This is a genomic window from Niameybacter massiliensis, assembly GCF_001282685.1.
Classification (GTDB): Bacteria; Bacillota; Clostridia; order Lachnospirales; family Cellulosilyticaceae; genus Holtiella; species Holtiella tumoricola.
In genome coordinates, this window is record NZ_LN875035.1 from 1 (window position 1) to 56293 (window position 56293).

The 56293-nt window shown below is 34.1% G+C and carries 76 protein-coding genes, 2 tRNA genes and 1 rRNA gene (1 of these 79 cut by a window edge); 70 read left to right on the plus strand and 9 right to left on the minus strand.

The genetic code is table 11. The annotated features are described in order from the left end of the window. The 9 genes from BN2390_RS05510 to BN2390_RS05550 form a co-directional block, all read left to right on the plus strand. Window positions 1–127 (plus strand): 16S ribosomal RNA (locus tag BN2390_RS05510); the annotation flags it as partial. A 45-nt stretch (window positions 128–172) separates the two neighbouring features. Continuing rightward, window positions 173–254, plus strand: a tRNA-Tyr gene (locus tag BN2390_RS05515). Between the two features lie 5 nt (window positions 255–259). Then, window positions 260–332 (plus strand) — tRNA-Phe (locus BN2390_RS05520). A gap of 130 nt (window positions 333–462) precedes the next feature. Then, window positions 463–1803 carry a L,D-transpeptidase family protein gene (locus BN2390_RS05525; RefSeq protein WP_053983364.1) on the plus strand — a complete coding sequence of 447 codons (1341 nt, stop codon included), beginning with the start codon at window positions 463–465 and terminating at the stop codon, window positions 1801–1803. Window positions 1804–2096: 293 nt separating this feature from the next. Then, complete coding sequence (gdhA, locus tag BN2390_RS05530; RefSeq protein ID WP_053983365.1) at window positions 2097–3446, plus strand: NADP-specific glutamate dehydrogenase; 1350 nt, start codon at window positions 2097–2099, stop codon at window positions 3444–3446. 150 nt (window positions 3447–3596) lie between these two features. After that, window positions 3597–4571 (plus strand): HD-GYP domain-containing protein, encoded by a 975-nt coding sequence (locus tag BN2390_RS05535; RefSeq protein ID WP_053983366.1) that lies wholly within the window; start codon window positions 3597–3599, stop codon window positions 4569–4571. Window positions 4572–4580: 9 nt separating this feature from the next. After that, window positions 4581–5417: a sulfide/dihydroorotate dehydrogenase-like FAD/NAD-binding protein gene (locus BN2390_RS05540; RefSeq protein ID WP_053983367.1), complete on the plus strand. Its 837-nt coding sequence runs from the start codon at window positions 4581–4583 to the stop codon at window positions 5415–5417. After that, entirely contained in the window at window positions 5410–6795 is a 1386-nt protein-coding gene (gene gltA / locus BN2390_RS05545; RefSeq protein WP_053983368.1) for an NADPH-dependent glutamate synthase, read from the plus strand. The genes BN2390_RS05540 and gltA overlap by 8 nt, the downstream gene beginning before the upstream one ends. A gap of 116 nt (window positions 6796–6911) precedes the next feature. Continuing rightward, on the plus strand, window positions 6912–7196 hold the full coding sequence (locus tag BN2390_RS05550) for a hypothetical protein (RefSeq protein ID WP_198524867.1): 285 nt from the start codon (window positions 6912–6914) through the stop codon (window positions 7194–7196). Window positions 7197–7246: 50 nt separating this feature from the next. Here the strand turns inward: BN2390_RS05550 and BN2390_RS05555 are convergent, their stop codons facing one another. Next, window positions 7247–7615, minus strand: a complete 369-nt coding sequence (locus tag BN2390_RS05555; protein WP_053983369.1) for a hypothetical protein — start codon at window positions 7613–7615, stop codon at window positions 7247–7249. A 115-nt stretch (window positions 7616–7730) separates the two neighbouring features. Between BN2390_RS05555 and BN2390_RS05560 the strand changes: the two genes are divergently transcribed. Continuing rightward, window positions 7731–9461 carry a B12-binding domain-containing radical SAM protein gene (locus BN2390_RS05560; RefSeq protein ID WP_053983370.1) on the plus strand — a complete coding sequence of 577 codons (1731 nt, stop codon included), beginning with the start codon at window positions 7731–7733 and terminating at the stop codon, window positions 9459–9461. A 14-nt stretch (window positions 9462–9475) separates the two neighbouring features. Further along, window positions 9476–10168: an endonuclease III gene (gene nth, locus BN2390_RS05565; protein WP_053983371.1), complete on the plus strand. Its 693-nt coding sequence runs from the start codon at window positions 9476–9478 to the stop codon at window positions 10166–10168. Window positions 10169–10235: 67 nt separating this feature from the next. On the opposite strand, the gene BN2390_RS05570 is transcribed toward nth, so the two are convergent. Continuing rightward, window positions 10236–11450: a glycosyltransferase family 4 protein gene (locus BN2390_RS05570; protein ID WP_053983372.1), complete on the minus strand. Its 1215-nt coding sequence runs from the start codon at window positions 11448–11450 to the stop codon at window positions 10236–10238. A 67-nt stretch (window positions 11451–11517) separates the two neighbouring features. Continuing rightward, window positions 11518–12036: a hypothetical protein gene (locus tag BN2390_RS05575; RefSeq protein ID WP_053983373.1), complete on the minus strand. Its 519-nt coding sequence runs from the start codon at window positions 12034–12036 to the stop codon at window positions 11518–11520. Between the two features lie 137 nt (window positions 12037–12173). Here BN2390_RS05575 and BN2390_RS22215 point away from each other — a divergent pair, with 137 nt between their 5' ends. The 4 genes from BN2390_RS22215 to BN2390_RS05590 are packed head-to-tail and all read left to right on the plus strand — an operon-like array spanning window position 12174 to window position 16019. Beyond that, window positions 12174–13352, plus strand: a complete 1179-nt coding sequence (locus BN2390_RS22215) for an ATP-dependent helicase (protein WP_456299452.1) — start codon at window positions 12174–12176, stop codon at window positions 13350–13352. After that, window positions 13270–14295, plus strand: coding sequence for a 3'-5' exonuclease (locus tag BN2390_RS22220; protein WP_053983375.1), 1026 nt, complete (start codon window positions 13270–13272; stop codon window positions 14293–14295). The genes BN2390_RS22215 and BN2390_RS22220 overlap by 83 nt, the downstream gene beginning before the upstream one ends. Further along, complete coding sequence (locus BN2390_RS21595; protein WP_154668778.1) at window positions 14288–14440, plus strand: hypothetical protein; 153 nt, start codon at window positions 14288–14290, stop codon at window positions 14438–14440. The genes BN2390_RS22220 and BN2390_RS21595 overlap by 8 nt, the downstream gene beginning before the upstream one ends. A 43-nt stretch (window positions 14441–14483) precedes the next feature. Beyond that, a complete protein-coding gene (locus tag BN2390_RS05590; protein WP_053983376.1) occupies window positions 14484–16019 on the plus strand; it encodes a VanW family protein in 1536 nt (511 codons plus the stop codon). A 62-nt stretch (window positions 16020–16081) separates the two neighbouring features. On the opposite strand, the gene BN2390_RS05595 is transcribed toward BN2390_RS05590, so the two are convergent. Further along, the gene (locus tag BN2390_RS05595; protein ID WP_053983377.1) at window positions 16082–18685 is read right to left on the minus strand and encodes a transglycosylase domain-containing protein; all 2604 of its coding nucleotides are present in this window, start codon (window positions 18683–18685) and stop codon (window positions 16082–16084) included. A gap of 235 nt (window positions 18686–18920) precedes the next feature. Here BN2390_RS05595 and yunB point away from each other — a divergent pair, with 235 nt between their 5' ends. The 8 genes from yunB (at window position 18921) to BN2390_RS05635 (ending at window position 26530) form a co-directional block, all read left to right on the plus strand. Next, window positions 18921–19688, plus strand: a complete 768-nt coding sequence (gene yunB / locus BN2390_RS05600) for a sporulation protein YunB (protein ID WP_053983378.1) — start codon at window positions 18921–18923, stop codon at window positions 19686–19688. 119 nt (window positions 19689–19807) lie between these two features. Beyond that, a complete protein-coding gene (locus BN2390_RS05605) occupies window positions 19808–21913 on the plus strand; it encodes a glutamine synthetase III family protein (protein WP_053983379.1) in 2106 nt (701 codons plus the stop codon). A gap of 201 nt (window positions 21914–22114) precedes the next feature. Continuing rightward, the gene (gene hflX / locus BN2390_RS05610) at window positions 22115–23371 is read left to right on the plus strand and encodes a GTPase HflX (protein ID WP_053983380.1); all 1257 of its coding nucleotides are present in this window, start codon (window positions 22115–22117) and stop codon (window positions 23369–23371) included. Between the two features lie 196 nt (window positions 23372–23567). Next, window positions 23568–23813, plus strand: coding sequence for a DUF6514 family protein (locus BN2390_RS05615; RefSeq protein WP_053983381.1), 246 nt, complete (start codon window positions 23568–23570; stop codon window positions 23811–23813). A 149-nt stretch (window positions 23814–23962) separates the two neighbouring features. Then, the gene (locus BN2390_RS05620; RefSeq protein WP_053983382.1) at window positions 23963–24601 is read left to right on the plus strand and encodes a YigZ family protein; all 639 of its coding nucleotides are present in this window, start codon (window positions 23963–23965) and stop codon (window positions 24599–24601) included. Between the two features lie 82 nt (window positions 24602–24683). Next, a complete protein-coding gene (locus BN2390_RS05625; RefSeq protein WP_053983383.1) occupies window positions 24684–25418 on the plus strand; it encodes a YebC/PmpR family DNA-binding transcriptional regulator in 735 nt (244 codons plus the stop codon). Between the two features lie 370 nt (window positions 25419–25788). Continuing rightward, on the plus strand, window positions 25789–26049 hold the full coding sequence (locus tag BN2390_RS05630; RefSeq protein WP_053983384.1) for a type II toxin-antitoxin system Phd/YefM family antitoxin: 261 nt from the start codon (window positions 25789–25791) through the stop codon (window positions 26047–26049). Between the two features lie 169 nt (window positions 26050–26218). After that, a complete protein-coding gene (locus BN2390_RS05635; protein ID WP_053983385.1) occupies window positions 26219–26530 on the plus strand; it encodes a hypothetical protein in 312 nt (103 codons plus the stop codon). 68 nt (window positions 26531–26598) lie between these two features. On the opposite strand, the gene BN2390_RS05640 is transcribed toward BN2390_RS05635, so the two are convergent. After that, complete coding sequence (locus BN2390_RS05640) at window positions 26599–27324, minus strand: flagellar brake protein (RefSeq protein ID WP_053983386.1); 726 nt, start codon at window positions 27322–27324, stop codon at window positions 26599–26601. A gap of 173 nt (window positions 27325–27497) precedes the next feature. Here BN2390_RS05640 and rlmD point away from each other — a divergent pair, with 173 nt between their 5' ends. Then, window positions 27498–28856: a 23S rRNA (uracil(1939)-C(5))-methyltransferase RlmD gene (rlmD, locus tag BN2390_RS05645; RefSeq protein WP_053983387.1), complete on the plus strand. Its 1359-nt coding sequence runs from the start codon at window positions 27498–27500 to the stop codon at window positions 28854–28856. 82 nt (window positions 28857–28938) lie between these two features. Here the strand turns inward: rlmD and BN2390_RS05650 are convergent, their stop codons facing one another. Further along, window positions 28939–30051, minus strand: a complete 1113-nt coding sequence (locus BN2390_RS05650; protein WP_053983388.1) for a tyrosine-type recombinase/integrase — start codon at window positions 30049–30051, stop codon at window positions 28939–28941. A 287-nt stretch (window positions 30052–30338) separates the two neighbouring features. Beyond that, window positions 30339–30710, minus strand: a complete 372-nt coding sequence (locus BN2390_RS05655) for a helix-turn-helix domain-containing protein (RefSeq protein ID WP_053983389.1) — start codon at window positions 30708–30710, stop codon at window positions 30339–30341. 186 nt (window positions 30711–30896) lie between these two features. Between BN2390_RS05655 and BN2390_RS05660 the strand changes: the two genes are divergently transcribed. The 20 genes from BN2390_RS05660 (at window position 30897) to BN2390_RS05750 (ending at window position 40863) form a co-directional block, all read left to right on the plus strand. Beyond that, entirely contained in the window at window positions 30897–31139 is a 243-nt protein-coding gene (locus BN2390_RS05660) for a helix-turn-helix transcriptional regulator (RefSeq protein WP_242847647.1), read from the plus strand. A gap of 53 nt (window positions 31140–31192) precedes the next feature. Next, entirely contained in the window at window positions 31193–31390 is a 198-nt protein-coding gene (locus BN2390_RS05665; RefSeq protein WP_242847648.1) for a helix-turn-helix domain-containing protein, read from the plus strand. A 12-nt stretch (window positions 31391–31402) separates the two neighbouring features. After that, window positions 31403–31690, plus strand: a complete 288-nt coding sequence (locus BN2390_RS05670; RefSeq protein WP_053983391.1) for a helix-turn-helix domain-containing protein — start codon at window positions 31403–31405, stop codon at window positions 31688–31690. A gap of 24 nt (window positions 31691–31714) precedes the next feature. Next, the gene (locus tag BN2390_RS05675) at window positions 31715–32470 is read left to right on the plus strand and encodes a Rha family transcriptional regulator (RefSeq protein ID WP_053983392.1); all 756 of its coding nucleotides are present in this window, start codon (window positions 31715–31717) and stop codon (window positions 32468–32470) included. After that, window positions 32467–32655 (plus strand): hypothetical protein, encoded by a 189-nt coding sequence (locus BN2390_RS05680; protein ID WP_053983393.1) that lies wholly within the window; start codon window positions 32467–32469, stop codon window positions 32653–32655. Before BN2390_RS05675 ends, BN2390_RS05680 begins: the two co-directional genes overlap by 4 nt. Before the next feature lies 1 nt (window position 32656). Continuing rightward, on the plus strand, window positions 32657–32839 hold the full coding sequence (locus BN2390_RS05685; protein WP_053983394.1) for a hypothetical protein: 183 nt from the start codon (window positions 32657–32659) through the stop codon (window positions 32837–32839). An 81-nt stretch (window positions 32840–32920) separates the two neighbouring features. Then, window positions 32921–33346 carry a hypothetical protein gene (locus tag BN2390_RS05690; RefSeq protein WP_053983395.1) on the plus strand — a complete coding sequence of 142 codons (426 nt, stop codon included), beginning with the start codon at window positions 32921–32923 and terminating at the stop codon, window positions 33344–33346. 59 nt (window positions 33347–33405) lie between these two features. Then, window positions 33406–35301 carry an AAA family ATPase gene (locus tag BN2390_RS05695; RefSeq protein WP_053983396.1) on the plus strand — a complete coding sequence of 632 codons (1896 nt, stop codon included), beginning with the start codon at window positions 33406–33408 and terminating at the stop codon, window positions 35299–35301. Then, the gene (locus BN2390_RS21600) at window positions 35298–35462 is read left to right on the plus strand and encodes a hypothetical protein (RefSeq protein WP_154668779.1); all 165 of its coding nucleotides are present in this window, start codon (window positions 35298–35300) and stop codon (window positions 35460–35462) included. Before BN2390_RS05695 ends, BN2390_RS21600 begins: the two co-directional genes overlap by 4 nt. After that, entirely contained in the window at window positions 35459–35686 is a 228-nt protein-coding gene (locus BN2390_RS05700; protein WP_053983397.1) for a hypothetical protein, read from the plus strand. Before BN2390_RS21600 ends, BN2390_RS05700 begins: the two co-directional genes overlap by 4 nt. A gap of 23 nt (window positions 35687–35709) precedes the next feature. Continuing rightward, window positions 35710–36567, plus strand: a complete 858-nt coding sequence (locus BN2390_RS05705; RefSeq protein ID WP_053983398.1) for a recombinase RecT — start codon at window positions 35710–35712, stop codon at window positions 36565–36567. A gap of 12 nt (window positions 36568–36579) precedes the next feature. Further along, window positions 36580–37251, plus strand: coding sequence for an MBL fold metallo-hydrolase (locus BN2390_RS05710; protein ID WP_053983399.1), 672 nt, complete (start codon window positions 36580–36582; stop codon window positions 37249–37251). A gap of 15 nt (window positions 37252–37266) precedes the next feature. Beyond that, a complete protein-coding gene (locus BN2390_RS21910; protein ID WP_053983400.1) occupies window positions 37267–38100 on the plus strand; it encodes a Lin1244/Lin1753 domain-containing protein in 834 nt (277 codons plus the stop codon). A 2-nt stretch (window positions 38101–38102) separates the two neighbouring features. After that, the gene (locus tag BN2390_RS05720) at window positions 38103–38777 is read left to right on the plus strand and encodes a replicative helicase loader/inhibitor (RefSeq protein WP_053983401.1); all 675 of its coding nucleotides are present in this window, start codon (window positions 38103–38105) and stop codon (window positions 38775–38777) included. Then, window positions 38774–39025: a hypothetical protein gene (locus tag BN2390_RS05725; RefSeq protein WP_053983402.1), complete on the plus strand. Its 252-nt coding sequence runs from the start codon at window positions 38774–38776 to the stop codon at window positions 39023–39025. The genes BN2390_RS05720 and BN2390_RS05725 overlap by 4 nt, the downstream gene beginning before the upstream one ends. Next, window positions 39022–39360, plus strand: coding sequence for a putative PDDEXK endonuclease (locus BN2390_RS05730; protein ID WP_053983403.1), 339 nt, complete (start codon window positions 39022–39024; stop codon window positions 39358–39360). Before BN2390_RS05725 ends, BN2390_RS05730 begins: the two co-directional genes overlap by 4 nt. 65 nt (window positions 39361–39425) lie before the next feature. Continuing rightward, window positions 39426–39812 (plus strand): hypothetical protein, encoded by a 387-nt coding sequence (locus BN2390_RS05735; RefSeq protein WP_053983404.1) that lies wholly within the window; start codon window positions 39426–39428, stop codon window positions 39810–39812. After that, complete coding sequence (locus BN2390_RS05740) at window positions 39802–40083, plus strand: hypothetical protein (RefSeq protein ID WP_053983405.1); 282 nt, start codon at window positions 39802–39804, stop codon at window positions 40081–40083. Before BN2390_RS05735 ends, BN2390_RS05740 begins: the two co-directional genes overlap by 11 nt. 29 nt (window positions 40084–40112) lie before the next feature. Continuing rightward, a complete protein-coding gene (locus BN2390_RS05745) occupies window positions 40113–40598 on the plus strand; it encodes a YopX family protein (RefSeq protein WP_053983406.1) in 486 nt (161 codons plus the stop codon). A 28-nt stretch (window positions 40599–40626) separates the two neighbouring features. Then, window positions 40627–40863: a hypothetical protein gene (locus BN2390_RS05750; protein ID WP_053983407.1), complete on the plus strand. Its 237-nt coding sequence runs from the start codon at window positions 40627–40629 to the stop codon at window positions 40861–40863. Between the two features lie 92 nt (window positions 40864–40955). On the opposite strand, the gene BN2390_RS05755 is transcribed toward BN2390_RS05750, so the two are convergent. After that, entirely contained in the window at window positions 40956–41189 is a 234-nt protein-coding gene (locus tag BN2390_RS05755; RefSeq protein ID WP_053983408.1) for a hypothetical protein, read from the minus strand. A gap of 126 nt (window positions 41190–41315) precedes the next feature. Between BN2390_RS05755 and BN2390_RS05760 the strand changes: the two genes are divergently transcribed. From BN2390_RS05760 to BN2390_RS21610, 4 genes are read left to right on the plus strand one after another with little or no spacing between them, the layout of a single operon-like run. Further along, a complete protein-coding gene (locus BN2390_RS05760; protein ID WP_053983409.1) occupies window positions 41316–41864 on the plus strand; it encodes a hypothetical protein in 549 nt (182 codons plus the stop codon). A 33-nt stretch (window positions 41865–41897) separates the two neighbouring features. After that, window positions 41898–42071 carry a hypothetical protein gene (locus BN2390_RS21605; protein WP_154668780.1) on the plus strand — a complete coding sequence of 58 codons (174 nt, stop codon included), beginning with the start codon at window positions 41898–41900 and terminating at the stop codon, window positions 42069–42071. 26 nt (window positions 42072–42097) lie between these two features. After that, window positions 42098–42331 (plus strand): hypothetical protein, encoded by a 234-nt coding sequence (locus BN2390_RS05765; protein WP_053983410.1) that lies wholly within the window; start codon window positions 42098–42100, stop codon window positions 42329–42331. Window positions 42332–42358: 27 nt separating this feature from the next. Continuing rightward, window positions 42359–42517, plus strand: coding sequence for a hypothetical protein (locus tag BN2390_RS21610; protein ID WP_154668781.1), 159 nt, complete (start codon window positions 42359–42361; stop codon window positions 42515–42517). On the opposite strand, the gene BN2390_RS05770 is transcribed toward BN2390_RS21610, so the two are convergent. Continuing rightward, entirely contained in the window at window positions 42468–43088 is a 621-nt protein-coding gene (locus tag BN2390_RS05770) for a hypothetical protein (RefSeq protein WP_053983411.1), read from the minus strand. The genes BN2390_RS21610 and BN2390_RS05770 overlap by 50 nt on opposite strands. Before the next feature lie 98 nt (window positions 43089–43186). Here BN2390_RS05770 and BN2390_RS05775 point away from each other — a divergent pair, with 98 nt between their 5' ends. The 22 genes from BN2390_RS05775 to BN2390_RS05875 form a co-directional block, all read left to right on the plus strand. Further along, window positions 43187–43387, plus strand: a complete 201-nt coding sequence (locus tag BN2390_RS05775) for a hypothetical protein (protein WP_053983412.1) — start codon at window positions 43187–43189, stop codon at window positions 43385–43387. Between the two features lie 49 nt (window positions 43388–43436). Further along, window positions 43437–43589 carry a hypothetical protein gene (locus BN2390_RS21615; protein ID WP_154668782.1) on the plus strand — a complete coding sequence of 51 codons (153 nt, stop codon included), beginning with the start codon at window positions 43437–43439 and terminating at the stop codon, window positions 43587–43589. A 229-nt stretch (window positions 43590–43818) separates the two neighbouring features. Further along, window positions 43819–44349, plus strand: a complete 531-nt coding sequence (locus BN2390_RS05780) for a sigma factor-like helix-turn-helix DNA-binding protein (RefSeq protein WP_053983413.1) — start codon at window positions 43819–43821, stop codon at window positions 44347–44349. 339 nt (window positions 44350–44688) lie between these two features. After that, window positions 44689–44874, plus strand: coding sequence for a hypothetical protein (locus tag BN2390_RS05785; protein WP_053983414.1), 186 nt, complete (start codon window positions 44689–44691; stop codon window positions 44872–44874). Continuing rightward, window positions 44871–45563, plus strand: coding sequence for a hypothetical protein (locus BN2390_RS05790; RefSeq protein ID WP_053983415.1), 693 nt, complete (start codon window positions 44871–44873; stop codon window positions 45561–45563). Before BN2390_RS05785 ends, BN2390_RS05790 begins: the two co-directional genes overlap by 4 nt. A gap of 58 nt (window positions 45564–45621) precedes the next feature. Further along, window positions 45622–46203, plus strand: coding sequence for a terminase small subunit (locus BN2390_RS05795; RefSeq protein ID WP_082238622.1), 582 nt, complete (start codon window positions 45622–45624; stop codon window positions 46201–46203). Beyond that, window positions 46196–47602, plus strand: coding sequence for a phage terminase large subunit (terL, locus tag BN2390_RS05800; protein WP_053983417.1), 1407 nt, complete (start codon window positions 46196–46198; stop codon window positions 47600–47602). The genes BN2390_RS05795 and terL overlap by 8 nt, the downstream gene beginning before the upstream one ends. Before the next feature lies 1 nt (window position 47603). Beyond that, a complete protein-coding gene (locus BN2390_RS05805) occupies window positions 47604–49016 on the plus strand; it encodes a phage portal protein (RefSeq protein WP_053983418.1) in 1413 nt (470 codons plus the stop codon). Beyond that, entirely contained in the window at window positions 48997–50043 is a 1047-nt protein-coding gene (locus tag BN2390_RS05810; RefSeq protein ID WP_053983419.1) for a minor capsid protein, read from the plus strand. The genes BN2390_RS05805 and BN2390_RS05810 overlap by 20 nt, the downstream gene beginning before the upstream one ends. Window position 50044: 1 nt before the next feature. Beyond that, complete coding sequence (locus BN2390_RS05815) at window positions 50045–50239, plus strand: hypothetical protein (RefSeq protein ID WP_053983420.1); 195 nt, start codon at window positions 50045–50047, stop codon at window positions 50237–50239. Window positions 50240–50339: 100 nt separating this feature from the next. Next, window positions 50340–50636, plus strand: a complete 297-nt coding sequence (locus BN2390_RS05820) for a hypothetical protein (RefSeq protein WP_053983421.1) — start codon at window positions 50340–50342, stop codon at window positions 50634–50636. Window positions 50637–50806: 170 nt separating this feature from the next. Further along, entirely contained in the window at window positions 50807–51388 is a 582-nt protein-coding gene (locus BN2390_RS05825; RefSeq protein WP_053983422.1) for a phage scaffolding protein, read from the plus strand. A 16-nt stretch (window positions 51389–51404) separates the two neighbouring features. After that, a complete protein-coding gene (locus tag BN2390_RS05830) occupies window positions 51405–51776 on the plus strand; it encodes a hypothetical protein (RefSeq protein ID WP_053983423.1) in 372 nt (123 codons plus the stop codon). 12 nt (window positions 51777–51788) lie between these two features. Further along, window positions 51789–52808, plus strand: a complete 1020-nt coding sequence (locus BN2390_RS05835) for a major capsid protein (RefSeq protein ID WP_053983424.1) — start codon at window positions 51789–51791, stop codon at window positions 52806–52808. 40 nt (window positions 52809–52848) lie between these two features. After that, on the plus strand, window positions 52849–53163 hold the full coding sequence (locus BN2390_RS05840; RefSeq protein WP_053983425.1) for a phage head-tail connector protein: 315 nt from the start codon (window positions 52849–52851) through the stop codon (window positions 53161–53163). After that, window positions 53160–53465 carry a hypothetical protein gene (locus BN2390_RS05845; RefSeq protein WP_053983426.1) on the plus strand — a complete coding sequence of 102 codons (306 nt, stop codon included), beginning with the start codon at window positions 53160–53162 and terminating at the stop codon, window positions 53463–53465. The genes BN2390_RS05840 and BN2390_RS05845 overlap by 4 nt, the downstream gene beginning before the upstream one ends. After that, window positions 53465–53962, plus strand: coding sequence for an HK97-gp10 family putative phage morphogenesis protein (locus BN2390_RS05850; RefSeq protein WP_053983427.1), 498 nt, complete (start codon window positions 53465–53467; stop codon window positions 53960–53962). The genes BN2390_RS05845 and BN2390_RS05850 overlap by 1 nt, the downstream gene beginning before the upstream one ends. Next, complete coding sequence (locus BN2390_RS05855; RefSeq protein ID WP_082238624.1) at window positions 53959–54306, plus strand: hypothetical protein; 348 nt, start codon at window positions 53959–53961, stop codon at window positions 54304–54306. The genes BN2390_RS05850 and BN2390_RS05855 overlap by 4 nt, the downstream gene beginning before the upstream one ends. A 14-nt stretch (window positions 54307–54320) precedes the next feature. Next, entirely contained in the window at window positions 54321–54740 is a 420-nt protein-coding gene (locus BN2390_RS05860) for a phage tail tube protein (protein WP_053983428.1), read from the plus strand. Between the two features lie 51 nt (window positions 54741–54791). After that, the gene (locus tag BN2390_RS05865) at window positions 54792–55124 is read left to right on the plus strand and encodes a DUF6096 family protein (protein ID WP_053983429.1); all 333 of its coding nucleotides are present in this window, start codon (window positions 54792–54794) and stop codon (window positions 55122–55124) included. 98 nt (window positions 55125–55222) lie between these two features. Then, a complete protein-coding gene (locus tag BN2390_RS05870; protein ID WP_053983430.1) occupies window positions 55223–55486 on the plus strand; it encodes a hypothetical protein in 264 nt (87 codons plus the stop codon). A gap of 12 nt (window positions 55487–55498) precedes the next feature. Further along, on the plus strand, window positions 55499–56293 hold the beginning of the coding sequence (locus tag BN2390_RS05875; RefSeq protein WP_053983431.1) for a phage tail protein. 1995 nt of this gene lie beyond the right edge of the window; the window shows 795 of its 2790 coding nt (coding positions 1–795); the start codon lies at window positions 55499–55501; its stop codon lies beyond the right edge, outside the window.

Below are 56293 nucleotides of genomic sequence, written 5' to 3' on the forward strand. Positions count from 1 at the left end.
AGTTGGGGGGGCCCAACGCCAGTGACCTAACCCTTCGGGGAGGGAGCTGTCTAAGGCAAAACCAATGACTGGGGTGAAGTCGTAACAAGGTAGCCGTATCGGAAGGTGCGGCTGGATCACCTCCTTTCTAAGGAAACGATTTGGTAATTAATGATATTGATTAAGTTGATATGGAGGGGTTCCCGAGTGGCCAAAGGGGGCAGACTGTAAATCTGTTGGCACCGCCTTCGAAGGTTCGAATCCTTCTCCCTCCACTTATGCCCAGATAGCTCAGTCGGTAGAGCAGAGGACTGAAAATCCTCGTGTCGCTGGTTCGATTCCGGCTCTGGGCATTTACTTAAAGCATCTCTTAGGAGGTGCTTTTTTGTTTTTTACAATCCTTATTTTCTTGTCCACAAATCTGGTATGTTTGTCCGCTCTCTTACATATATATAAATCTAGAAAGTTATGTGAGGTGAGAGGATGAAGCCAAGTAAAACACTATTTTTAAGCGCTTTAACGCTAGTGTTATTAACGCTTGCACTATTCGTCGTGCGAGATTTAAACTTTCATTGGGTAGAAGTAGATGAAGCGGGTGCAACCGTCACAATTAATTTCCTATTCCCTATGGATAAAGAAGGTTTTAAAGATACGATTAAAGTTAAAAATCAATTAGGATATGCAGAAGAGTTTGGATGCAAGGTAGATTGGGTAAGCCCACAAGTTTGTAAACTCCAGCTTACTGAAGAAGGGGATGTACGTGGACAAAAAATCTATCTCATTATTGATCATGCGCCTACTAAGTATAGTGGGATGACTAAACAAGCAACCATTCCTATCCAGTTCCAAAGTGATATTCAAATTGTTTCTCCGGTGGATGAAATTCTCATTGCAACCACTCAGTCTTTTGAAGTACAATTTAACACACCGATGAATAAAGATGTTATTCATCGCTTCTTATCTTCAGATGCAGACTTTATTATTGAGCCTGTACAGTATACACAAGATGGTAAAAATATTACAGACTATACTCGCTTTAATTTTACGCCTAAAAAGCCATTAGAAAATGATCATAAGTACATATTAACCTTTAAAAAAGGGATGCCATCTCAATCTAATGTGATGTTGGCAGAAAATCAAAAAGTTGTTTTACATACAGATATTAAACCTCAGATTGATACAGTGTCTCCTAATGTTGGAAGTAAGTGGGTAGGATTGTATCCTCGAATTAGTGTTGCAAGCAAGACGCCTATGACAGCAGCTTATTTGCAGTTAGGTGATGAGACATTAGTTGGAAAGCTGAAATCTGAATACCGAGCAGAGTTTTATCCAAAAGAGCTACTAACTCCAGACAAAATCTATAAGGGCAACATACAAATTGAAGCGGCATCAGGGGAAAAGAGTGATCCTTTTGCCATTCATTTTACAACACAACCCTTGGCAGAAGACCGTTATTGGGCGGAAATCAAATTAGGGAAAAATCAAGAAATGATAGTTTATCAAGGCTCTCAAGTGGTAAAAAATATTCAATGTTCAGGTGGAAGTGAGAAAACACCAACTACAAAAGGAACATTTTATGTACAATCAAAGGGAGATAAATATTTTTCGGAGGAACATTTAGAAGGCGGTAATTATTGGATTATGCTCTCAGAGCAAATACGTATTCACGGTATGACACGCGATGAATATTGGCATATTAAGATGGATGTTCTTAATCGTTTAGGTGAAGGACAAACTAAAGGTGATATTGTCATGCGTGAAGAAGATGCCATGTGGCTCTATGAAAACCTCCCAAGTGATACAATGATTGTCATCCATGAGTGAGACACCATAAAATACTAATCAAAAAAGTGTTAGAAGAGGTATTGAACTATTGAAATACTAATAAAATAGTTCAATACCTCTTTTTTTAAACTTAAAATTTGAACCTATGTATATGTATTCTTGCAAGATAAGAGGAAAAGTATAAAAAATTCCCGAGGTTATAGTCATAAATATACAAAAATATGAAATATATAATTTTTAACTTGCATTTTTCTATGAATATGATAATATACTACTATATAAAAATGGTCTTTTACATAACTAACTAATTTAAATTATAGGGGGATAAAATTATGGCATTTCGCACAGCTTATATGACAGATTTAATGGAACGAGTTATTGCAAATCATCCAGCACAACCAGAATTTCATCAAGCGGTTCACGAAGTATTACTTTGTATGGAACCAGTAGCAGAAAAAAATCCTAAATATGTAGATGCAGGAATCTTTGAGCGTATGGTTGAACCTGAACGTGTTATTATCTTTAGGGTTTCCTGGGTAGATGATGCAGGTAAAGTACAAGTAAATCGTGGATATCGTGTACAATTTAACAGTGCAATAGGGCCTTACAAAGGTGGTCTTCGTTTCCATCCATCAGTAAATCTTGGTGTCATTAAATTCTTAGGTTTTGAACAAATTTTCAAAAATTCATTAACAGGTCTTCCTATGGGTGGAGGAAAAGGTGGTAGTGATTTTGATCCAAAAGGTAAATCAGATCAAGAAATTATGAGATTTTGCCAAAGCTTTATGACAGAGCTAAGTAAACATATTGGACAATTTACAGATGTACCAGCAGGAGATATTGGTGTAGGTGCACGTGAAATTGGTTATATGTATGGACAATATAAACGTCTTCAAAATGAATTCACGGGTGTTCTTACAGGAAAAGGTCTTTCATACGGTGGCTCACTCGTTCGTAAAGAAGCAACTGGGTATGGTTGCTGCTATTTTACAGCTGAAATGCTTGCAACACGTAATGATTCCTTTAATGGTAAAACAGTTGTTATCTCTGGATCTGGGAATGTAGCTATCTATGCAGCTGAAAAAGCTGTTCAATTAGGAGCTAAAGTTGTAGCGATGAGTGACTCAAATGGTTACATCCATGACCCAGAAGGTATTGACCTTGATCTTGTTAAACAACTTAAAGAAGTAGATAGAAAACGTATTGTTGAGTATACAAAAACAAGAACAAATGCATCATACACAGAAGGATGCCGTGGCATCTGGCAAATTCCATGTGACATTGCACTTCCTTGTGCAACACAAAATGAGCTTCACGAAGAAGATGCTAAAATGCTCGTTGAAAACGGTGTAAAAGCTGTTGCTGAAGGGGCGAATATGCCTTGTACACCAGAAGCTGTTGAAGTACTTTTAGCAAACGGCGTATTATTCGGACCAGGTAAAGCAGCTAATGCAGGTGGTGTAGCAACATCGGGACTTGAAATGTCACAAAATAGTATGCGCTATAACTGGTCATTTGAAGAAGTAGATGAAAAACTTCATAATATTATGAAAACTATTCATCAGAGTGCACGTGATGCAGCGACAGAGTATGGTCAACCAGATAATTATGTACTTGGTGCTAATATTGCAGGGTTCTTAAAAGTTGCAGATGCAATGTATATGCAAGGTGTTGCTTATTAAAAATTAGGCTCCCTCTATGGGAGCTTTAATTTTTATCTGTTTTATTCGACAAAATAATTTTTTTTGATAACTTTACCCATTATTTATAATTGTATTATAATATAATATGCTTAGAAGCATTTATACTATGATCAGATAGGGAGAGAGGCTATGTATAAAATTGATCTTCCAGTTACAAGATGTTTACCAGGTATGGTAACAGCTGAACCTGTTATTGATCTAACTACAGGTTTAACAATTGTGGGGGCTGAGCAAATCTTGACAGATACAATTATACAAAAACTTTATAAATTCAATTATAACAAAATATGTGTCTACGTAGGTCCATGGAACAATATCTGGAATGTAGCACCTGAAGTTATTGAAAAATATGAGGGGCATCGCAAAGAACTTAAAGTTATTTTAGATCATTTAACAGTTACGAAAGTTTTAGATATAAAAGCACTTAAGGAGATTGCAGAACGTATGCAGCTTGACTTTAATCAAAATTATACAATTCTAGCTTGTATTAACATGATTCGTCTTGCTGATGAATATATATATACACATAGTATTAATGTAGCCTTACTTTCTATGCTTATGGGGAAATGGATGGAATGTAATGAAGAAATGATAGAAGAACTTATTCTTCTTGCTCTTGTGCATGATGTAGGACAAGAGAGAATTCCTGAGAAGGTTCTCAATGGGACTGATGGTTTCGCTTGTGATGATTATAATCAAATGACAAAATATATTCGTTATGGTTATGAGGTGCTTGGTGAAATCAGGCATAATAAGATGGAACATCCTGTAGTAAGTCAAAAGCTACAAAATATTATTAACATTGCAGATATTTATGATGCTATGACTACACATCGTATTTATCGCAAGAATCAATCACCTTTTGAGGTGCTAGAGCTTTTACAAAATGGGGTCTTTGGTCAATTAGATCCTGAAATATTAATGACCTTCATTAATAATATAGCTAATTATTATGTAGGGACATTTGTTGTTTTATCAACAGGTGAAGTGGGCGAAGTCGTATTTGTTCATCCACACTGTGTTTATAGGCCTATTGTACGTGTAGGGGAGATATATATTGATTTACACGTTCAACACCATATCAAAATCTTGCAGATCGCATAGGAGGTTATCGTGTATAAAATAGTAGCAAAACAAAAATTGAATCATCTCGTAGAAAAAATGGTTGTCCATGCACCTTATGTAGCACGTAAGTGTGAACCAGGACAATTTATTATATTATGTGCAAATGAAGGAGACGAGCGTATTCCATTAACAATACAAGATTACGATCGTGAAGCTGAAACCGTTTCTATCATTTATCAGATAGTAGGTTACTCTACAACAAAATTAGCAGAAAAAGAAGTTGGAGATACCATTGCCCATTTTGCTGGGCCTTTAGGCATGCCTGCTCAGTTACATGCTAAAAAACGTGTACTCGGTATTGGTGGAGGTGTAGGTGCTGCACCATTATATCCACAAATTAAAGAACTGAAAGCGCAAGGTGTAGCTTGTGACGTTATCTTAGGTGGACGTGATAAAGACTACGTTATTTTACAAGAGGAGTTCAAAGAAATCACTGATAATGTATACTTTGCAACGAATGATGGTTCACTGGGAACAAATGGATTTGTAACAGACGTACTTAATGAACTTTTAGCTAATGGCGTTGTTTATGATGAAGTTATTGCCATTGGTCCACTGCCTATGATGAAAGCAGTTGTAGGTATTACAAAACCTTTAGACATTAAAACCATGGTTTCACTCAATCCAATTATGATTGATGGAACAGGGATGTGTGGTGGATGCCGTGTAACAGTTGGTGGGAAGACTAAGTTTGCTTGTGTAGATGGACCTGATTTTGATGGTTTTGAAGTAGATTTTGATGAAGCGATGCGTCGCCAAAATATGTATAAGAAACAAGAAGAACATGTATGTCGTATGAAACTTGGAGGTGGCCAAAATGCCTAATATGCGTTTAGATAAAGTGGCTATGCCAGAGCAAGATCCTAATGTACGTAATAAAAACTTCAAAGAAGTTACCCTAGGCTATACAGCAGAAATGGTTGTTGAAGAAGCTAGTCGTTGCTTAAACTGTAAACAACGTTTTTGTGTAGATGGATGTCCAGTTAATGTACCTATCCCAGAATTTATACAAGAAGTAGCTAAAGGTCATTTTGAACAAGCTTATGAAATCATTACAAGTGAAAATGCTTTACCTGCTATTTGTGGACGTGTTTGTCCTCAAGAAAATCAATGTGAAGGTAAATGTGTAAGAGGAAGAAAAGGTGAGCCAGTAGGTATTGGACGTCTTGAACGTTTTGTTGCAGATTATGTAATGGACAATGTAACACAAGAAGTGAAAAAAGTAGAATCAAATGGTAAAAAAGTAGCGATTGTTGGTGCAGGTCCAGCAGGTCTTACATGTGCAGGAGAACTAGCAAGACTGGGCTATGATGTAACCCTTTTTGAAGCCCTTCACGAAGTAGGAGGCGTATTAGTGTATGGTATTCCAGAATTTAGATTACCTAAACAACTTGTTGCAAAAGAAGTTCAAAAAATCGTTGAATCAGGTGTACATATTGAAAAAAATGTTATCGTAGGAAGAAGTATTACGATTGATGAACTCATGGAAGAGGGTTATGAAGCAGTATTTGTTGGTAGTGGTGCTGGACTTCCTAACTTCATGCATATAGAAGGGGAAAATTTAAATGGAGTATATTCTGCAAATGAATTTTTAACCCGTTCTAACTTAATGAAAGCTTATGACTTTCCAAATGCCCCAACACCTATTTTTGTAGGACAAAAAGTAGCGATTGTTGGTGGCGGAAATGTAGCCATGGATGCTGCACGTACAGCAAAACGTTTGGGTGCAGAAGAAGTGTATATTATTTATCGTCGTGGAGAAGAAGAGCTACCAGCAAGACGTGAAGAGATCCATCATGCTAAAGAAGAAGGCATTATTTTTAAACTTCTATGTAATCCTGTAAAAATCCATGGTCAAGATGGTGCTGTAAGCCAACTTGAATGTGTGAATATGACACTTGGAGAGCCAGATGCTTCTGGTAGAAGACGTCCTGTAGAGGAAGAAGGAAGTAATCATTGTCTAGATATGGATACAGTGATTATTGCCATTGGACAAAGTCCAAATCCATTAATCCGTAGTACAACACCAGGACTTGAAGTTCAAAAATGGGGTGGCATTATTGTACATGAAGAGACAATGGAAACGAGTAAAGAAAATGTGTATGCAGGTGGTGATGTTGTAACAGGTGCTGCAACTGTTATTTTAGCAATGGGTGCAGGTAAAAAAGCTGCTCAAGCCATACATGAAAAACTAACAAACTAATAAAAATAAATTAGAGGTTAAATTATCAAATTTAACCTTTTTCTTCTTGGAGTATAAAATATTGAACTTTGCTTATAATAAGGTCATAACATTTATTTAGCAAAGGAGAATGCAATATGAAAAAAGCATGCATGTTAATGTTAGTAGTAGCAGGTGTTTTATCTTTCGTAGGTTGTGCTGCAGGTTACGATTCAACAACAGGTTATGATGGTTATGGCTATAATGGCTATGGTAACTATGGTAATGGTTATGGCTATGGCTATGATGGAACAGGTACTTATAATAACGGTACTTATAATAATGGCACATACAATGGAACAACAGGATATGGTACAACAGGCTATGGCACAACTGGTTATGGCACAGGATATGGTACATCAACTGTAAATCCTAACTACTAAAATTTCTATATAAAAAAGCACTAGCTTAAGCTAGTGCTTTTTTATATAGATTAAGCGATAAAGAGTGTTAAGCCTAATAAAACAAGCGTAATACAGAGCGCCACACCATTAATCATTTTAGAATAGCGTAGAACACCTATAGACCATTTCTTTTTATAGGTTAAATACATACTGATTCCAATTAATAAAAGTCCAACAATAAGTCCAGTCAATCCTATAGGAAGCTGATAGCTTATACCTACATCAATAAACATATACATGATTAAAATAAGAACATCCCCAATTAAGGCAATACTACTTAAATGCCAAGGTTCTAGGGTTCTGGTAGCTTTTTGTTCCCAGTCATAGACTTCTTTTTTTCCTTTTGGTGGTAACTGCCCTTTAACAAGACTAACCGTTGTATCCTTTGTTCTTTTCATAGTCATTCCCCCAAGATTAATAATGTAACATAGTATAACAAATTCTTGCTCCTTTTGGCAATAGACGAACTTATGTTATAATAGTAGTATTATACTAAGGAAGGATTTAATTATTGTGAAGATATTACTTGTTTCATTTAATGCTAAATTTATACACTCTTCATTAGCACTTAGACTTATTCGTGACTATTGTAACGATTACAAAGAGCATATGGAGATATTAGAACTAACGATTAATCACCAGATGGGTGCTATATTAAAAGAGATTTATGTTAAACAACCCGATGTACTTGGATTGTCTTGTTATATTTGGAACATGGATTTAGTGGAAGAACTTGTTCCACTTATTAAAAAAGTACTGCCAGATACAAAAATTGTTTTAGGTGGCCCAGAAGTTTCTTATAATAGTGAAAGTCTATTTGATAAAATGCCTATTGACGTTGTTATTGAGAATGAAGGTGAAGAAACTTGGTATGACTATGCATCTTATCTGATTGAAGGTGTAGGTGATTTAGAAAGTATCAAAGGTATTGTATATCGTGACAAAGAAGGAAAAGTACAGCGCAATATGGCACGTCCACTTATGGATATGGCCAAGTTACCTTTTGTATATGATGACCTTACAGGTCTTGAACATAAAATTATGTACTATGAAGCTTCAAGAGGGTGCCCTTTTAACTGCCAATATTGTTTATCTTCTATAGAAAAAGGTGTACGTTTTATGCCACTAGAACGTGTCCTTTCAGAAATTCAATATTTCTTAGATAATCGTGTTAAACAAGTTAAATTTGTGGACCGTACTTTTAATACCCATAAATATTATGCCAGGTCCATATGGCAGTATATTATAGAACATGATAATGGTTATACTAATTTCCACTTTGAAATAGCAGCAGAACTTTTAACTGATGAATGTCTTGAACTTTTAAAAGATGCAAGACCAGGGCTTATTCAATTTGAAATAGGAGTGCAGTCTAGTAATCTAGAAGTTCTGACAGCCATTGACCGTAAAATGCCATTTGAAGATATTCGCGAAATTTCACTAAAAATAAAAAAACTTGGTAATATTCATCAGCATTTAGATTTAATAGCAGGTTTACCTTTTGAAGACTACGCATCTTTTAGACAATCTTTTAATGATGTCATTAGTTTAAGACCAGAACAATTTCAACTCGGTTTCTTAAAGCTTCTTAAAGGTTCAGGCCTTCGTAAAAAAGCAGAAGAATATGGCATTATTTATCATCAAAAAGCACCTTATGAAGTGCTTTACACTAAACATATTAGTTTTGCAGAACTTTTAAGATTACATGGTATAGAAGAACTGGTTGAGCGTTATTATAATAGTGAGCGCTTTAGTAGAAGTTTAGAATACCTCTATACACTTTGTACATCACCTTTTGATTTCTACGAAGCCTTTAATGATTTCTGGGAAGAGAAAGGCTATGATAAGGTTGCTCATAAAAAGGATGCTTATTACTTAATTCTTGTTGAATTTGCAGATACATTAGCAGGTATCAACTCAGAATTAGTACGAGAACTGGTAAAAATGGATTGGTATGCTCATGAAATGATTAAAGAGGTACCAGCTCAACTTGTTACATTAGATCAAACGCCTTACCATGAACATGCAAACAGTTTAATACGTGATGACGCCTTTATGGTAGAAGAAGTAGGTGTAGATTCTACTTGGACCTCTAGACAACGTCTTAGAAAAATGCATATTGAATGGTTTGAGTATGATGTGAATGGTCATTTACAAAAAGAATGCATTCCAATGGCTATACTCTTTGACTATACAGTACAACCTGCACGCTATACACACTTAAACTCATTGATTAAGGCTTAGTAAAAGGAGACAACATGACAGAGAAACAACGTATAGAACGTATTTTAGAAACACTAGATACCTATTATGAAAAAGAAGTGATTTGTTATTTAAATCATGAAAATCCACTTCAGCTTCTTATTGCTACTATGCTTAGTGCACAATGTACGGATGATCGCGTGAATATTGTCACACAAAGCCTTTTTAAAAAATACCGTACAGCAGAGGACTTTGCAAAAGCTGACTTAGAAGAGCTGGAGCAAGATGTAAAAAGTACAGGATTCTATAAAAATAAGGCAAAAAATATTAAGGCTTGTGCAACCACATTATGTGAGAAATATGGAGGGGAAGTGCCACAAGATATTGATGCCTTGACACATTTAGCGGGAGTAGGGCGAAAAACAGCTAATGTTGTACGCGGTAATATCTTTCATATTCCAAGCGTTGTTGTAGACACACATGTTAAGCGTATTTCTATTCGTTGGGGGCTCACATTAGCAACAGACCCAGTTCCAATTGAAATGGAACTGATGAAAAAGTTACCTAAAGAACATTGGATTCGTTATAATACGCAAGTCATTGCTCATGGACGTGCTATATGTACAGCACGTGCACCTAAGTGTCTAGATTGTATGTTCTTAACCGTATGCCCACACGGCTTAACAAAGCGTTTAAAAGACCTTCCAGCACCAGCACAAGAGGCGCTTGAAAGAGGACATATGTACTAAAGAAGAGATGAGTGTACTTCAATGATTAGAAATAAAAAGGAGAGTTGCACCTGACAACTCTCCTTTTTTATTTTTGTTTTTTAGGTTTAATTAAATGTTTTTTTGCTTTTGCTTGATTTTTAGCTTCTTGTTTGGCAGCAAGAATACGTTGATAGTAAGCCATTGCATTTTGACCAAAGATCTCATCTGAAAGTGGTGCAACAGAACTCATGGCATGAACAGATAAGGTTTTACGATAGCGTTCATCTTCTAAAAGATCAATGAGTGCTTTAGAAAGTTCTTCTTTTGTTATAAATTTACGCCCATTGTAATCATCTTGAACAAGTGCTTCAATACTTTCATCATGTTTTGCTACAACAGGTAAGCCAGCAGCCATTGCTTCGGCAAAGGTTAAACCTTGCGTTTCTGAGACAGAAGCACTAACAAAGACATCACCTAATTGATAAAACTTCCCGATAGTTGCCCAAGGTTGCAGACCTGCAAAAATAACTGAATCTTCTAATTGCAACTCTCGTACTTGTTCTTTAAGGTTACTTGTTTCAGGGCCATCTCCTACAATGAAGAATTTAGCCTTTGGAATGTGTCTTACAACCTCAGGGAAAGCGTCAAGTACAAAATCAATACTCTTTTCTTTAGCAATACGTCCTACAAAAAGTACAGTAGGTGCATCTTGTGGTAAATGATACTGTTCTTTCAACGTGCGAATATCCTCTTGTGTATAACGGCTTGGACTAAATGGAGCAAAGTTAATGCCTGTAGGAATAACCTCAATAGGTTTCTTTACACCATAGCTTAAAAGTAAATCTTTAGTTTTTTGTGTAGGTGCCACAATACCATCGACACTATTACAAAACATTTTGCTATATTTACGTGCAAGTTCAGGAGAGAATTCAACACCTTTTGAAATATAGTGCATGTATTCTTCATACATCGTATGGTAAGTATGTACCATTGGTACATCGAGTTTCTTAGAAATAAGTTTTGCTAAGAAACCAAGTGAAAATTCAGTTTGAGATAGAATAATATCTAACTTTAACTTTTTAACACGATTGACAAGTTTTTGTGAGTAGATAATACCTACACGGTGGTCTTTCAAGAAAACAAAAGGTAAGCTTGGTATACGATAGACATAAGATTTATTGTCATCTGCTTGTGGATGGCTAATTGTAAAAATATAAACGTTATGACCTTGTTTTTTTAGTTGTTCTTCAAGCGTTACGATGGAACTGACAACGCCGTTAATTTGCGGTAAATACGTATCTGTAAATATCCCAATATTCATATCTAACACCCTCTTAATTCGTTTTAACTGTATGTTTTAATGCTTTAAGTTTTCAAACAGTCCCCGTCTATTCATAATGAGTCATAAGTTTGCCTCTCATCTTTTGATTGCTGTAATCAAAAGACATAACATATTCATATACCTGTATGCTTTCCTTTAAAAAGTTTTCTTCTTCTAATAGGTCTCCATAAGCAATAAGATGCTTCATAAATTGATAAAAAGTTTCCTCATTTTGAATTAGTTGACTAAAAAAGTTAATTCCATATAGTTTCTTGACTTCTGTATTAGAAAGATCTTTTAAATGGACCATTTTTTTAGTTTCAAAAGATAAAAGTGTATGATAAAAAACTTCACATTTTTCACTTGTAACCTGAGGTATTTTATTCCAATCTATCGTCAATAATAATTGAAAAGGGAAAGAAGTTTGTAGAGTAGCATTGGCTTCACATTCTTCTTTTAAATAGCTTTCCCAACTATCATTACGCTTATGAATTCCTTTTTTTATACACCAAGCACAAACTAGAAAGAGAATTACTACACCGATCACACCACTAAAACGCACGACTAAATTTAAAAAAGGATTCAAAGTATCATTCCTTTCTTTCTTCACTAAGGTATAAAAACTACATTTATTATAATACAAATTGATTTTAATTGAAAGAAGAGAGTATAATGAAAAGAGAAAACTTATGAATGAAAGATGACATACTTATGAAAAATAGAATGCTTAATGACAACCAATATGCTGCAGTTCATATGCCGCTTGGTCCAGTGATGGTTATTGCAGGACCGGGGTCAGGTAAGACCTTTGTTATTACAGAAAGAGTCTATCATATGATTCATGCTTTAGGATGTAACCCTAGAAATATTTTGGTAATTACCTTTACTAAAGCAGCAGCAGAAGAAATGAAAATACGTTATCATCAAAAAGATGGTTTGCATCAAGTGGCATTTGGTACATTTCACTCCATATTTTACCGTATTTTAAGAAATAGTAATCCAAACCGTTATGCGCTGGAGCGTCTGCTTCAAGAAGATAAAAAAAGACAAATCATTGAAAAGATTTATGCAGGAATGGATGTGAGTGATGATTATGAAGATTTTGTAGAAGTCTTCTTAAGCCATTTGACACTTATGCAAAATCAATTGATTCAACCAAGATTTTATAATCCAGATGGGCTTTCTAAAGAACTTTTTTTAGCCGTATATCAAGCCTATGAAAATTTCAAAGAAAGGCAAGGCCTTTTTGACTTTGATGATATGCTTACACATACTTATTATCTCTTACAAAATGATCCTAATGTACTTAAGTTCTACCAAGCTAAGTACAAGCATATTTTAATAGATGAGTTCCAAGATATTAACTGTGTCCAATTTGAAATTATCAAATTGCTTGCAGGGCATAAACCTGATCTATTTGTAGTAGGAGATGATGACCAAAGTATTTATCAATTTAGAGGTGCAAAACCAGAATTTTTACTTTCTTTTGAGGAGTATTTTAAACCTGTCAAGAAAGTCATACTCGACGTAAATTATCGTTCAACAGAAAATATTTTACGTTACAGTAATAACTTAATAGGTTATAATACGATTAGGTACGAAAAACGTATGTTAGCGCATCAAGGTACAGGCCCAAATCCAAACATTCTTTACTGTAAAGATAGTAATGACCAAGCAGAGATGTTGCTTCAAGAAATTTTTACACTCCAACAACAAAATGTCCCTCTTCACGAATGTGCCATTATTTATCGTACCAATGTGCAAGCAAGGCCGATTATTGAAGCATTAAGAAAAGCTCAACTTCCTTTTGTGATTAAAGATGCTTGNCCAAAAACAAAATGTCCCTCTTCACGAATGTGCCATTATTTATCGTACCAATGTGCAAGCAAGGCCGATTATTGAAGCATTAAGAAAAGCTCAACTTCCTTTTGTGATTAAAGATGCTTGTGCGACTCTTTATGACCAATGGATGACTAAAGATATTTTAACTTACCTCCATCTATCTAAAGATCGTGGTAATGCAGAATTAGGTATGCAAATTATCAATCGTCCAAGTCGTTATATTAGTAAAGTTGCACTTCAAGAGGCAGCTGCAAAAGGTGGAGATTTCTTAAATACATTAAGTCGTTTAGCAAGTCTTAATCAAAGTCAGCATGATAGAGTAGAAGAATTGATTTTCCATCTCCAAAGACTAGCAAATCTTCCACTTAAAGAGGCCGTTCCTTACATACGTCATATCATAGGCTATGAGCACTATATGCTTGACTATGCGAAATACCGCAAAATACCTTCAGAGGGTCTCATTGAACTATTAGAGGAGTTAGAAGAATCTGCAAAAGCGTACAAAACAGTAGAAGAGTGGGAAGAAAGTCTAATTGCTGTAGCTCAAAGTATAAGGCAAAGTATGAAAGATAAAAGCCATGTAGGCATTAGTTTATCAACTATGCATAGTGCGAAAGGACTGGAGTTTAAAGCCGTATTTTTGATTGATATTGTTGATGGGATTGTACCACACAATAAAAGTTTAGGTGAAATACAGTTAGAAGAAGAGCGTCGCCTTTTTTACGTTGGATTAACAAGAGCAAAGGCCTACCTTTATTTAATGATTCCCAAGGAACGTCATCAAAAGAAAACAGAAAATTCTCCTTTTGTTTTAGAAATGCTTCATCCGAAAGTGGTTCTAAAAGAAGGTGAAAAGGTAAAACATAAAATTTATGGCAAAGGTATTATTGAAAAAGTAGATGGGCCTAAAGCAACCATTCGTTTTAATACAACAAGAAAAGTAGTCGATTATACTTACTGTATTAAGCACCATTTATTATACCGGGAGGAAGAAAATGTCTAAGAATAATCAAAAAAATAAAAAGAAAAAATCCAATCAAAACCTGTTTAGTATGATGCATAAACATAAAAAACAAGTTGTTATGGGCGTTAGTTTACTACTCATCGCTGCAATGGTATTAAGCGTATTTGCACAGTTTGCTTTTTAGTACAATAAGGTTAAAAAGATTATTTATATAATAGGAGGCGGCTATGGCAACTAACAAGAAGAAAGTACTTATCGTTAGTATAATCATTGGGCTCGTACTCATATTAGGCGTTATATGTAGTGCACTCGCTTATGTGCATCATGTTGTATCTGCTTATGACTTAGTTTATAGTCAAGAAGTATATATTAATGATATACCTATAGGGGGGCTTACACCTGAGGAGGCAAAGAAAGAAGTCACCAAACAGCTAGACACCTACCATGAGAACCATGCTATTACTTTAATGAATGAAGATCAAAAACAAACGATTACATTAAGTCAATTTTTACCAGAAACAGATCTACAAACTTGCTTAGATCAAGCCTATTTGGTGGGACATGAAGGCAATTACTTTGAACGCTTCAAGGCAGCCCGTAATAAAAATTCGGGACCACACCATTTTACGACAAAAACAACTTATGACAGTGCAGAGATAGAAAATATTTTAGAAAGTAAAAAAGAAATTTTTGAAATCGCACCTATTGATGCAACAATGAAAAGAGAAAATCGTAAGTTTAATTTTACAGTAGAAGAGAAGGGTTATACATTAGATGTAATTGAAACGGCTAAGATTGTGGCTGATGTATTAAATAGTGATACCTTAGATGAAACACCTATTCAAGTTGTAATGAAAGCGGTTATGCCAACGGTTACAAAAGCCCATTTAGCAGAAGCACAAACACCACTTGCAAGTTTTTCAACTTCTTATAACAATGCGGATTTAGACCGTAATGAAAATCTTAAACTTGCATCTCAAAAGATTAATATTCAATTAGCACCAGGGGAGATCTTTTCCCTTGCCAATCAGCTTGAACCCATTACTCAAGCAGCAGGGTATCGTAACTCTAAAGTTATTGTAAACGGGAAATTAGAAGAAGGGATAGGCGGAGGTGTATGCCAAATAGCTTCTACTTTATATAACGCTTTACTGCTTAGTGATGTAGAAATTTATTCTCGTGCAAATCACTCTTTACCTGTTGCTTATGTCCCATTAGGAAGAGATGCAACGTATGCATCAGATATTATTGATTTTAAGTTTAGAAATAACTCAGAATATCCATTATTTGTAGAAGCATATTGTGAAAATAATCATGTGATTGTTAACATTTTTGGATATAAAGGTCTTAAACTAGAATATGATGAGATTAAATTTGCCTCTGAACAAATTGAAACTATTGAACCACCAGAGACAAAGATTATTCAGGATCCAGAACTTTATACAGATCAAAAAATTCAAGAAGTGCGTCCATTAGAAGGTAAAAGAGTAAAACTTTATCGTCTTCTTTATAGAAATGGGCAACTTATTGACAAACAGCTGATTAATACAAGTACCTATCGTGCACGTGGTGAAGTTATTCGTGTTGGAACGAAATCTAGGGTAGGTGAAGCAATAGAAACAAGCACACAAAATGCTGCCCAGCCACAAGCCGTTAAGCCAGAGATTGCTAAACCTACACCAGCTAATCAAATTTTAGATGAAATAGTAGAAGAAGTACCATTAATGCCATCAGAGGCAGATAATCCAGCACCACTAAGCTAAAGGAATAAGAGAATAGTTAATACAATAAAAAGCCGGTAATGTTTAACATTACCGGCTTTTTATTAACCTTGTGGAATGAAGAATCCACTTTCATCATCTGGATTTGGTGTAACAGGTTCTCCTGGTGTAGTAGGAGGTACTGGTTGGTCTGGTGTAGTAGGAGGTATTGTTTCACCTTCTGTAGGTGGTTGGGTATCTTCGCCACCACCCCAAGGCCATTCACCCCATTCAGGAAGTTGTGGATCATCTGGTGTTTCAATTTCTGTATGCTGTGTATGCACATCACATAATTGATCTTTACTTACTTCACCATGACGATTAACTACTTTTGTTACAATACTATCTTGTGGACAGAACTCTGTAGCAATTTTACCTGAGACACTACATATTTGTTCATGGACATGAACGTCACAGTACTCAGATGGTGCTTGATTCTTTTGGAAGTAATCAGACACAATTTTGTTATCACTAGCGGAAGAACAAAGTTCTGTAGGAATCTTACCAGAAGCTGAACAAATAGACATTTTAGTATAACCTGTTGTAACAAGTTCAAAATCTTTATTAGGAAGATCTTTATGAACTTCTGACATAATACTTGACCAAAGGTTAAGATGTGCGCCATTGGCTGTAAATTCTTGTGGTCTATCATAGCCCATCCATACTGTTGCAGTATAATAAGGTGTATAACCAGCAAATAAAAAGTCTTTATTATCTGAAGTTGTACCTGTTTTACCAGATACAGGCATACCACCCATACCATTAGCAGCTTTTGTACCTGTACCAATTTTAACAACGTCTTCCATCATGTCTGTAAGCATAGAAGCAGTAGAAGGTTTGATTACAGTATGTGTCTTTGGAACGGTATTATCTAAAATAACTTCTTTATTACGATCAAGAACTTGTGTATAAAGAAGTGGTTCAGTATAGGTTCCTTGATTAGCAATAGCAGCATAAGCTGCATTGAGTTCAAGAGGTGTCACACCGTCTGTTAAACCACCCAGTGGAAGCGAATACACTTTATCAGTATCTGATAAGGTTGTAAATCCAAAGTTTAATAAATAATTATAAGCTGTATCAATACCTACCATATCAATGGTTTTAACTGCTAAAACGTTCATAGAATCCCAAATAGCTTCACGAATGGTTGTAGGGCCTTTGTAATAACTACGCCAGTTTTTAGGTGAGTATTTGTTAATAGTATAAGGCTCATCTACAAGTACTGATCCAGGTGAAAGAAGACCTAAATCTAATGCTGGAGCATAAGCAGCAAGTACTTTAAAACATGAACCTGGTTGACGTTTTGCTTGTGTCGCACGGTTAAATGTACGATCACCGTATTTCATACCACGTCCACCTGAAAGAGCTTTTACATGACCATTATATGGATCTGAAATAACGAAGGCAGCTTGTGCTTGAGGAATGAATTGAACGGCTTCGTTGACAAGTTTATCACCTTCTTCAACACCCCATTCTTCCTGTTTAGCCTTTTTGAAAATTTCTTCTTCGTCTTTAGACTTTATAACGCCTTCTGCACCGCGATGGATTTCTTCACCATCAGGTTTAACAATTGTTGCACTATAGTTAATGACATACTCTTTATAGCTTGGGAAGAGACTATCATCAGCCATTTTATTATCTACAATACGTTGAATATCTTGGTCGAGTGTAGTATAAATTTCAACACCACCACCAAAGAGTAAGTTATTAGCTTGAGTTGGTGTCATACCTTGTTCCACTAAATCATCAATAACTTGTTCAATTACAGCATCTACAAAATAGCTATGAGAAGAATCTTTCTCGTATTTTTGGTTAACTTCTTGAATATTTTTATATGGATCTTCTAGAAGTGCAGCTTGTCTTTCTTCTTCAGTAATATAACCTTGTTCTTGCATGTAAGATAAAATAAGCTTTGCTTTATCCCAGTTGTTTTCTGGATTACGTATTGGACTGTATCGTGTTGGGGCTTGAGTAATCCCTGCAATAACGGCACATTCGGCAAGTGAAAGTTCGGATACATCTTTTCCAAAGTAACGATTTGCAGCAGCTTGTACACCGTTAGTACCATGACCAAGTGGCATTGTATTAAGGTAGTACTCTAAGATAAGCTCTTTATCATAAAGGGCATCTATTTGAAGTGCTAAATATTGCTCTTGGATTTTACGAACAAAAGTTTGTTCACTTGTTAAAGCATTGTTTTTGATAACTTGTTGCGTAATTGTACTTGCCCCTTCAACAATATCACCAGCTTTTAAATTGACTACAATCGCACGCATAATACCACGGATATCAATCCCGTTATGTTCATAGAACCTTGCATCTTCAATCGCAACGACAGCATCTTGAAGATTTTGCGGGATTTGCTCCATTTTTGCATAAATACGATTTTCTCCACCGGATAATCTATCAATTTCTACACCATTTTGGTCATAGACAAAAGAAGTAAAATCTGTGGTTGGTTTAATGTTGATAGTGGATACATCTGGCGCACTTTTGATAATGCCCATGAAGATCCCAAGTCCTGCACCGAATACAGCAAACACTCCGATGACAAGGGCTATGACAACGACACGAAATGCCGTGACTTTTGCTTTTTTAGTCTTTTTCTTTTTTGTATTTTTATTAGTCTCGTCGATTTTTTTTGAACGTGAATCTTTAGAATAATTCATCTATCATCCTCCTCACTAGGGTATTATAACAAATCTGGTGAATTTGGGCAAAATAAAATACAAGGTATACTCTGTATCAGTATAAGCTGAAATATTAGAATAGGAAAGTCTTACTAATGAATAGTAATAAAACTTTAATATTTGATTCATTATTTGAGTTATGTTTTATTGTTTGTCATGGAATTCCCCTTAGTCGAATATATTAATAAAATAAAGTATTAAATGGAGGCAAGCTATGTTTAGAAATTATAAATATCGCTATAGACCCACCCCTAAACCGAAACATTATGCTTATTCATCGCCTTATGTTAAAAGTAATCAGAGTCATAATATTAAAGGTGCCTTTGCACTTCTTTTAATTATTGCCATATTTGCCGTAATTTATATTCAATTAGATCGAGAAGTTATGCCAACTGTTATTGCTATGGCAGAGAAAGAAGCTACTACTATTTCGACAAAAGCAATTAATGAGGCGGTCAATCTCTCTCTTGAAAGCTCTCAAGTAACAGAGGAAGACTTAATCAGTTATGACTATAATGATGCAGGTGAACTGGTTTCTTGGAATGTAAATTCTATCCTTATTAATACATTGTGTGCTGACATTGTAGATAAGGTAGCAGAGAAGCTTGCAACAATAGGAACGATTTCATTTAAAGTTCCTCTAGGTAATTTGACAGGCAGTCGTATTTTTGCCAATTTAGGACCTGAACTTAGTATTCAAGTTCTTCCTATAGGAACAGTTAAAGTTGACTATGATAATCAGATTCGGTCTACAGGAATTAATCAGGTAAATCATACTGTGTGGTTAGATGTTGATACAACCGTACAAGTTGTTGTACCTTTATTCTCAGACCAAGTACATATTTCAAGGCGTATTGTACTTATTGATAAAATGGTATCTGGTAAAGTACCCCCAAGCTATGTTAATGTACTCCCTAGCAATGTACTGGACGTTGCTCCAGGTGAGGTTTCGGAACAATTCGACATTTATGCCGAACCTTAGACATAATGCACAAGTGATTTTTTAACCCTTCTATAAATTTCTCTATTTTCATGAGTTGTTATTAGATACTAGAAATGATATATTAAATTATACTAATCTTACGACAAAGGGGCAAAAAAATGGAAAACATCAAGTTATCTGAGTTATTTGGTAAAAATGTATTTGACGACAAGGTGATGCGTGAGCGACTCCCAAAGTCTACTTATAAACAGCTACATAAAACAATTGATGAAGGACTAGAGCTTGACCCAAGTATTGCAGACGTGGTAGCAAATGCAATGAAAGATTGGGCCATCGAACATGGTGCAACACACTTTACTCATTGGTTCCAACCAATGAATGGACGTACAGCTGAAAAACATGATTCTTTCTTATCTCCAACATCAGACGGTCGTGTGATTATGGAGTTCTCAGGAAAAGAACTTATAAAAGGTGAAGCAGACGGATCTTCATTCCCATCAGGTGGACTTAGACAAACTTTTGAAGCAAGAGGATATACAGTATGGGATTGTACTTCACCAGCTTTCTTAAAAGAAGATATTAGTGGAGTAGCCCTTTGTATTCCAACTGTATTCTATTCTCATACAGGTGAAGCATTAGACAAAAAGGCGCCTCTTTTACGCTCAATGCAAGTTATCGAGCAAGCCTCTTTACGAGTATTACGTGCGTTAGGTGATCATAAGAGCAATAAGGTCATCTCAACAGTTGGTGCAGAACAGGAATATTTCTTAGTTGACAAACGTCAATATCAACAACGTAGAGACTTAATCTTTACAGGACGTACACTTTTTGGTGCAATGCCTCCAAAAGGCCAAGAAATGGAAGATCATTACTTCGGAAGCATTAAAGAAAAAATCGGTAAATTCATGCGTGAAATCGATATTGAACTTTGGAAATTAGGTGTGCCTTCTAAAACAAAACATAACGAAGTAGCTCCAGCTCAACATGAGCTTGCCCCTATTTTTGCTACTTCAAATGTTGCATCTGATCAAAATCAATTAGTTATGGAAACATTACAAAAAGTAGCAAATCGCCATGACCTTGCTTGTTTACTTCATGAAAAACCATTTAAAGGTGTAAATGGTTCAGGTAAACATGATAACTGGTCACTTGTAACGGATACAGGTAAAGTTTTATTCTCACCTGGAAAACAACCTAAAGATAATTTAGAGTTTCTTGTTTTCTTAAGTGCAATTATCGAGTCTGTTGATAAACATGCAGATCTTTTAAGACTTTCTGCAGCAACAGCAGGCAACGACCATCGTTTAGGTGGGAATGAAGCACCACCAGCAATTATTTCTATTTTCTTAGGTGAAAGTCTTACAGAAATGCTTTATCACGTAGCACGTGGAGAAGATGGTGATAGCTTTACAAAAGAAGTGATGGAAATGGGTGTTGCAACCCTTCCTAAACTTAAAAAAGAAGTAGCAGACCGTAACCGTACTTCTCCATTTGCTTTCACAGGAAATAAATTTGAGTTTAGAATGTTCCCTTCATCAGGCTGTGTATCAGAAGCTAACGTGATTATCAATACCATTGTTGCAGATACATTAAACAAATTTGCTGAGGAGCTTGAAAAAAGCGAAGATATCCAAAGAACCATTAAACATATTGTACGCCATACATTAAGAGACCATGGACGTATTTTATTTAATGGAAATGGTTACTCAGAAGAATGGGTAGAAGAGGCAACACGTCGTAACCTTCCAAACTTCACTTCAACTGTAGATGTACTTCCAGCATTGATTTCTGAAAAATCAATAGATCTTTTTGGTAGAAATAAAGTATTTACAGAGGTAGAACTTCATTCACGTTATGAAATCATGGTTGAAGAGTATTACAAAACACTTAATATTGAAGCACGTACAATGCTTAACATGGCTAAAACACAAATTATGCCAGCAGTGCTTAATTATATGACACAAGTTGCTCAAAATGTAAGTATTATGACAAGTCTTGGTCAATTTAATATTGATCCACAAAGTGAATTACTTGAGGAACTTAATCGCCTCTTCAATGGTCTTAAAAAGTCTATTGATGCCTTAGAAGAAGCACATACAAGTACAATTCAAATTTGTGATGGGTTAGAAAAAGCAAAAGCATTCCGTGAAAAGGTTCTTCCAGAAATGGAAGCTTTACGTGAAGTAGCAGATGCTCTTGAAACAATTGTAGATGAAAAAATCTGGCCAATTCCAACTTACAGCGAACTTTTATTTAGAGTATAATATAATACGTAGAAAAAGAGTCACTGCATCGCAGTGGCTCTTTTTTTGAAAAAATAAGTATCACGAGTGGGATAAGACAGAAATAAACACTATACACACAGATAAATAAAAAGAATTAGGCAAAAACCTTATAGCTTAGATGAAATTTTGGTATAATAATGAAAGCATTATGCCAATTGGCATCTATCAGAAAGGAATACTATGGAAGAATTAAAAAAAGTACAAGAGCGTGTCATTCTTTTTGCCGCTCAAAAGAAAAATTTACAAGAAGAGGCTGCATGGGAAAGTCTCGATGAATTAGAAGAATTAGTAAATACAGCTGGAGGAGAAGTCGTTGCCAAAGTACTACAACGTGTAGATAGCATTAATCCAGGACTTTATATTGGAAGTGGAAAAGTAGAAGAGATCCGTGAAATGGCTGTCCTTCATGATGTTACAGGTGTTATTTCTGATGATGAACTTTCTCCTGTACAAATGCGTAATTTAAGTGAAGCATTAGGCATTAAAGTCATGGATCGTACGCTTGTTATCTTAGATATTTTTGCACAACGTGCACGTTCAAAAGAAGGTAAACTTCAAGTAGAAATGGCACAGCTTAAATACCAGAACTCTCGTTTAACAGGATTTGGTGCCATGCTTTCAAAACAAGGTGGTGGTATTGGGACACGTGGACCTGGAGAAAAGAAACTAGAGTTAGATAAACGTCATATTCGTACACGTATGGAGCTTTTACAAGCTGAGATTGATCAATTTGAAAAGCATCGTCAGCTACTACGTAGTCGTAGACAAAAAAATAGTACACCTGTTGTAGCTATTGTAGGTTATACCAATGCAGGAAAGTCTACTTTACTCAATACATTAGCAGATAGTGATATCTACGCAGCTGACCAACTCTTTGCAACGCTTGATCCAACAACACGTGCAGTAGCACTCCCAAGTGGAAGTGAAATCCTTTTAACAGATACCGTAGGATTTATTCGTAAATTACCTCATCATTTAGTCAAAGCATTCTATTCTACATTAGAAGAAGCAAAGTATGCAGATATTATTTTACATGTTGTGGATGCAAGTTCAGAGCATTTAGCAACTCATTATGAAGTAGTGCATGAAACACTTAAATCATTAGGCATTACAGATATTCCTATCATTACAGTCTATAATAAAATCGATAAAGTGAATGAGCATTATTTAAAAGATGAACAGTCAATGCAGCATGTTGAAATCTCAGCACGTGAAAAGAAAAATTTAGAAGGTTTATTAAATATTCTAGAAGAAATGCTTTATGAGAAGATGAAAGCGTTCAAAATTCTAATACCTTATGCTCAATCAGATTTAGTAGCATTCTGCCATGCACAAGGGGAAAGATTAGAAGAAGAGTATTTAAATGAAGGTGTACTTTTATCAGGTTATATGCATTCAGATTTATTCTATCGAATAAAAGATTATATCGTAGACTAAAAAGTTTTTTGCAATCTTCGACAACATAAATGAATTTTCAGAATATAATTTCCAGTATTAGGATATCTTGAAACGTTATTTTAAATTGTTTGACGATTTATAGCGTAAACAGATATTTATTGCGATATCTTTTGCTTTTAAAAAATTCTATAATCTTCTATAATAAAAATAGATGAAAATCAAGGGGGATTATTAGATGTTATTTAACAAAGTTTATGTTGGGGAAGCTGTTGAAAATACGCTTCAGATTCAGTATTTTGTTATTCAGAGAGAGAATTTTTACGGGATTGGTTTAGAAGAAGCAACAGAAAGAGGCATTCTGTGCGATTATGAATACTTTACGGAAGAACAAGAAGAAGCCCTTGAAGTTGCTAAAATGTTACAGCAAGGTAGTGTAACACTTACATCTATGACCGAAATCCTCGACGACTATATTCAATAAAATGTTTAACAATAAATACGGGAATCACAAAGAGTAAGAGTAGAGCCATCTTTTGATGAAATGCTTTACTCTTATTTTAGTGTTAATAATTTACCTTTTAATAGGTATATGCTATGATAAAATGAGCAAAATTAAGACAGGTGGTGACTATGTTAGAGCGTTATATCACAATAGAAGGGGAAGGGTATGCAGAAATCGTAGAAAAAAAATCACGTTTTATTGCATCCGTATTTCCTGTAGAATCTCAAGAAGAGGCAGATGCTATTTTGGCAAAGCTTCGTAAAAAGTATTGGGATGCGACACACAACTGCTTTGCTTATCAAATAGGTGAGCGTGATGAAATTCAACGTTTTAGTGATGATGGAGAACCAGGTGGCACTGCTGGAAAACCTATTCTAGATGTTTTAAAAGGGCATCAGATTAAAAATACATTAATCGTTGTGACACGTTACTTTGGTGGTACTTTACTAGGTACAGGTGGGCTTGTACGTGCTTATGGTAAAGGTGCAAAAGAAGGTATCTTAGCAGCAGGTCTTGTTGAGAAAATGCGTGTATGCCTTTTTACGTTAGAAATGACCTACCCTCTTTCAGGGAAAGTACAATATCTTTTAAATGACAAAGCGTATGTTATTCGTGAAACACAATACACCGATGTTGTACGTTTTATAGTAGAAGTAGAAATGGGTGAAGAAGAAGCCTTTACTGAATGGCTTATAGAAAAGACAAATGCTGAAATCTCTATTGAAAAAGGTGATTATGACCTTATTCAAAGAAGTGTTAAGTGTTGATACAACCCTACAAAATATGTTACAATAAGGAAGAAAATTGTTTATGTACGTAAGTGTATAAATTTAAGGAGGCTTATAATATATGTCAGGACATTCAAAGTTTGCCAATATTAAACATAAAAAGGGCAAAAATGATGCTGCAAAAGGAAAAATCTTTACAAAAATTGGTCGTGAAATTGCTGTAGCGGTAAAAGAAGGTGGCGGATCAGATCCTAGCATTAACCGTAAATTACGTGACGTTATTGCAAAAGCAAAATCAAATAACATGCCTAATGATACGATTCAAAGAAGTATCAAAAAAGCTGCTGGTGAAGATGGTTCTGTTACTTATGAACACATGACATATGAAGGTTATGGTCCAAATGGTGTTGCTGTTATCGTTGAAACACTTACAGATAACAAAAACCGTACAGCTGCAAACGTACGTGCTGCTTTCTCTAAAGGAAATGGTAATATGGGTACATCAGGCTGTGTAGCATTCATGTTCGACAAAAAGGGTCAAATCGTAATTGAAAGAGAAGCGACAGACATGGATGAGGACGAGCTTATGATGCTTGCAATTGAAGCTGGTGCAGAAGACTTCGAATCAGAAGAAGAAGGCTTCTCTATCACAACAGATCCAGAAGTATTCTCAGATGTATATGCTGCAATTGAAGCCGCAGGTATCGAAATGGCACAAGCAGAAATTACAATGGTTCCACAAACATCAGCTACAATTACAAATGAAGCTGACCTTAAAGCTTGGGATAAAATGATGGGACTTCTTGAAGATGATGATGATGTTCAAGAGGTGTACCATAACTATGAAGAAGAATAAGTTATAGATTAGCAGAATCACCTTTTTATAGCATGAATGAATGTTATAAAAAGGTGATTTTTTATTAAAAGAGCCTCTAATAAATAACTCAACATTAAATACTTATGTTTGAAGGATTACTATAAATTATAAAAGTGACTTAACTATATAGGACTAATTGATTTGCACATGACATAAAAAGACATTTATTGTTTAAAATATACAATCTAAAAGAATGTCTATTGGTCATTTTGTTTTATATTTATAACGAAGGTCTATTAAACAGAAAATTAATTCTTATAAATTGTTATTTATATACAAAATAATATAATATTTAGATTGTTATTATTGTTTAATTCTGTTATAATGAATGAACAAAGGAGGTGAAGAAATGCCAACAGTAAGGCCTATTGAAGATTTACAACAGCCAAATGAGATTTTTGAAATGTGCCATGAGAAAAAAGAACCTATCGTTTTGACAACAAAGGGATATGGAGATTTAGTTGTCATGAGTATCAAAACTTATGCACAGTTATTAGAAGGTAATCAGATAGATGCTATTTTATCTGTTTCCGATAAAAGTTATAAGGATGACATCAAGCGTTTAAATGCGAAAGCTTGTCTTTCAAGTTTAAGGAGAAAAACATTTTGAGTAGACTAATTTTATAACCCCCTATTTTCAGTATGATCCACTGAAAATAGGGGGTTTTGATTTTTGGTTATAGACTATTGCATTCTATGCCTATGGAACAGACTTGTAATTTGAAAGCGTATCTGTTACCCTTAAGTATGAAGAGTTTAAAGTATAGAGGAGTACAGTCATGGATAAAGAACTTGATAAATTAGCAAAAGAAAATGCCCCTTTACCTATGGGCCTTCCAGCTTATAAGCAATGTTATTACATTGGTGCACGTAGTCTATATCAACAATATGAAAAAGGGAATATTACACTAGAGCGTGCAAGACAAGAAAAGCAAGAACTTCTTAGAACCTATAAAGAGGGTGAATGGGAATGGAACTATTTTCTTAAACTACATGAACTCAAAAATCATTTCCAGCAGCTTTATGAGGATGGGTTTAATTCAGTATTAGAATATGAGATTATGGAAATGATAGAAGAACTCCTAAAATAAAGCATATAGATGATGTTTTATTTTAGGAGTTTTTATATACAAAAAAGAAGCAAAACGTAAAATACGCCTTACTTCTTAAAAAGTGGTTGGTTATTGGATTTTACAAGTAAACGTTGCTTCTCAAAAATCAACTTAGAAAGTAAGTTTTCTTTGCGTGCATCTAAGTTGATAAAGCGTATACGATGTGTGTAATTGCCTGTTGTATTTCTTTCGCCTTGTTCTAAGACTTCTCCTTGAATATTAAATTCATGATCTAAGAATTGGAAGATGATTTCAACACAATCTTTTGATTGAAGCTGATACTTAGTAAGTAGGCACATGCCTCCTGCACTAATGTTCACAGTAGTACCTTCATTTAAATTTAAAAGTTGTTCATTGTCTACACGTTGGTCTTCTCGTAGTATAAGATGATACTTTACGTGGAAAAGTGTAGTTAGTCGGTAATGTGCGCGTTGTTGTTTTTTTACAAGGGGGCAGGTTAAATAACCTTTATACAGTAATTTACCATTTACAGGCTGACGTGTTGTAACATGAATATTTGCTACAAAAACAGTTTGCTTTGTAATAAAACATATTTCTAAATCAATAGGTAAAGGGAAAATAACAAAGTCACATCGTTCTATCGGTGCGGCAAAAATAATGTCGTTTTTTTCCCATTTTGAAAGAGCAGAAGTATATACTTTTCCTTCTGAATCGACAAGACGTACAATAGAATTGATGTCTTTTAAAATAATATCATGATATTGAGAGACACTATTTGCAATCTCTAACTGGGCTTTTGGATCTAATATCACTTGCGTTCCCCCCGTATTGAATAATCTAAAGTCTACAATTTATTATACTTGATAAGTAGTCTAAATTTCAATATATTAACTAGACTTACTTAAAACTACTTGAAAAACAAGTGTCAATATGTAACAATAAATAAGGCTTATATCTAAAATTTACATATATTAAAGGAGTTCTTATGGCTAAAAAGAATGAAATCGTAGACGGTATAATTGAAAAAGTTAAATTCCCTAATAAAGGATTTATGTATATAGAAGAAAATGTTCCAGTATGTGTGCCGGATACCTTTCCAGGACAAAAGGTAAGTGTACGTCTTCAAAAGAAACGTAAAGGCGAATGGCTTGGAAAAGCTGTTGCTTGGCATGAACAACCAGAGCACTTCATTCAACCAAAATGTGAGTACTTTGGTACATGTGGTGGGTGTGCAATGCAACAAGTACCTTATGAATCTCAACTTGAGCATAAACATGGTTTAGTAATGGATTTATTAAAAGGTGCAGGTGTAACGGATTTTGAGGATATGGGGATTTTAGCAAGTCCAATGGAGTGGGCATATCGTAATAAAATGGAATTCTCATTTGGAGATGCATGTAAAGACGGTCCAATGTGCCTTGGTATGCACCGTAAAAATAGTACATTTGATATCATTACAGTAGATGGTTGCCAAATCGTACATGAAGATTTTAGTATGATTTTACGTTTTGTATTACGTTATGTACAATCTATGGGACTTCCATTCTACAAAAAGAAAATACATGAAGGTTACCTCCGTTACCTCATTGTACGTCGTTCAGAAACAACAGGTGAGTTACTCATCAACATTGTAACGACAACACAGCGTGAGTTTGACTTTACACAACTTGCGAATTATTTAGTAGAAATGGGTACAAAAGGCAAGATTGCAGGTATCCTTCATACAACATCTGATACGCTAGCAGATGCCGTAAAACCAGAAGGTGTAAAACTTGTATATGGACAAGACTACTTTACAGAGAATATTTTAGGGTTAAACTTTAATATTTCTCCATTCTCATTCTTCCAAACAAATACTAAAGGGGCGGAAAAGCTTTATAAAACAGCTTTAGATATGCCTGAAGATATTGCAAACAAAGTAGTATTTGACCTTTACTCTGGAACAGGTACAATTGCGCAAATTATGGCTACACGTGCTAAGGAAGTATACGGTATTGAAATTGTAGAAGAAGCAGTAGAAAAAGCAAAACAAAATGCAAAACTTAATAGACTTACAAACTGTAACTTTGTAGCGGGTGATGTACTTAAAGAAGTAGGGAATCTTCATGTTAAGCCAGAGCTTATTGTGCTTGATCCACCAAGAGAAGGTATTCATCCAAAAGCAATTGATAAAATTATTGGATTTGATGCAAAAGAGTTACTTTATATCTCTTGTAAGCCAACAAGTTTAGCACGTGACTTACCTGTATTTGAAGAAGCAGGTTATAAAGTACAAAAAGTATGCTGTGTAGATATGTTCCCACATACACACCATGTTGAAACAATTGCTTATTTGGTTAAGTAATTCAATGGTTGTAGGATTTTAAAAAGCTTCGATGGGTAAAAAATGGGTAACTTTTTATTTTAAAACAAAAGTAGGGTGGATATTAATCCACCCTTTTTATATTGCTTATTGTTGTATCTAATACATTTGCAACCTCTTTATCTTTTTCGTTTAGATTATGAGTATACACCTTTAACGTAGTATCGGTATTACTATGCCCAAGTCTTTGTGATATAGACTGAACATTTACCCCAGAATACATCAATAACGTAGCTTGTAAATGCCTTAAGTCATGAAAGCGTATGGGATCCATATTATTACCAAGCATAACTGCTTTAAATCTCTTTGATAGACAATGTTTAGTTATAGGTTTACCATTAGATGTATTTATAAATATCTGTTTACTGTCAGGTATATATATAAGAGAATCTATATATTGATGCAGTGCATCCATAACAAATCCAGGAGCATATACTTTTCTAGTGCTTCCATTTGTCTTAGTAGTAATAACCACATCATCAAGGATATTGCCTTCACTATCTCTATCCTGTCCAAGCTGTTTATTAATGTTTATCAGATTATTAGAAAAGTCTATATCATCTAATGTAAGAGCTCTAATTTCGCTGTTACGCATCCCACAACCAATAGCAAGATAAAAAGCTGATTTATGCATTAAATTAGAATCGTTTCTGTAAATTTCAAGCAACTGCCTAATATTATCTAAACTCATTAATTCGCTAGATTTTTGATCTCTCTTAGGCAATTTTATGTTTTGATAAGGGCTTTCTTTTATTATTTTCCAATCAACAGCAAATTGAAAAGTACTAGATAAAGTACTAGATATACTACTAACGGTATTGAATTTATATTTAGCTGCTTTTTCGTTCATAAACTTTTGAATCATAATAGGAGTAATAGCAGACAGCTTTTTATCTCCAAAGTAAGGTAGTAAGTGTATATTATAATTAGTTTGATAGATTCTTTGTGTAGAAGCTTTTATATGTTTTTTGCAATACTCGTTATATACGGTATTTGCCAATTCATAAAACTTCATATTTTCGTTGTTTCCCACATTTCCCCTGGTAACGTCTACCTTAAAAGCATCATGAGCTCTTTTTGCTTCTCGTTCAGTCCCATTAAAATTCATACGATAACGTTGGCCTTTATGATTGATTGTAAATCTCCAAGTATCGTTGCTCCTTTTCTCTATTGCCATGTTTTTTACCTCCATTTGGGTCGAGTAGATGTGTTTCGTTAAAAATTTTACCCAAACTATTTTCTTTTATACATTCATTTTTATAAATTATGTTTTGATTAACGGATACAAGCGTTATAAATGTATACATGAAAGTTCCCCCTCTTTTAAAATATAGAACATATGTTCTATTATATTAACATATAATTATAATATTGTAAAACAATATAATAAAATTATAGTACAAAATACCATTTATGTTTACTTATTTCGGTATACCGAAATAATGCAAAAAAATAAGAGTAATCTCATTGATTACTCTTTGCTTTTTCTATTAACTTTTCAATATTAAATCCTGCATCTACTAAATTATCTAATAATGATTCTACTTCTTCAGGTGTAAGATTATGAGGATAATTTTTATGTATATGTACTTTTATAGTATCACCATTTCTAACTCCAGCATATACAACTGAGTCCTTATCATCAGATACACCAGTTAAATAATCTATAGTGCAATCAAATATATTAGATAATCTTTTGAGTATCTCAATATTGGGTTCAGTTTTTTCAGTTTCATAGCTAGAAACTGCATTTTTTGTCATTCCAAGTTTATCGGCTAAATTTTCTTGAGACCAACCACGCTGTAGCCTTTCTTTTCTTATTCTTTCTCCTATCATTTTTAGCACCTCTTTCATGTTTTTATTATATCCATTAAACATAATATTTACAACGTTATATTATATACTTTTAACATTTTAATCTACAATTATATGATTATATTGTAAAAAAAATTACTTTTTTTATAAAATTATATTGACTAAGTAACTAAAATGGTGATATTGTAATAACGGGAGGTGAACAAAATGATTACAAACAAGCTTGAAATGGTCATTTTTAAGTCAAATGAAGAATTAGCTTTAGAAATTAAATCTTTACGTACAAGAATTGGATACAATCAAGACGATATGGCAAATTACTTGCAAATATCTAAAGCAGCATATGTAAATAAAGAAAATGGTAGAAATGAATTTACTTTGTTAGAGGCTATTAAATTATGTGTATTATTTAATAAAAAAGTAGAAGAATTTTTTTTGCAAACATCGTAACTAAAATAGTTACAAATGTAACTAAATAAATTACAAGTAGGTGAGATATGGTATTGAATCTTACAGAAATTAGAGAATCAAAGAATATAACTAAATCTGAACTAGCGAAATTAGCTAAAGTTAGCCCAAGCTATATTACTGAGTTAGAAAATGGTGATTATAAAAACCCGGGTGTAAAAATTGTATGTTCTTTATGCTTGGCACTTGAGACTACACCAAATGAATTGATTAACTCAAAATATTGGAGCTAATATGGAGGATCAATGAGTGATTTGGAAGAACTTTTTAAAAGCATCATAAAAATAGAGGTTGAAAAACATATACAGAGAGTTGAGTCCGAAAAGGTATTTAATACTAAAGAGGCTGCGGAGTATCTAAGAGTTAGTAAAGACTGGCTTTATAAAAATTTAGATAAAATACCTCATGCTGACTTAGGTGGTTACAAGTTTCTTAAAACAGACTTGGACCACTACATAAAGAGCAAGACTAAAAAAGTATCAGCTGTTGATATAAGCAACTTTAAAGGAAAAGGTTGTGAGTTCAAAGTTTAACAAAAGAAAACAGGAGGAATAGAAATGGAATTTCAAAATAAATCCCAAGTGAGTTCAACCATAACAGTGTCAGTGGATGAGAATCTTCATCTACAAACAGAAAATGGACAAGTAGTAGTGAGTAGTCGAGTAGTATCTGATAGGTTCGGTAAACTACACAAGCACGTACTGGATAGTATAGAAAATATACTTGAAAGTGGGGTAGCCGAAAATTGGGCTGACCTATTTGTAGAGTCACAATATCAACATGAACAGAATAAGCAGTATTACAGAGAGTACCTATTAACTCGTGATGGCTTCACATTATTAGCTATGGGATTTACTGGGAAAGAAGCACTTCAATGGAAACTTAAGTACATAGAAGCATTTAATCGTATGGAGCAACAGCTTAAGCAAAACAATCCACTTGAAGGTATCTCTTCTGAACTACAAGCAATAATTATGCAAGATAAGAAGCTACAACAAATTGAACATAAAGTAACAGAATTAGAAGATAACATACATATTACTAGATCACAACAGAAGCAACTTAAGAAATTTGTAAATGAAGTAATAGTAAAAGCACTTGGTGGTAAATGTACACCTGCATATAAGGAACTAAGCCATAAAGCATACAGCGAATTTTGGAATGCATACTACAATGCTTTAAATGTTGCAAGTTACTTAGATACACCGAAAAAAGATTTCCATTTAGCATTAAAGTTTGTAAATGAGTGGGTACCAAGTAGAGATTTAGCCCTAATGATTAGAGGAGCAAACTCTATGGAGGTAGCTGAATGAAAAAGGTATGGGGAACATTAGCAATTGTATCTTTCGTAGCATTGACTGGCCTTCCAGGAGGATTAGATAGTGGCAGCATGACCATGACACAGTTTTTAGTATCATCCATAGTTATACTTGGTATTTTTGGATTTTCTCTAAGTAAGTTAAGTAAGCATGAATGGAAAATTGAAGAGGAGGATTAAGATGAATATTAAATTATTTGAATGTGTAGAAGCCAAAATAGACCACGTGATTGAAGATGGAAATAAAGTTGTTGTAGCAACGGTAATTCCAAAAGGTAAAGAACAATTTGAACTTAAATACCCACTAGGAGTAGCTACAGCAAGTATGCTCAGAAAAGATGTAAAAAGTAAGCTTGGTATTTAATATGTTAGAACAAGTATGGCAAGTAATTGTTTTAGAGGTAGTACTTATACTTATTTTCATTAGATTACTCAGGAGGAAATGATGGTACTTAATGAAGCAGAATATGAAATGTACATAGATCAAAAGGTTAAAAATCTTATTCAAGATGAAACAGCACGAATTATAGATAACCGTAGGCCGTTTGTGGATTGGGCAGATGCTTACTCAATTTTAAAGGAAGAAATTGAAGAGACATTAGAAGAGGTTATAGAACTTCTAGATAACTTAGATAAGTATTGGAATATGGTTAAACTAGATGCTCCAAATGTAGAATTTGTAGAACGTCTTAAGGTAATAGGTTTTATTACAGAAAGAATTATACATGAAGCAAAGCAAGTAGGAGCGGTATCCAATAAGGCTATAGATCAACTACAAGACAATGCTGATATTGATATTATAATTCAAAAGTTAGAACAAATGTTAAAAGAACGCAATAAAAAAGCACCTATCACCGACCAAAGCAAATAGGTGCGGATAAATAAAAATTTATCAGTTAGATTATATACCATTAGAGGGAGAATTAGAATATGAAACTTTTATTAAAAGTACTTGAGATGAAGAATTTTAAAGGAATTAAAGAGAAAAAAATCTTTTTAGATAATACAGAGACTAAGGTTTATGGAGCAAATGGTGTAGGGAAAACAACAATATGGGATTCTTTCTGTTGGTTATTATATGACAAGGATAGCCAAGATCATAAGGACTTTGAGATTAAACCACTTACAGAAAATAATGATCCTATTCATTTTCTTGATACAGAAGTTATAGGAGAATTTGAATTGAATGGAAAGACATTCACATTAGGTAAGTTATTTAGAGAAAAATGGGTTAAGAAACGTGGACAAGCAGAACAGGAATTTAGTGGTCATGAGACTATCTACTATGTAGATGGAGTTCCTTGTAAAAAGAGTGAGTACCAAGAGTACGTTAATGAGATTATCAATGAAAAGACATTTAAGCTTTTAACTAATCCTTTAACTTTTGAATCAATGAAGTGGCAAGATAAAAGAAAATTCTTATTTGAAGTGTGCGGGAACATTGCTGATAACCAGGTAGATGGTTATGAGAAACTTCAAGAAACATTATCAGGTAAAAGTGCAGAAGAATACAAAAAGTCGTTATTAGCTACTAAAAAGAAGCTTAAGATGGACATTGATAACATTCCTCCAAGAATTGATGAATTAAATAGAAGCTTAGAAGAAGGACTTGAACCTTTAGAAATTCTACAAGCTAGAATTGCAGAAAAGGAATCATGTAAAGCAGAGTTAGAAAAGCAGTTAGAAGCAACTGATGCACAGTTTAATGATATACGAACAAAACAACAGCAAATACTCAACCTAGAACGAACAAGAGAAGAAATTATAAGAGAGCACAATAAATCTACATATGCAGAATACAACCAAACTAAGGACAGATTAGAAGCCTTAAAACGTGACCTATCTAATCTTACAAATGAACAGGATAGTATTGTCAAGAAAATTGATACTTTGAAACAGGATGAAATCATCCTCAATTCAAAAGTAGTAGATAAACGTAACGAATGGATGCAAATAGCATCAGAAACTTTTGACGAACATAAAGCTATTTGCCCTACTTGTGGTCAGGACCTACCTGGTGAAGAAGTTGAAAAGCTTAAAAGTAAATATATAGATGAAAAAGCTAAAAGACAAGAAAGTGTGCTTAATGCAGCCAATATGATAAAGGAAGATTTATCATACACACAGCAAAACATAGATAAATTAAAAGCTAGATTCGAAGATATTGCAGGTGAATTAGTAAGTATTAAATCAAATATTAAAGAGGTTGAAAAGATACTTGCACAACCAATAGATGCTACACCATGCAATACATCAGAAATAGATGCTCAAATTGATGTTCTAAAAAAAGAAGTACAAGTATTTGCAAGTGTTGATAATGATTCAATTAAGCAAGCTATCAAAATGGAAGATATTAATATTCAAAATATCAAATTGAGAGTAGCTAAGCATGATTCAAATACTAAAATACTTGAAAGAATAAACGAACTTCAAGAGAATCTTAAGGATTTACAATGCAAGCTTGCAGACGCAGAACAAGTAGAAATCATGATAGAGGACTTTACAAAGACTAAAGTAGAGATGCTAGAAGCTAATATCAATAGCAAGTTTAAAAACGTAAGCTTTAAACTATTTGATCAACAAATTAATGGTTGTCTAGTTGAGTGCTGTGAGTCTCTTATTAAAGGCGTTCCATTTAGTGGAGCTAATGATGCCGCTAAGGTACAGGCAGGTATGGAGATTATAAATGTTTTAAGTGAGCACTATGGAATTAATGCTCCTATATTTATTGATAACAGAGAATCTATAACACATATTCCATCAACTCAAAGCCAAGTAATCAATCTTATTGTAAGTGAGGAAGATACGGAGTTGAGATTTGAATGATGAAGCGTGATACATGCGGTAACTGGGATAAAGAAAATCATTTATGCAATGGTTCAAAAGCATGTGCTATGTGCAGCTATTATGGAAAAGAGAAAAAATGTGCAACTTGTAATGATTGTTGGACATGTAAATTCAAAAAGAAAAGTGAGGGAACTAAATGATGAAAGGTATTTGGATTAGGAGTCAAGATGGAACAACATTAACATTATGCAAGACAGTAAAGGCTTGGGAGAGTGGAAGAATAGTAAATAACTATGGAAAAGATTATGTACATCTAGGTGATTACGGTACAAAGGAAAGAGCAAAAGAAGTTATGGCTATTATAGCAAACTTTATTCAAAGCAAAACAAAAGATGATGAAGTATTTCAAATGCCATTAAATTAATTAAAACCAAGGAGGAATAAATAATGTCAGATAACCAAGTAGCAGTAAAACCACAAAAGGAAATTACAGATAGTGTATTAGCAAAGGTAAACAAGCTTCAAGAGAACAAGTCATTAGTATTACCACAAAACTATGTAGCAGGAAATGCACTTCAAAGTGCTGCATTAATTTTAGCTGAAACAGTAGATAATGCGAAGAAACCAGTGCTTGAAAGTTGTACCAAAGAAAGTATTGCCAACTCTCTTTTAGACATGGTTAAGATGGGACTAGAGCCAAGCAAAAAACAATGCTACTTTGTAGCATTCGGAGGAAAGCTTCAACTTATGACTTCATACTTCGGCAAGCTGGCTATTGCTAAAAGAGTTTCAGGTCTTGAAGAGGTAAAGGCGTTTGTAATTTATGAAGGTGATGAATTTGAAATGGAATTTAATCTTGATGATCTCACCATGCAACTTAAGACATACAAACCTAATCCATTAAATGTGAACTTAGAAAAAATCACAGGAGCATTTGCTATTCCTATTTTCAAAGATGGAACTAGGGGTGACTTAGTTTATATGAGTTACCAACAAATTAAGAATAGCTGGAATCAAGGATATGCTAAAGGAAACTCAGGAGCGCATAAAAACTTTACAGATGAAATGTGCAAGAAAACAATTATCACAAGAGTATGTAAGATGCTTATTAACTCCAGTGATGATGGAGATTTAGTTGATACATATCAAGGTGCAGATGAAGAATCTACACCTACACCACAAGTAAAACAAAAGGAAATGACAGCAAGCAAGGAGTTTGTAGATGTACCATTTGTTGAAGATCAGCAAGAACCACTTTCACAATCAGTTACAGTAGCTCAAGAACAAATAGAATGTCCTATTTAAGGAGGAGTGAAGATGAAGCTTAAAGTTTTAGCAAGTGGCTCTACTGGTAATAGCTACATCTTAGAATCTGAAACGGAGGCCCTAGTGATTGAAGCTGGGGTACCGTTCAAAGAACTCATAAGGCATGTAGACCACAGGAAGATAGTAGGATGCTTGGTAAGTCATGAACATAAGGACCATGCTAAATATATGGATGATTATATACTTCATGGGATATCAACCTTCATGAATTCTATGATTTGGTATATGTTTGGCGGATTTGAAGTTAAGAGTTTTGATAATCATCATGATGTACCATGCAAAGGATTTAAGATACATCATAAAGAAATGGGCAATTTGGTATTTGCTACAGATACAGGATATATAGAGTTTAAGTTTCCAAACATAAATCATTGGCTTATAGAGTGTAACTACTCAAAAGAGATACTAGATGAACGTGTAGACAATGGTTTTAACCCAGTGCTGGCAGACCGTATAGTTCGTGATCATATGAGTCTGGAGACTTGTAAATACTTTTTTCAAGCGAATAACTTAAGTAAGACTAGGAATATCGTTCTATTGCATCTGAGTGACTCAAATAGCCACGCAGAGCAGTTCAAAAGAGAAATACATGAGTTAACCAATAAACCAACATACATAGCTGAAAAGGGGCTAGAAATTGATTTAAGCCTATGCCCCTTTTAGAAAGGGGTGAATCAATTGGCAAGACCAAAGAAAACTGGATTAGATTACTTTCCTTTGGATTGTAATGCAGGTATTGATGATGAAATTGAACTTATAGAAGCTGAGTATGGTCTTGAAGGTTTTGCTATATACATCAAGCTTCTACAAAAGATATATAAGTCTGGATATTACATAGAGTGGACAGAAAAAGAACAATTACAATTTAGTAAAAGGGTTAATGTAGACATTAATCGAGTTAATGCATGCATAATGACATTTACTAAGTGGGGATTGATGAATAAAAGCATTTTTGAAGAGTATCAAGTACTAACTTCTAAGGGTATTCAGAAGAGATTTTTACTAGCTATTGATAAAAGAACATCTTGTGAAATGTATAAAGAATACCTACTTTTAGAAGAAATAGAGGTTAATGCATACAAAAACCTAGTTATTGTATGTAAAACCCATCATAATGCTGACATTAATCCCCAAAGTAAAGTAAAGAAAATAGAAAGTAAAGAAAAGGAAAGTAAAGTAGTAAGTGAGTCTGCTGCCTTAATATCCAAAACTATAGAGAATGCCTTTGGAAGATTGGCCAACCCATTAGAAGTAGATACATTGGTTATATATCTTGAAGAAGGAATTGAAATAAACCTTATTAAAAAGGCACTAGAAGAAGCTGCACTTAATGGTGCAAGAAATCTTAAATATGTTCAAAGAATCATTAACCGATGTCTTGAAGAAAAGATATACACTTTAGAGCGCTATTTAATAGCACAGGAAGAGTTTAAAGCTAAAAGACATACAAATACACACGACGAAAAAGAACCTTCTACAGATGCAATGAAGAGGTTCTTGGAGGGGGAATGACAATGACCAAAGAGCAATGTGATGACATACTTGTTATGCTTAAGGCTTGTTATCCAAACTTTAAGCTAGAGTTAAACAGCAAAGAAAGTAAGTATTGGATAGCATGTCTGATAGATCTTGAATTTGAAAAAGCTTTTATAGCAGCACAACAGCTTACCAAAACATCTAAATGGGCACCAAGTATAGCAGAAATTAGAGCAGCATATACAGAACTATTACTTCCAGACTTAGTAGATGCAGAACAGGCATGGGGAATGGTGGTACAAGCTATTAATAAACATGGTGGGATTTATTCCACTGATGCAGCTATGAATGAATTGCCTAGACAAGTACAAGAGGCTGTTAAGTGGATTGGTGGTATCAGAGCCATAAGTCAAGCAGAGAAACCGGATGTACTTAGAGGACAATTTACAAGAGCAATGGATGCTGTGAATAAACGTTTAACCAAAGAGTTGTCATTAGGTCCTAAACTAGGTAATCAAATTGATAACATTAGACTTGGATTAAAAGAACAAGAAGAGATGCTTAAATTAGAAAATACTAATTCAGTAAAACAGATTACATATGGACCAGTTACTGATGACAGTAAGATAGATTACAACATAAAGCAATGTGGCATTTTACGTGAGGCATATGCTAAGGCTCAGCAAAACTTAAATAAGGGGGAATTATCTTGAATAAACGAATGAAGAAGATTAATACATACAAAGGCTTAAGTAGTAAACAAAGGCTTAAAAATCAAGCAAAAGCAATACGTCAATTGTATACAGAAAATGAACAGCTTCATAAAGAAAATGAAGGATTGAAATGTGCATTAGAAGTTGAAAAAAATTACTCTTACGATTTAATGGGATATAAGAAACAGCTAGAAAATGAACTTAAAGGTCAGCCTAAAAAGACATTTTGGAAGAAGGTGTTTGGTTGAAAAATAGTAGAGCTAAAGGTGCTAGAGGAGAACGTGAACTCTCCAATTTGTTAAAGGAGCATGGATTTAATACTAGAAGAGGTCAGCAGTATTGTGGATCCAATGGTGATGCCGATGTAGTTGGATTACCAGGAATACATATCGAGTGTAAACGTGTTGAAAAACTCAATATATATAATGCATTAACACAGGCTGAAAATGATAGTAAAGAAAATGAGATACCAGTTGTTATGCATAGAAAAGACAGAGAAAAATGGCTGGTAACAATGAGCATTGCTGATTGGATCCAGATGTATAAGAAACTTAATCAAGTTACATGTAGTGAAAAAAAGTAGAATAAATCGAAGTTGTAGACGAGTTCGGAGAACTACAGCTTCGATTTAAATAAGGAGATGTAGTGGTGGGAATACCTAGAAAACTTAATGAACTAGATTATGCATCGGGTGAATTTATTAGATGTTTTGATAGTTTATCCCAAGCAGCGGACTTTCACAATATTTCAACTATGAACATATGGACATCAATTACTAAAAATAATGGGCGCATGAACAATTTAAAGCTACGATTTCAGTACGCTGAAGATTATATACCAAGAACTCAATGCAAAGTAAAACAGCTAGACTATTATACTGGTGAAGAAATTGAAATATATAACAACCTTGAAGAAGCGGCATTGGACAATTTTGTATCAGTAAGATATCTGAGAGATGCTATGGACAAGCGAAATGGGTATATGAGGGTAAAAAAGTTAAGATTTGAATATATAGAGGTGCGTTATGGCAAATAGAGCAAATATGATGCTAAAAGGTATGCAAAGGCAGATACAAGCAGATAGACAGGCGTTTGGCATGACAGCATGTAAAGCGGTAACAGCTATGGCACTGGTAGTGCTACATGATGAATTCGGATTTGGGCCTAAAAGGTTGCAGAGATTTCAAAATCTAGTTGAAAATCAAGCTGATTGTATCACAGGTGGTTTTTGTACATTAAATGACTTAGAAGGTCTAGCAGACGAACTAGCAAAACGAGTAGGCTTAGAAGATTCAAGTAAGCTTTAAACAAATCAATTTTTTAGAGGGTGAAGAAGATGAGTAAACAGTTTAGAGTATGGAACGTTAAAGAAGAACGTTTTGAAAAAGAAGATATTAACCGCCATTTCTTGTTACAAGGCAATGGTGTGCTATGGTTGTTTGAAGCATCAGGATTTAGCCAAGAGCTTATATGTTGTGTAGCAAATGAACATATAGTTTGTAAAAGTACAGGTATTAGAGATAAGAATGAGAAGCTTATATATGAAGGTGACATTGTTAAACTTAATGGCCAAGTTGGAACTATTGTTTTTGAATGTGGAGCGTTTGGAATTGCAATAGATGATTGCGTAGATTATGACAAAATACAAGAGGCTATGGATAAGGATGATGAATGTTGTGGAAATGAGTTTGAAGGTTGCATGAATGATAACTTTATTTCATTGTGGGAGATCTACTGGAACCTATGTTGCATAGAAAACTATTTGTACATGGTTGAAGTAATAGGCAACATACACGAAAACCCAGAGTTGCTGGAAGAATAAAAGTAAATTTTTAGAAGGTAGGTGCAAAGTGTTTAGTGCAGAAGAAGCAAGAGCATTAACTATAGGTGGTAAATCAGAACGAGAAAAGCAACAGTTAGAAGCAGCTTATAGAAATATCAAGCAAGCAGTTAAAAATGGTTCTATGTGGTGTTATTGCTATGAGTGGTTAAATCCACCAGTAATAGCAGAGCTAGAGAATTTAGGATATAGAGTGCAAAGACAATCAGACCAACGGGATGGGACGATGTTTAAAATAAGTTGGTAAAAGTAACTTTTGAAGGAGAATTGAGGTAATATTCAGCAAAAGTTGATATATTACCTCAATAATAAGGTATGAAATCTAGTTTTAATAAATAATTAGGCTAAGGAACCTATATCAACTTTCTGTTTTTGTGATGGATTAACTGTAGGATACTTAGCTTCTCCGTTGGAACCGTCCCAGCCTAGTATGTAGCAAATAACATCTTGAGAGGAGTTACTACTAGATATGCTAATTGTATTAATAAGCGTCCATTTTATAGCTAGATATTTATTAGCCTCTTCACAAGAATATGCTTCAGCTACTGTGGTTATATTGTAAAATTGTTGCATTTTATCATACTCCTTTCTCTTAGAATTTAGCAACTAAAAGTTGTTAAGTATATTGTAATCCAGAGTATGCAATAAATGCAAACAAGTAGAATCTAAGTTTTATTAAATTGAATAAGGAGTGATATCGTGAAACAAGTCGTACATTTTTCTTATGATTTGATATTTACAGTTAGAACAGTATTGAGTATTTTTATTGAAAAACAAGAAGAAACAATTACTGACAAGAGCAAAAAATTCGCATCTTATGATGTGTTAGATATGCTAACAGATTCAGAAATAGAAAACCTATTAGAAAGATGGTCGGACATGAACGATGGTAAGACTACATTGTTTGAGAATGGGCTTGAAGATGCAGAACAGATGTGGAAAATGATATGGGAATCTGATAAGTATATAGAACAATTAGGGAAGCATATTTGTTCTGGGTATAGTGGAAGTGGTATTTATGACAAAATCACACGAAAATTTTCACCTTGTAATTTTACACAACATTATGATGCAATTAAGGTTATTTTAGAGGGATATCATCAAGACTTATGGAAAAAACATCAAGCGTTTATTTATAAAGAAACTACAGATTGTTCAGAAGTAGATAACTTCATAATGAATAACTTAGTACTAATCGGCAGTAAATACGAAAAAGAATACTATACTGTTGCAGAAAGACGGTATTAACTTAATAAAATAATTTTTTGGGAAGGTGAGATAATGAAGTTAACAAACCCAAAGTCAACAATTAAGACTATTATTCCAAGTCCGTATACAGAAGAAAACGTCTATATGTATTGTAATTATGCTAGAAATAACCGATTTAACGAGCCTTGCAGAGATTGTGAAGAAGAATGCAAGCACAGGGGTAAAAAGACCAGTTGGTACGAATAAAATAATTCTTTGGAAAAGGTGTCGGCATGATAGAAGTTAACATGAACGATGAAGTAAAGGTAAAGCTAACAGAGTTTGGTAGAGAGGTGCTTAATTTTAGGCATAAAGAAATAGGACTAAAGGGTGTATCAATCAAAGAAGATGAAGATGGATATTATACTACTCAATTACATGACTTGATGTACACCTTTGGAAAGTATATGTACATGGGTAACAACAATATACCTTTTGATTTAAACATAGGTATCGTGAGGAAATAAAATAGTTTTTTGGAAGGTGCATTAGATATGATAGAAAGTAAGTTTGATATGAATAACGTAAATGTGGAACAAGCCCAGCTATTTAATAATAAAGAGACGGAGTACATTTTAAAACAACAAAGGATGCCAGCAGGGACTACTGTTTGGCATCCAAACGAAATTTATAAGAATGAAGACGATGATTAAGATATGTACCGCCTAAAATTCTTTTATTTTTTCTTTTTAAGAATGTTTTAGAGCTATCTCTAAAAGTAAGATATAGTCTTTTACATGATTGTAATTCTTTAGCGGCTACTATTATATCTACATGAGAGAAAGAACCAGGTTCGATAGTAATGTAGTGACTATAAGGGAGAGTAATACCCATAGAGTAATCAAGACATTTAGCGATTAGCTTTAAATCCTTAGGAAGAAATGAGGCCTGTAAACGATTAAAATATGGGATGATTCTTTTATTTTCATCTGATACATAAAAGTTAAATAAGGTAATTGGGTATGATTTGGGGTTAATGATACGAAGAGACATGAAGCACATTTCCATATTTAGATCTTTATCATTATCAGATACAAATATAGGGACAAAAGAGTCTGCATCATCATAATAACCAATCATACCTACCTGAGTAAATGGCTGATCAATTAGATTCACAGTTATGGGGGCATTTGATTTGTAGAGTGCTAATGAGCTTTGTATTAAGGCTAATATAGCTGTTAGGGCTGTTATCCCTATACATAAAAGTTCAAAAGTATTTCCCAAGTTATAACACACCTTTCATAATAAATTTGAATAGTGAATTTAAGTATAAAATAATTTACTCAGACAAGCAAATAAAATTAGTTTTTGGAGGGATAAAGATGTGGGCACCATTTTGTGATATATATTCACCAAATGCAGAAAAAAAAGGACCATGTAACGACTGTTTATGTACTACATGTTATCATAATGCAGAAAACCATGCAGATGGGATGTGTAGGGAATGCGAATGTTGTAGAGAAGATAGATGTAATCTGATAAGTGGAGAATGTAAAGGTTATGAGCAAGCAATAAACCAATAAAAAATGTTTTTGGGAGGTGTAATTTATATTAGATGGATTTGTAGGAGGATTGCTAGTAGCGTGGATTTTAACATGGTTTGATGTGGATATTATGATGCTAGAAGTAATCCAACCTTTTATGAATATAGAATTAACAACAAGTCATTATTACATATTAATGGCAATGATTGGACTAGTTGGTGGAGCATTTAATAAAAAATAGGCTTTTAAATTACGAACAAAATACAAGCTAATTGTAAATAAATTATTAATGCATACATAATAGGGGTTAATGTTGACATTAACTAGGGTTTTCCTTACATAATACATACAAAACTAGGCTTAATGCTGACATTTATCCCTAAAGTAAAGTAAATAGAAAGTAAATAGAAATAGAAAGGAAAGTAGTAGTGCAAAACTGCTGCTACCTGATGCACAACGGAGGGATACATATGAGTGAAGGATTACAAAAAGAACTTAAGGCTATGGAAGAAAGAATTATAGCTACGATAAAGCAAGAACTTACACCAGAAGCTAGAGAAGAAAAAAGGTATACCAAGAAATTGCATAATACAAAGCTATTACTTAAGAACTATAAGAAGTTTAAGATGCATGCAGATCAAGCAGAGTTCACAGCACAGAACCTTATCAATAATGATCTTATTGAGATACTTGGAGAAGATTATGAGCAAGATCATGATGAAATGTATATTAAGAGTATCCTTAAAACTAAAGAAAGAACGGCAATGATGCTAAACTACATTACAAATGTATTAGAATTTTACGTTTATTCATCAAATAATAAGACTAATATCAATAGAGCTATAACACTTAAAATGGCATACCTTGAAGGTTGTACTCAATCAGAAATAGCTAAAGAATTAGAAGTCGATGAGAGAACTGTTAGACGATATATAGAAGAGGGGATAAAAGATGTAGCACCTCTTATGTTTGGTATAGACGGTGTTAAATTGTCCAAGTAATGACCTCGACATATCCTTATACTAGGGTTTACAATAGTATTGTCAAGATGTGAAGTTAATCATATTGTGTATGCGCACTCTATATTACATTACGTTTTGAACTCACTCTGAAATCGTCGTGCAGTTGAAGAGGTGTAACCGTTCTATTGGTTACACCTTTTTATGAGCTGTGAGCTTAATGGTATAAGATTGGGAAGTTGGCTATAAAATCATAGTTTATAGTACGATACAGCTATTTGTATTATATTGCTTAATAAAAACATGGTTATATTTAATTATAGACTACAATACTAAATTGTTGTAGAATATTGTTATAATATGAAGAAGTGAGGGGTAATAATGAGTACAAATAATAATAAGAATGTTCATGGAAAGCAGCAAGAAGCTCAATATGAAGTACGAAAATTTAGTAGTAAAACTGTAAAGGATCCGTTGAAAATTCTTACAGAATCCGCTCAACCAAAGGCGACAGCAGAATTGACGAATGTAGGGGAGATTAAACCACAACGAGGAGTAAGAAAATGAAAGTTGATGATATTATTCGGCTAATAAATGAATTGCCGATGATTATTATCTATGTTTATCCAGGCTTTATTGTACTACAACTATATCGTATGTTTACTTGTAAAGATGATAAAATTTGCAAATATGATATATTTAAATATATTACGATTAGTTCATTAATTGTGTTAGGTATTAACACGATTAATCAATTGATAATAATAATTATGCAACAATTTGAAAAAGTACTGGAATTTTTGAGGAAATTTATATTGTTGAAAGAAATTTTATTCAATATTGAAATAATAATATTAGCTATTATTATTGCATTGATAGCATATTATTTTCAAAAAAGTAATTTACTAAAAGCTATACTTAAAAAATTAAAAGTAAATATATCTACACACGGCAATGTAATATCAGATATAAAAGAAGATGGAGATACCTATCTAACGGTGTATTTAAAAGATAGTAAAGTTGCATATCAAGGATATCTATATTTGCATCGAATGCAACCTGATGAAGAACAAGTAATTGTGTTAAGAAAATATTCCGTTATAAAATTAGATGAGAGTGGAATGCTTGAGGAAGAAGATGCTGAAAGCTTTTTTAATTATAATACACGAAGCATTATTTTTAAATATAGTGAAATCAAAAAAATTGAAGTTTGCTATCCTAAAAAGGAACATGCAGAGACGATAGATAATAAATAATATTATATAAATTGAGAGAGCCAATAGGGCTCTTTTTATATTTAAGGGAGTGGTATTAGTGACAAATAAACAAAAAGCTTTTGTGGATGAGTACTTAATTGATCTTAATGCCACTAGAGCATATAAAGCAGTTTATAGGAATGTTAAGAGTGATGATGCAGCTAGAGCAAGTAGTAGCAAATTGCTAACAAATGCTAACATTAAGGAATATTTAGATAAGAGGATGAGAGACAGGGAGAAGCGTACAGAGATTACGCAAGACAAAGTATTAGCAGAACTGGCACAAATAGCATTTGCGAATGGTGCAGACTTTGCCAAGGTAGTAGAGAAGCCTTTAACTAGAGAAGATGGTAGTAATATATTAGATCCAGAGACAGAACAGCCAATTTACTACAAGACGGTTGAAATGGAACTTACTGATAAGCTTCCAGAGGATAAGAAAAAGGCTATTTCAGGTATTAAGATGGGTAAGAATGGGATAGAAGTTGCTACTTGTGATAAGGTACGAGCATTAGAATTACTCGGAAGGCACCTTGGAATATTCAAGGATAAGGTTGAGGTAAATGGAAATATTAATAACCCATATGAAGGACTTACAAAAGCGCAATTAATAGCATTAGCTGGTGATGATGATGGATGATAAAGTTATAAAGCTAGGAGCAAGAATAGAACTAGCGAAGAGTGACTTTTTTAGATATTGCAACTTAATGGCACCTGACTTTTATAAGTTTAGCAGAAGGTATTTAGTAGAGTTCTGTAACGATTTACAAGACTTTTACTATAGTGATGATGAAGTGTTAATTGTAAATATGCCACCTCGTCATGGAAAGTCAAGAACAGCAGGTTTATTTGTAGAGTGGTTACTTGGTAATAATCGTAATGCAAAAATAATGACAGGATCATATAACGAAACATTATCAACTATGTTTTCTAAGAATGTAAGAAATGCCATTCAAGAAGAAAAGGCTGATAAATACAAGCCAGTTTATTCTGACATATTTCCACTTACAAAAATAAAACGTGGAGATGGTGCTATGAATCTTTGGTCTTTAGAAGGTGGGTACAATAACTACTTGGCTACTTCACCAACAGGAACTGCAACAGGGTTTGGTGCTTCACTGCTAATTATAGATGACTTAATTAAAAATGCAGAAGAAGCTTATAATGAAGCAGTGTTAGAAAAGCATTGGGATTGGTTCACTAATACAATGCTAAGCCGACTTGAAGAAGGTGGTAAGATTATTATCATTATGACAAGGTGGGCAAGCGGTGATTTAGCAGGTAGAGCATTGAGTCATTTTGAAGAGCAAGGTATTAAAGTAAAACATATTAGTATGAAGGCTATGCAAGATGACGGTACCATGTTGTGTGAAGAGGTACTTAGTAAAAAATCATATGCTATGAAAGTAACAGCAATGGGAGAAGATATTGCTAGTTCGAATTATCAACAGATACCTATCGACTTGAAAGGATGCTTATATTCTAGTTTTAAGACATATATGCAAGCTCCTTATGAACAATTTGAAAAGATATGTGCCTACACGGATACGGCGGATACGGGAGCAGATAACCTGTGCTGTATTATTTATGGAGTATATAATCAAGAAGCGTATATCCTTGATATCTACTACACAAAAGAAGCTATGGAAGTTACAGAGATTGAAACTGCTAAACGACTATATGAAAACAATGTAAATGTAGCAGATATAGAAAGCAATAATGGTGGTAGAGGTTTCGCTAGATCAGTAGAGCGAATACTTAAGGAAACATACAAATCAAATAGAACAAAAATAAGATGGTTCCATCAATCCAAAAATAAAGTTGCTAGGATATTAAGCAATAGTACATGGGTTATGGACCATATTTATTATCCGGAGAATTGGCGTGATAGATGGCCAGAATATTATAAGGCCATGGTTTCATACCAAAGAGAAGGTAAAAACAAACACGATGATGCACCAGATGCAACGACAGGCGTGGCAGAGAAATGTACTTCTAAATTAGGGATGAGAGTGCTTAAGCCGAAAGGAGGCAGGTAATATGGATTTAAAGACTATTAAAAAACTCATAGAAAATTATTCGAGTGATCACAATAAGTTCATTGAGAAGTCAAAGAAAGCTGAAAAATATTATGAGGGTAAAAATGACATACTAGAGAAAAAAAGTCCTTCAAATGAAGTTCAGAGTACAAGTGATAATCCACTTAGAGTAGCAGATAATAGAATTCCTCACAATTGGCATGGACTTCTAGTTAATCAAAAGGCTTCATACATGTTTACATACCCACCTATTTTTGATACTGGAGATAAAGAACTTAACGAATCTATAGTTGAAGTATTAGGTGATGAATACCCAAAAGAATGCAATACGCTTTGTGTAAATGCTGATAACTGCGGTAAAGCGTGGCTTCATATTTGGGTAGATGATAATAATAATTTCCAATATGCAAATGTAGATCCGAAGCAAGTTGTAGCTGTATATTCAAATGACCTTAAGAAGAGGCTAATAGCTGTACTCAGAACTTACAAGTCATTAGATGATAAAGGTGAAAAATGTACAGTTTATGAGTATTGGACTGATAAAGAATGTTATAGATTTAGTTCAAAAGATGGTAACGCAAGTAGTGTAAAAGTACTAAATTCTTTCAATAAAAAGAATCTAGATACTGGAGATGAAGAGCAGACCAATGTATATACTCATAACTTCGGAGAAGTACCATTTATTGAATTTCCAAACAATAGTTTTAAAGTATCTAACCTAGATAACGTAAAAAAACTTATTGATGTATACGACAAAGTATTTTCAGGATATGTAAATGATATTGAGGATATACAAGAGGTCATATTTGTACTTACTAATTATGGTGGTGCTGATCTAGATGAATTCTTAGGAAGTCTCAAGAGATACAAAACGGTTGACCTGCAGAATGATGGTCCTGATGATAAGTCTGGTCTTAATCCTATGACTATTGATATTCCAGTAGAGGCTAGAAATAAGCTACTTGAAATTACAAGAAAGTCTATCTTTGTACAAGGTCAAGGCATTGATCCAGAGAGACAGGAGTTTGGTAACATCTCTGGTGTAGCTTTAAAGTTTGTATATAGCTTGCTTGAATTAAAGGCTGGTATTACAGAAACAGAATTCAGAATAGGGTTTGGTAGATTGGTCAGAATGATTGCCAAGCATAAAGGAAAGCAGATTAAAAAGCTTACACAAACATGGACTCGTAACATGATTACAAATGATGTTGAAACAGCTGAAATAGCAAGTCAGAGTAAAGATGTTGTTTCTGATAAAACTATAGTAGCTAATCATCCATGGACTACTGATACTGAAGTAGAGTTAAAACAAATGGATGATGATAGAAAGAAAAAGCTTGAGTATGAGCAGAAATCATTTGGTTCGTATACATTTAAACAAGGGAATGGTATAGATGGCCAAGAAGAGGACTAATCAATATTGGATTGAACGATCTAATCAATTACTTTCAAACATACATCATCAAACTACACCTAATATATTAGAAATCAACAAATACTATGATAAAGCTTTGAAAGACCTACAAAAGGATATCAATAAGATATTTCAAGTATATGCAAATAATCATCACCTTACACGTTCAGAAGCTAATAAGTTATTGAATTCTAAGATAAGCATTAGGGAGATAGAACATCTTAGAAAAGAGATTAGCCAAATAGCTAATGATGAACTTAAGAAGTCACTCTTAGCACAACTTAATGCTAATGCATATAAGGCACGTATAACTCGTATAGAGGCTCTAAAACAAGCTATAAAAGTACACTATAGCAAAGCAGCTGACAAACAACTTTCAATTAGTAGAGCATCATATATTAATACTATTGAAGAAAGTTACTACATGACAGCATACAATCTCCAAAAAGGCATTGATATAGGGTTTAATGTTGCACACATACCAACTGAAACAGTTAATGCGATATTGAATACTAATTGGAGTGGAAAAATTTATAGCCAGCGTGTATGGGGTAATTCACAGCATACTATAGATGCTATAGGAGAGACTCTTACAAGCGGTTTTATAAGTGGTAAAAGTATTCCTAAAATGGTTAAAGAAATTCAAGGGTTAACACGGTATGAGAAATATGCAGCAGAGCGCCTTATCAGAACAGAATGCACTTTCTTCTCTAACCAAGGTGCCATGGAGAGTTATAGAGAATGTGAGATAGAAAAGTACATATTTGTTGCTACACTAGATAATAGAACTTCTAAGCAATGTCAAAAGCATGATAGAAAAGTCTATGAAGTACATAAAGCAATGGCAGGTAAAAACCTTCCTCCACTTCATACATGGTGTAGATCAACTACGAGAGCTTACTTAGGTGAGAAATACATGAACCATATTAAGCGTAGAGCACGTGATTCAGAGACAGGAAGGACTTACTTAGTAAGTAATCTGGACTATAAGGAATGGAAGAATACATTCGTTAAGGAGGCAAGTTAATATGGCAGCTATACCAGATAGTATTAAGATTAAACTAGAGGTAGATACCACAGAGTTAGATGTTGCTTTAGGAAAGTTAGAAAGGTTTATAGAACTACAACGGAAAAGTATGTCTCTACCTATTCCAGTAAATCCTCAACATACTAGCAGTCGTGCAGACTATGTATCGTATCAATTAAATAAAAATGATAATTAGCACTAGTGAATTTTAACCGAATGAGCTGTTACTAGGAGGTGGCAGAGAGTAGGTTCAGCTAGTGCTTTTATTATTAAAAAATAGGAAAGGATAATTAAAAATGAAAAAATTATTTATTAGTCAGCCTATGAGAGGTAAAACAGATGAAGAGATTTTAATAGAAAGACAAACTGCTATCAATGTAGCAAAGGATATTACTGGTGAGGAAGTTGAGGTAATAGATTCATTCTTTCAAAATGCACCAGTAGATGCAAAACCGTTATGGTTTCTAGGAAAATCATTAGAATTATTAGCTACCGCGGATATCGCTTATTTTGCTCCAGGATGGAAAGAGACTAGAGGTTGTAGGATTGAGCACGAGTGTGCAGTTGAATATGGAATTGATAGGATTGAATAATTAGCACTCTTAACAGGGCGCTTTTTATATGTCCTTGGTAAGACAATAAAAGGCCAGTAGCATAAAGACGCTTTTAACCAAGTGTTTTTATATGTCGTGGGTATGACGTAAAAAGACCTAAATCACCCCGTGTGTGGGTACACGTAAAAAACCGTAGGAGGATAAAGAATATGAAAAGAGAATGGTTAAAAGATCTAGGACTTGAAGTTAGCATCATTGACAAAATTATGGACGAGAATGGTAAAGATGTTAACAAAGTCAAAGGAGAGCTTGAATCTATTAAAGGAGTTAAAGCAGATCTAGAAACACAACTTGCAACAGCTAACACCACTATTACGGAGTTAAAGGCTAGTAATACAAGTAATCAAGAACTTCAAACAAAGGTTACGGAGTATGAACAGACTATTGAAAATATGAAAGCTGATAGTCAAAAGAAAGAATTTGAGCTAGCACTTGAAAACGAACTTATCAAGCTTAATGTGCATAGTACCAAAGCAGCTAGAGCAGAACTAGATATGGATAAAGTTAAGTATGAAAATGGTCAGTTTACAGGACTTAAAGAACAAACCGATACATGGGCTAAAGAAAAATCATTCTTAATTAAAACAGGTGGTACTCATACACAGTACAATCCAGCAAGTGGTGGTGATCCTGATACAAAAGGTTATGCTGCACAAGTTGCTTCACAAAGAAACAGTGGGGCAGAACAAAATAAATCACAAAACAATCCTTATGCAAATGCATGGGACTAAGAAGGGAGCAATTTAAATGTATTACAAAGAAATTAACATGGAAAATTCACCAGAGTTTTTAGCAAGTCAGCATTATATTAACTTCACCACAACTATTAGTGACACAGGTGTTGTAGCAGACGAACATGGTCGTAAATATGTATTAGCAGGAACTGTTATTGATGTAGATGGTAAAGCTGCTACAGCGTCAACTGTATCATCTAAAGCAGTAGCAGGAATCTTATTTGCTACGGTTGATGTTACATATGGCCCACAACCTGGTGCACTGATGGCTGAAGGTTATGTTAGAGAAGCTAGATTAAAACAGGCTATTGATAATAGTGGAACACTTGAAGAAGCAATTAAAACATCATTAGCGGCTAAATGCCCTAAAATTACATTAAGATAGGAGGCAAATAATATGCCAAGAATTGAAGAACTATTAGCGTTAAGAGAATTAGTTGATTATACACAAACAAGACAATTTCCGCCATTAATGGGAGAGGTACTGTTCCCAGAACAAAAGATTGATGCTTTAGAAATTGAAATGTTAAAAGGTGCTAATAATCTTCCAGTAGCAGCTTCAGTACATTCATTTGATACTGAAACAGAGATTGCTTCAAGAGAAGGAATTAATGCAGCAATTCAAGATCTTGCACTTATTAAACGTAAACAAAAGATTTCAGAAAAAGAGCTTATTGTACTTAATGCACCTCGTAGTAACAGTGAAGAAAGACAAGTAATTGCTCGTATCTTTAATGATGTAGATGGTCTTGTAAACGGTGTACGTGCAAGAGTGGAAGCACTTCGTATGGAAGCACTCGGCACTGGTAAAATTGTGTTAAATGAGAACGGTGTAAAAGGAACAATTGACTTTGGGGTTCCTGGTGGTCAAAAAACTTCTAAAACATGGTTAAGCGCTACACCAAGAATCTTAGAAGATATTACAGATATGGTTAATGCAGTTGTAACCGGAAGTGGTTTCAGACCTACAAGAGTACTTACTTCACAAAAAATCTTAAATGGGATTCTTAAGGATGACAGAATCCGTAAGGCAATGTATGGCGTAAATGCAGACAAGGTTGCAAACTTAAATGACCTTAATCAATTACTTGTATCACAAGGTCTTCCTAAAATTGCTACATATGATGGTATGTTCCGTGTACAAGGGGAAAATGGTAAATATACTACAAAACGTTACTTCAAAGAAGATGCTTTTGTACTTATGCCAGAAGGTAAACTTGGTGATACATTCTATGGTTTAACAGCTGAAGAAGTTAGACTTAGAAATACACCAGGTGTTGATATTGAAATGTTTGGTAATATCCTCACTCAACATTACACAACAAATGATCCAGTTGCAGAATGGATTAAAGCAGTTGCTACAGCAATGCCTTCATTCCCAGCTGCAAACCAAATTTATATTGCAACTATTAGCTAAGAGGTGGCACATGCTACCTCTTTATTTATGAGGTGATAATATGTCAACAAGCTTTAGTCAATTGAATAAATTGAAGGCAAGAATACCTGAAGTAGTAAATAACAGTCAAGATAAGCTTTTGACACAGCTTTTAGAAGATGCTGAGCAGGCTATTTTAGACTATACAAACAGAAGTGATATGTTACCTGCTATGGAACCACTACAAAGGGAATTGGCATTAATCTCTTACAATCGTATTGGATTAGAGGGTGTATCTTCTCAAAATCAAGGTGGAATTTCAGTGCAAGTAGTAGAAGGTATTCCAAAAGAAATTAAGGCTAGACTTAACCGATATAGGAAGGTGAGGTTTAGATGAGGTTATTAGGACTTAAGCCATATAAGCTAAAAAAAGGGGCGTATGAGAAGGATGATGAATTAAATGATGTATTAGTTGGGTATGAACAAATAAGTATCATACAGGCAAATATACAGCCATGTAAGGGAGTTACTAAGGCTCAATTATATGGTTCTGAGATCACCAAATATCTTTCAGTTATTATGCATCCTAATCTACTTGTGCAAGAAGACCTTTATATTGAATACGAAGGTGTGCACTACGCAATTCAGCCAATATCAAAATGGAAACACTGGTCATTTGATATGAAAGCGGTGATTTAGTGGGGGCTAATATTAATGGAATTGATCAATTGTTAATGAAAATATCACAATTAGGTGGTTCGGCTGACAGGGTACTAGATAAAGCTATTATGAAAGCTGGAAAGCTTGTAGAAGGCGATGCAAAAGATTTATGCACAGTTGATACAGGAAGATTAAAGAATAGCATACATACTAAATTAGGCGGCTCTATGGATAAATATAGCTATAAAGATAATGATGGAAATGAGTTTGTAGGAGGACTTTCAAACTTAGGTCAAAATCATACGGCTATAGTTGGGACGAACGTTGAATATGCTCCATATGTAGAATGTGGAACAGGTAAAAAAGGAGAAGCTTCACCGAGTCCTCCTAAGTATCCAGGTGCTAGTTATAGGGAGGATTGGGTAGGACAAGAAGCACAGCCTTTTTTATGGCCGGCATTAAATCAAAATAAAGACAATATACAAGAGCTTATAGTAGATAATCTAAAGAAAGAAATAAGGAGGCTAAGTAAATGATTTACGATGCGAAGTCTCAAGTAGCTAGAAAATTAGATACGATACAAAATGTAAATGTATCCGGTTCAATTAAAAATGGATTAAAATCTATTCCTTGCATTGTGTATAAGGAAATGGATAATAAACCAACAGATCCATACAACAGATTCCAAGATGTTGTTTACAGTATAGACATATTCAATACTACAAGCACGAGTAAGCTTGCTAATGAAGTTGATGAAAAACTATCTGAATTAGGTTTAAGAAGAACATCGTGTGTAGATATGGATGATGAGAAGTTTAGGCGTAAACATATGAAATTTAAAGGAACTATAGATACACAAACTGAATTAGTTTATCAATAGAAAGGAGCAATACTATGAAGTTAGACTTACAATTTTTTGGTGGCATGGCTGCAACAGGTACGAAAATTGGCTATGGTGCAACAAGTAGTGGACCACATACAGAGATTCCAGGATTGTTAGAAGTACCGGAAATCGGTGGTGATCCAGAAAAAATAGATACAACTACACTTTCAGATAAAGTAAAAACATCAGTACCAGGAGTTAAGGATTTAGGAGACTTAACTTTTAAATTTTTATATGATACTGAAACTTTTAAAACATTAAATGCTATTAAGGAAAAGAAATCTTTTAAGGTTACATTCCCAGACAATATGACAGTAACTTTTGATGCTATCCCTAGTGTTAAATTAGGAAGTGCAGCAGTCAATGGAGCATTAACATTCTCTATTAGCATGAGTATACAATCAGAACCAGAATTTGGAACAGCGAGCTAGGAATATAAATCCTAGCTTTTTTATTTTATTTATAGAAAGGATGTTAAAGATATGAATTATGTAGTTTTTAATGTAGGAGATAAAGAACTTAAGTTAAGACTTGATGCAAAAAATACAGTAGCGCTCGAAAGGGTTGTAGGTACAAATCCTTTAAATGAACTTATGAAGTGTGCTCAAGGTAAACTACCAACTGTAGAGTTTGCAATTGCCACACTTCATGCATCACTACAGAAGTTGGAACATGGATATACGCTTAATAAGGTCTATGATTTGTATGATGAATATATAGAAGATGGTAATTCGTTAGTAGATCTAATTCCAATTCTCGTGGATGTATTTAAGGTAGCTGGATTTCTTCCTAAAGATGAAGAACAGGGGGAATAGATGGCGGACAAGAGCCGCCGAAAACATTAGAAGAAGTATTTGACAATATATACAAGGTATCTATACGAAGTGGAATTAAACCATATGAATTTTGGGATATGACGTTTGGAGAGATTATAGATGTAGTTGAGGCATTTAACGATAACAAGTTAGAAGAAATGAAGTATAACGCTATACTAGCCTATCAAACAGGAAGAATTGTAACTATAGGTGTAGGGAATGCATTTGGTGGTGGAGAATTTCCACAGATACATGAAATATTCCCTGGATTATTTGAACCACCAAAGGTAGTTCAGCAAGATAGTGAAGTAATGAAGGCTAGATTAATGTCTTACGTTGAAGCGTGGAAGAAAAAACATTAAGGAGGTGAGAATATGACACTAGAGGAATTACAAGTTGTAATTAGTGCAACAACCAAACCACTACAAAATGAACTAAAAAAAGTCAGTACACAGCTGAAGGGTTTAGAAAGTGCGACTAATAAATCTATGAGTGGACTACAAAAAAGTGTAGATAAAACTACATCAAATGTAGGTAAGAGTTTTGGGAAGTTAAAGACAGCACTTATAGCATTAGGTATTGGTAAAACGCTTAAAGATAGCTTTAATTTAGCGAGAACGTATGAAGCTAGTGTACAACAAGTGAATCGCATGTTTGGTATGTACAGTGGAGCATTGGATAACTGGGTACAAAAGAATGCTAAAACATTCGGTATGGCACGTGCTGATGCTATGAAATATGCATCCATATATGGCAATTTAGTAAGAGCATTTGAAAAAGACGGGGCTAAAATGACTCAGTATACTACGGATCTAATGAAAGCCACTACTATTATTGCCAGTAATACAGGAAGAACTGTAGCGGACGTAAGTGAACGTATCAGAAGTGGTATTTTAGGTAATACAGAGGCTATTGAAGATTTAGGTATTTACGCTCAAGTGGCGATGCTTAAGACTACTAATGCCTTTAAACAAATAGCAAACGGTCGTACATGGGATAAGCTTACATTCCAAGAACAGCAACAGATAAGGGTACTATCTATTCTTGAACAAACTTCTAGTCAATTCGGCGATAGTATCCAACACAATATGAACTATCAGTTAATGCAGTTAACTGCTACTCTTAAGAATATCGCACTTAATATTGGTCAAGCATTTATGCCTATATTG

Coding starts and splice junctions, on each gene's coding strand:
- BN2390_RS05570 (WP_053983372.1), bottom strand. CDS start 11,450: ATGAATATTGGGATATTTACAGATACGTATTTACCGCAAATTAACGGC.
- BN2390_RS21595 (WP_154668778.1), top strand. CDS start 14,288: ATGTCTAAGAATAATCAAAAAAATAAAAAGAAAAAATCCAATCAAAAC.
- BN2390_RS05705 (WP_053983398.1), top strand. CDS start 35,710: ATGTCAGATAACCAAGTAGCAGTAAAACCACAAAAGGAAATTACAGAT.
- BN2390_RS05840 (WP_053983425.1), top strand. CDS start 52,849: ATGTCAACAAGCTTTAGTCAATTGAATAAATTGAAGGCAAGAATACCT.
- BN2390_RS05550 (WP_198524867.1), top strand. CDS start 6,912: ATGAAAAAAGCATGCATGTTAATGTTAGTAGTAGCAGGTGTTTTATCT.
- gltA (WP_053983368.1), top strand. CDS start 5,410: ATGCCTAATATGCGTTTAGATAAAGTGGCTATGCCAGAGCAAGATCCT.
- BN2390_RS05855 (WP_082238624.1), top strand. CDS start 53,959: ATGATTTACGATGCGAAGTCTCAAGTAGCTAGAAAATTAGATACGATA.
- BN2390_RS05765 (WP_053983410.1), top strand. CDS start 42,098: ATGATAGAAGTTAACATGAACGATGAAGTAAAGGTAAAGCTAACAGAG.
- BN2390_RS05785 (WP_053983414.1), top strand. CDS start 44,689: ATGAGTACAAATAATAATAAGAATGTTCATGGAAAGCAGCAAGAAGCT.
- BN2390_RS05655 (WP_053983389.1), bottom strand. CDS start 30,710: ATGATAGGAGAAAGAATAAGAAAAGAAAGGCTACAGCGTGGTTGGTCT.
- BN2390_RS05620 (WP_053983382.1), top strand. CDS start 23,963: ATGTTAGAGCGTTATATCACAATAGAAGGGGAAGGGTATGCAGAAATC.
- BN2390_RS05625 (WP_053983383.1), top strand. CDS start 24,684: ATGTCAGGACATTCAAAGTTTGCCAATATTAAACATAAAAAGGGCAAA.
- BN2390_RS05710 (WP_053983399.1), top strand. CDS start 36,580: ATGAAGCTTAAAGTTTTAGCAAGTGGCTCTACTGGTAATAGCTACATC.
- BN2390_RS05780 (WP_053983413.1), top strand. CDS start 43,819: ATGAGTGAAGGATTACAAAAAGAACTTAAGGCTATGGAAGAAAGAATT.
- BN2390_RS05790 (WP_053983415.1), top strand. CDS start 44,871: ATGAAAGTTGATGATATTATTCGGCTAATAAATGAATTGCCGATGATT.
- BN2390_RS05755 (WP_053983408.1), bottom strand. CDS start 41,189: ATGCAACAATTTTACAATATAACCACAGTAGCTGAAGCATATTCTTGT.
- BN2390_RS05525 (WP_053983364.1), top strand. CDS start 463: ATGAAGCCAAGTAAAACACTATTTTTAAGCGCTTTAACGCTAGTGTTA.
- BN2390_RS05720 (WP_053983401.1), top strand. CDS start 38,103: ATGACCAAAGAGCAATGTGATGACATACTTGTTATGCTTAAGGCTTGT.
- BN2390_RS05660 (WP_242847647.1), top strand. CDS start 30,897: ATGATTACAAACAAGCTTGAAATGGTCATTTTTAAGTCAAATGAAGAA.
- BN2390_RS05650 (WP_053983388.1), bottom strand. CDS start 30,051: ATGGCAATAGAGAAAAGGAGCAACGATACTTGGAGATTTACAATCAAT.
- BN2390_RS05695 (WP_053983396.1), top strand. CDS start 33,406: ATGAAACTTTTATTAAAAGTACTTGAGATGAAGAATTTTAAAGGAATT.
- BN2390_RS05870 (WP_053983430.1), top strand. CDS start 55,223: ATGACGTTTGGAGAGATTATAGATGTAGTTGAGGCATTTAACGATAAC.
- BN2390_RS21605 (WP_154668780.1), top strand. CDS start 41,898: ATGAAGTTAACAAACCCAAAGTCAACAATTAAGACTATTATTCCAAGT.
- BN2390_RS05595 (WP_053983377.1), bottom strand. CDS start 18,685: ATGAATTATTCTAAAGATTCACGTTCAAAAAAAATCGACGAGACTAAT.
- BN2390_RS05805 (WP_053983418.1), top strand. CDS start 47,604: ATGGATTTAAAGACTATTAAAAAACTCATAGAAAATTATTCGAGTGAT.
- BN2390_RS21600 (WP_154668779.1), top strand. CDS start 35,298: ATGATGAAGCGTGATACATGCGGTAACTGGGATAAAGAAAATCATTTA.
- BN2390_RS05680 (WP_053983393.1), top strand. CDS start 32,467: ATGAAAAAGGTATGGGGAACATTAGCAATTGTATCTTTCGTAGCATTG.
- terL (WP_053983417.1), top strand. CDS start 46,196: ATGGATGATAAAGTTATAAAGCTAGGAGCAAGAATAGAACTAGCGAAG.
- BN2390_RS05825 (WP_053983422.1), top strand. CDS start 50,807: ATGAAAAGAGAATGGTTAAAAGATCTAGGACTTGAAGTTAGCATCATT.
- BN2390_RS05690 (WP_053983395.1), top strand. CDS start 32,921: ATGGTACTTAATGAAGCAGAATATGAAATGTACATAGATCAAAAGGTT.
- BN2390_RS05830 (WP_053983423.1), top strand. CDS start 51,405: ATGTATTACAAAGAAATTAACATGGAAAATTCACCAGAGTTTTTAGCA.
- BN2390_RS05630 (WP_053983384.1), top strand. CDS start 25,789: ATGCCAACAGTAAGGCCTATTGAAGATTTACAACAGCCAAATGAGATT.
- BN2390_RS05845 (WP_053983426.1), top strand. CDS start 53,160: ATGAGGTTATTAGGACTTAAGCCATATAAGCTAAAAAAAGGGGCGTAT.
- BN2390_RS05745 (WP_053983406.1), top strand. CDS start 40,113: ATGAGTAAACAGTTTAGAGTATGGAACGTTAAAGAAGAACGTTTTGAA.
- gdhA (WP_053983365.1), top strand. CDS start 2,097: ATGGCATTTCGCACAGCTTATATGACAGATTTAATGGAACGAGTTATT.
- BN2390_RS05555 (WP_053983369.1), bottom strand. CDS start 7,615: ATGAAAAGAACAAAGGATACAACGGTTAGTCTTGTTAAAGGGCAGTTA.
- BN2390_RS05860 (WP_053983428.1), top strand. CDS start 54,321: ATGAAGTTAGACTTACAATTTTTTGGTGGCATGGCTGCAACAGGTACG.
- BN2390_RS05670 (WP_053983391.1), top strand. CDS start 31,403: ATGAGTGATTTGGAAGAACTTTTTAAAAGCATCATAAAAATAGAGGTT.
- BN2390_RS21610 (WP_154668781.1), top strand. CDS start 42,359: ATGATAGAAAGTAAGTTTGATATGAATAACGTAAATGTGGAACAAGCC.
- BN2390_RS05740 (WP_053983405.1), top strand. CDS start 39,802: ATGGCAAATAGAGCAAATATGATGCTAAAAGGTATGCAAAGGCAGATA.
- rlmD (WP_053983387.1), top strand. CDS start 27,498: ATGGCTAAAAAGAATGAAATCGTAGACGGTATAATTGAAAAAGTTAAA.
- nth (WP_053983371.1), top strand. CDS start 9,476: ATGACAGAGAAACAACGTATAGAACGTATTTTAGAAACACTAGATACC.
- BN2390_RS05615 (WP_053983381.1), top strand. CDS start 23,568: ATGTTATTTAACAAAGTTTATGTTGGGGAAGCTGTTGAAAATACGCTT.
- BN2390_RS05590 (WP_053983376.1), top strand. CDS start 14,484: ATGGCAACTAACAAGAAGAAAGTACTTATCGTTAGTATAATCATTGGG.
- BN2390_RS05820 (WP_053983421.1), top strand. CDS start 50,340: ATGAAAAAATTATTTATTAGTCAGCCTATGAGAGGTAAAACAGATGAA.
- BN2390_RS05815 (WP_053983420.1), top strand. CDS start 50,045: ATGGCAGCTATACCAGATAGTATTAAGATTAAACTAGAGGTAGATACC.
- BN2390_RS05635 (WP_053983385.1), top strand. CDS start 26,219: ATGGATAAAGAACTTGATAAATTAGCAAAAGAAAATGCCCCTTTACCT.
- BN2390_RS05865 (WP_053983429.1), top strand. CDS start 54,792: ATGAATTATGTAGTTTTTAATGTAGGAGATAAAGAACTTAAGTTAAGA.
- BN2390_RS05775 (WP_053983412.1), top strand. CDS start 43,187: ATGTGGGCACCATTTTGTGATATATATTCACCAAATGCAGAAAAAAAA.
- BN2390_RS05685 (WP_053983394.1), top strand. CDS start 32,657: ATGAATATTAAATTATTTGAATGTGTAGAAGCCAAAATAGACCACGTG.
- BN2390_RS05700 (WP_053983397.1), top strand. CDS start 35,459: ATGATGAAAGGTATTTGGATTAGGAGTCAAGATGGAACAACATTAACA.
- BN2390_RS05810 (WP_053983419.1), top strand. CDS start 48,997: ATGGCCAAGAAGAGGACTAATCAATATTGGATTGAACGATCTAATCAA.
- BN2390_RS05605 (WP_053983379.1), top strand. CDS start 19,808: ATGGAAAACATCAAGTTATCTGAGTTATTTGGTAAAAATGTATTTGAC.
- BN2390_RS05535 (WP_053983366.1), top strand. CDS start 3,597: ATGTATAAAATTGATCTTCCAGTTACAAGATGTTTACCAGGTATGGTA.
- hflX (WP_053983380.1), top strand. CDS start 22,115: ATGGAAGAATTAAAAAAAGTACAAGAGCGTGTCATTCTTTTTGCCGCT.
- BN2390_RS05835 (WP_053983424.1), top strand. CDS start 51,789: ATGCCAAGAATTGAAGAACTATTAGCGTTAAGAGAATTAGTTGATTAT.
- yunB (WP_053983378.1), top strand. CDS start 18,921: ATGTTTAGAAATTATAAATATCGCTATAGACCCACCCCTAAACCGAAA.
- BN2390_RS05675 (WP_053983392.1), top strand. CDS start 31,715: ATGGAATTTCAAAATAAATCCCAAGTGAGTTCAACCATAACAGTGTCA.